Origin of the sequence: Streptomyces sp. R-07 (assembly GCF_049913175.1) — a bacterium.
GTDB lineage: Bacteria > Actinomycetota > Actinomycetes > Streptomycetales > Streptomycetaceae > Streptomyces.
The window spans coordinates 6895513-6948129 of sequence record NZ_CP183978.1 but is presented as its reverse complement, the minus strand read 5'-3'; the positions used below and the strand labels follow the sequence as shown (position 1 = coordinate 6948129).

Sequence of the window (52617 nt, the reverse complement as noted above, 5' to 3'; positions counted from 1 at the left end):
GTCCGGGTCCAGGACGAGGTCGTCGTCGACCCTCGGACTGCGGGCGCCGGCGCCGGGACTCCAGTCGGGGGTGAGGGGTTCGGGATCGGTGGGCCGTGGTGTTTCGATGTCGCCGTGCGCGTCGATGGCCGCGTACTCCTCGGCTCGCACCACGCGGTAGCGGGTGTCGAGCACAGTGAGCTCGTCGACGTACTCGTTCTCCAGCCGGGCGACCGCCGCCAGAAGTGCACGCCGTTCCGCCGGGCTCTTCGCGTCGTCCTTCGCCCGGAACCAGAGCAGGGAGTTCAGGCCGTCCCGCGCCTGCTGCGGGCAGCCGTGGGTGACCTCGACGACAATCCGCCACCGCGGTCCGTCGTCCTTGCTCTGCGCGGCCACCCCGAACAGCGGGCCCCGCACGACCAGGGCGCTGTGGCGCACCGCCGCGTCGACGGCATCGGCCTCCATCGCGGCCTCTACCGGCTCCACCGGAACCCTCACTCGCACCGGCCATCCAACCGGTTCCGCCTCCTCTGCGCTCATGAAGCCATCGTGGCGGTAAACCGGGCGTTCACATCACGGATTCACCAGATCGTGCGTCCTCGACAGATCGCTCGGGACGCTGGGCTCCTACAGGCCGATGGAGACGAAGCGGGGGGCTCTCGTCCGGTGGCACCGGCAGTGCAGGAGGTCCTGGTAGCCCTACGACACCTCTCCGCCGCCGGGATCGACTACCGCACCGCACCGCCGACAAGACCGCCCCACCTGAACGCGAAGAAGACGAGACCCTCGCCGCGCTGCAGGCCGGCCTCGAAGCGGCGACGGCAGCGGCGAAGTCGGCGGGGAAGCGCCGTCTGGACCCCATGGCCCGCCGCCCGCTCCTGCTGCGCCAGGCGACGCTCGCCGACCGCCGCGCCTACTCCACCGAGCCGGAGCACCTGCGTGACGCCGCCACCGTCACCCGGGTCGAGTACGTCCTGAACCATGGCGAGGCGCTGCGACCATGGCAGCCTGCGGAAGGCCGAAGGGCACCTCGGACGAGGCAAGTTGAGACATGGTCAGACATGGTCAGATTCGAGCTAGAGTAGACATTTCCAGCCAACATATTTCCCTGGGGGATCCTTGCGCCTCAAGACCAGCCTCGTCGCCACCGCCGCGGCTCTGGCCACCGTAGTCACTCCGCTCCTCGCCAGCCCCGCGGCCGCGGCCTCCGGCACTGAGGCAACGGTTTCGACCAACTCGTACTACGGGCGGATGGTCATCGGCTGGGGGATCAACCCCTACCGTCTCGACCCGATCCAGATCGTCGCCCAGGACCGCGCGACCGACGGCTACGTCGTCGGCATCCGCCTCATCACCAACGGCGAAGCCGGCCACAAGGTCTGGTCGATGCGGACCGTGCCCAGCGGCCAGACGACCGCCTCGTGGAGCACGTACCTGCAGGCCGGCTGGATCGACAACGCCTACTTCGAGGTCTGCAAGATTGGCGCCAGCAGCGGCGTGATCGCGAGCTGCGAGGCCTCTGCCGTGATGAACAACCCGTTCGACGACTCCTCCATGTAGGACGCACGACGAGGGGGTGTCACCCGCATGGGTGGCACCCCCTTTCGCCTGTCTCCGACTGTCGGCCGGGCCGGTCAGTCCGCCTTGAAGGAGACGATCAGGTAGTCCTTGTTTCCGAGATGAACAGCAGCGCAGCGGCCCTCGCCTCCGAACTCGCACGAAAACCTGCTCCGTTGGCTAAGGCGAGGGTGAGGTTGTGGAGGCGGGCGATGCCGAGCATGGCGTGGTGGACGCCCTCGCCTTTCAGACGGCAGCCGCGGAGATCTTCCGGCTCTTCATGCGGGCGAAGGCGTGCTCGACACTTGCGCGGACATTGCGGTGGAAGGTGTTGTGTTCCTCTTTCCAGGCGGGCAGTTCGGCCTGGCCGGGTTCGCGTCGATGATCAGGCCGGTGCCCCAGTAGGCGCCGTCGGCGATCACCGTGGTCCGTCCGACGGCCGCCTCGGCCCGGGCAGTTCCCAAGCCTTGCAGTCGTTGCGGTTGTGTCCTTGCGGAACCGCTTGCGGGGCTGAAGAGCCAGGCGCGGTCCGAGGTCGTCGATGATGCGGTCGGCCGCCGACTTCGAGATGCCGAAGAGCGGGCCCAGCTGGCGCAGTGTCAGGTTCGTTCGCCAGTAGGCGGCGACCGCAGCACCCGGTCCTCAGAGACGAGGCCCTATGGCCGGCCTTTTCGGACCGGATCCGCCCCCTCCCGTGGCAGTGCGGTCACGAGCTTGCCGAAGCAGCGCGGGCTCAGCCCGGTGAACGGGGCTATCCAGGACGGCTCCGACGCCGTGATCACACCAGCCACACCAAGTTCATCCTCTGTGGCGGGTGGTTCCGGCGTGGTGTCCCGCGGAATCCGATGGTGGGACACGGCTCTGGCGTCAAGAATCGCCGGATGAATGAAGTGAAGCTGTCCGACGGGATCGTCAGTCTGTCCCCGCTGCGCCTGGACGATGTGGAGGCGCACCTCACCGGGGAGGATGAGTTGCTCGTTCGCTGGCTCAATGGCGGTCCCGGCACGCGCGAGGGCGTTGAAGCGTACATCCGGCACTGCCGTGAACAGTGGGCGTCCGGTGGACCATTTCGCGCTTTCGGCATCCGGGTAGGAGCCGACGAGACACTCGCAGGGACCGTCGACTTGCGGTTCGAAGGACAGGGTTTGGCCCCCGGCCAGGTGAACGTCGCGTACGGCCTCTATCCCTCCTGGAGAGGGCATGGCCTGGCTACCCGCGCCGTCCTCTTGGCATCCCAGTACGCGTCGAGCGAGGGCGGGGAGGCGGCAGTGATCCAGGTGGAGCCGGAGAATCCCGCATCTGCCGCAGTCGCGCAGCGGGCAGGGTTCACCCCGGGCAAGCAGAGGCGCAGCGAGGACGGCACGCGGTTCGACTGGTACATCCGGGACCTACGCGTCGCCACCCAGTGACGACCAGCAGTTCAACCTCGGTCTGCACTCGCCGTCGAGATGAGGCGCGGAACACACCGTGCGGCGAGACCGCGCGCCCCGGGCGCCGCGACGCACTCCGGCAGCGCGGACGACCGAGTTCGCTGTCAAGCGCCGCGATGGGATGACGGGGGACAGCTCCGCGGTCGGCAGGACCTGGGCAGCGCCTTCACAGTGCCGGCGCCGCGGATCTGGCGTACGCGAGGTGCAGTCGACACGGGCCTGGTGGGCATCGGTGGCCTTGGCACGGCGCTCGGTGATCTGCTCCAGGGCTCGGTGCCGTTCAGCGACTTGGCAGTGACGCCGGCTCGGGGACGATGATCTGGCTCGTCACGCCTCCCCTTGCAGGGGGATCCGGCACGCACGGCATCGTAGAGGCCTGTCGAGCCACGGCGCCCAGGCATCCGGCGCAGAAGCCGAGGGCGGACGATACCCTCGGCGGGCTGCCCACGAGCAGAGCATGCCGCGCCATGGGTTCAGTGACCTGGGCTTCACCACCTCTGCGGAACACCAGATCCAGCCGTGCCAAACGGGATATGTGACGCGTTCGGCTATGCCGTCACCGTGACGTCATCCGGTGACGCCTTCTCCGGCCAGGCCCTTGTGCGGCACCGCGGCGAACAAAACACCGCTCGGAACAACAACGCCCGCCACCCCGATGTCCTGGCAGCCCAACGACGCGAGCGCGCCCGCGTCCGCGTCCGCTGCGAGAAAGGCATCCGCTGGGGAGGACGCCCCCTGGCGGCGGCCGCCTGACCCGTGTCCGCAGCCCGTCCAGCCTCTCAAGGCCGCCAGACATAGCGGATGTCCGGCTCCCGTTCCTCGTTGCGCAGTCCGTCGGTCCGCTCAATCGCAACGAAACCGTGCCGCTCGTAGAACCGTCGCGCCGGCTTGTTGACCTGGAACGTCCACAGCTCCAGTCCCTGCGACCGCTGCCGCTTGGCCAGGGTCATGAACCGGTCGCCCAGTCCCCGGCCGCGCCACGACGGATCGAGGCAGAGCTGCTCCAGCTCCGTGCCCGCGAGTACCAGGAGCCCGACCACCGAGCCCCCGGCGACGGCAACCCAGGTCTCGTATTGCGGTACCACCACGTGCGAGAACCAGTTCCTTACCTCGTCATCGTCGTGCGCGCGGCGGACGGCGGGCAGCGCGGCGGCGAAGGACCGCAGCCATACGTCGGCCATGCTGAGCGCGTCGGATTCACCGGCCTGTCGAAGCACAACGCCATCACTGTTCACAGCGCGCGACTCTCGCAGATGAGCGCCCCCCGGTGCAGCCGAATTTGACTCGCCACCAGCCAAGGCAACCCGGTGAAGCTATGCGGTCACAGCGCCTAGGGGGTGTCCGGAAAGTCGTGGGAGCCAGAGTCGGAGGCAGGCGAGGGTGACCACGGCCTGGTAGTGGACGGCTCGTTTGTCGTATCAGGTGGCCAGGGCCCGGTTCTGCGTGAGCCGGCCGAAGCAGCGTTCGACCACGTTCCGCCTGCGGTAGGCGGCCCTGTCGAGCCGAAAGCGGGTCTCGCCGCGGCGGATGCGACCGTTGATCTGGTCGATCCGTTCCGGGATCGTGCAGCCGATGCCGCGTCGCCGCAGGTAGGCGCGGACCTTGCGGGCCGAGTAGCCCTTGTCCGCGACGACGCGGTCGGGCCGGGTCCGAGGGCGCCCCGGCCCGGGCCGGGCGACCTTGATCCGGGCCATGACCGCCTCGAACCGGGTGCAGTCGTTGACGTTCCCGCCCGCGATCGTGAACGCGAGCGGGCGGCCCTGGCCGTCGCAGGCCAGGTGGATCTTGCTGGTCAGCCCGCCCCGCGACCGGCCGGGCGCCTCGCCTTCCCAGGGCCCCCTTTTCGGGCCCCGGCCGCATGCTGATGCGCCCGAACCGTCGTCGAGTCTCCGCAGACGATCGACCAGTCGACGGTCCCGACGGCGTCGGAGTGCTGCTGGACGTGGGCCAGGAGGCGTCCTGCACACGCTCACCGCGTTCGCTCTGCTGATCGCCCTCTCCCTGCGGCAGCCGCCGACCACCCCGGCCTGAAGACGAACATGGGCGCGCCTTGGACGTGCCACTGGCCTGTCGCCAGCGGCTCTTGAACGAAGCCCCGGGTCAGTGACCTGGGGCTTCGTCGTTGTCCAGACCTCTCACGGCTCGCGCCGGCTTACCTGCCCTGGGGCAGCAGTGACTCGGCGGCGACTGCCGCGACCGCCTCGGCGACTGAGGACAGGGCGGGCGAGTCCAGCTTCCACTGCTGCCAGTACAGCGGGACGTCCATGGGCCGGCCGGCGGCAAGCTCCACCAGTCGGCCGGTCCGCAGGAGCGGCGCGGCCTGCGGTTCGGGTACCAGGCCCCAGCCGAGGCCTGCGGCCACCGCGTCCCGGAACCCGTCCGAGGCCGGCACCATGTGCCGGATCCGTCCGGCCCCCGACCGGCCCCGGGTCAGGGATCGGACGAAGGAGTCCTGGAGTTCGTCGCGCCGGTCGAACACCACGGTGGGGGCCTCGCTCAGATCCTCGGCCAGGGAGCCGGTCAGGTGCCGGGCCGCGAACTCCGGTGTGGCCACGGCCAGGTAGCGGGCGAGCCCCAGCAGACGTACGGTGCAGCCGGCCACCGGGTCGGGCGAGGAGGTGACGGCCGCCATCACCTGTCCCTCCCGCAGCAGGGCGGTGGTGTGGGACTCGTCCTCCCGGTAGAGCTCGAAGCAGACCGGAGGGTCCTGCGGCACCCGGGTGAGCGCGGGCAGGAACCAGGTGGCGAGGGAGTCCGCGTTGACCGCCACCGGGACCCGTGCGGGGCCTCGTTCTGCCGCCAGTCCCAGTTCGGCGCGGGCGTCCCGCTCCAGCCGGGCCAGCTGCCGGGCGAACCGGACCACCACCTCTCCGGACTCCGTGGCCCGTACCGGCTTGGTACGCATCAGCAGGACCCGCCCGGTGCGCTGTTCCAGGGCCTTGACGCGCTGGCTGACGGCGGAGGGGGTCACATGCAGGGCGGTGGCCGCGGCGTCGAAGGTGCCCTCGTCGACCACCGCGAGCAGGGTCCTGACCTGGTCCAGGGGAAGCTCATCCATAAGTAGAGCTAAGGGTACGTAAGAATCCTTAGCTGTACTCATTGCCGGGTGGTTCGTACGGTCGAAGGCATGACCAGCAGCATCGCCGCCGCCGTACTCGCCGGGTTCGGTACGGGCCTCTCCCTCATCGTGGCCATCGGGGCCCAGAACGCCTTCGTCCTGCGCCAGGGCGTCCGCCGCCACGCCGTCCTCGCGGTCGTCGCCATCTGCGCCGTCTCTGACGCGGTGCTGATCGCGCTCGGCGTCGCCGGGGTGGGCGCGGTGGTCACGGCCTGGCCGGCGGCACTGACCGCGGTCGGTCTCGCGGGCGGGGCGTTCCTGCTCTGCTACGGATTTCTGGCCGCCCGGCGGGTGCTGCGGCCGGACTCGGCGGCCGCGCTCACAGCCGGCGGCCCAGACGCGGGATCCGCCCGGCGAGCGGTCCTGACCTGCCTGGCCATGACGTGGCTGAACCCGCACGTGTACCTGGACACCGTCCTCCTGGTGGGCTCGCTCGCCTCCGACCGCGGCGACCTGCGCTGGGCCTTCGGTACGGGCGCGGCCCTGGCAAGCCTGGGCTGGTTCTTCGCCCTGGGCTTCGGCGCTCGCCTGCTGTCCGGCGTACTGTCCCGCCCCAAGGCGTGGCGGGTCCTGGACGGCGTGGTCGCCACGACGATGCTGGCGATGGGCGCGATGCTGGTCGCGGGCGCGTAGACCGTCTCCGGGCACGAGCGCGGCCGCACGGAGACCCCTGTCGCGCCAGCACCTCCACCCCGAGGCCGGCCTTAGCGACCTCGGTTACTGGGTCTTCCGCAACACCCGACTCCTCCGCTGCCGGTCACGTTCCCCATTCGTGCCCTTCAGGGCGGTGAACAGCGGTCATCAAGGGCACAGGACAGACAGGGGCTCGCAACATCCGCTCTTGAACGAAGCCCCAGGTCAGCGACCTGGGGCTTCGTCGTCGTATCGCCACCGCCGCATGCCCCGGGCTCATGACCTGCGCATATCGTTGCGACAGCCAGACAGGTGCCCTCCCTGTGCGCTGGGGGCTCAGGACCGGAGGCGTACGGCATGGGGGACACGGCGGCGGGTGCGATGGTGCAGGAACTGGAGGCGCACCGGGGAGAGTTGACCCGATACTGCTACCGGATGCTGGGGTCGTACGCGGAGGCCGAGGACGCCGTGCAGCAGGCCCTCGTCCGGGCCTGGCAGAACGCCGAGCGCTTCGAGGGCAGGTCGTCCCTGCGGTCGTGGGTGTACCGCATCGCCACGACCGTGTGCCTGGACGCTCTCGCCGCCGGAAAGCGGCGGGCGCTGCCGATGGACCGGTCCGGGCCGACTGACGGTGCCACGCCACCAGGGGCGCCGGCGGACGACGCGCTGTGGATCGGCCCCATGCCCGGTAGTGATCCGGAGGCCGCGGCAACGGCCACCGAGTCGATGCGGCTGGCGTTCATCGGCGCGCTCCAGCACCTGCCGCCCAAGCAGCGCGCAACCTGATCCTGCGGGACGTCCTGGGCTTCTCGGCCCGCGACGCCGACCTGCACGGCTCCACCGTCGCCTCCGCCAACAGCGTCCTCCAGCGGGCCCGCGCCACACTGGCCGATCGCCGGGAGGGAGCCGGCGGGCTTGCCTCCCCGGCACCTGACGGCGTCCGGCGGGGCCTGGCCGAGCGTTACGCCGCGGCGTTCTCCCGGTACGACATGGAGGAGTTGAACATGCTGCTCCATGTCGACGCCACCCTGTCCCTGCCGCCGTACGCGAAGTGGATGCGCGGGGTGACCGACATCCGGTCGTGGCTGGCGGGCCCGGCCGTCGGCTGCCGCGGATCGCGGCTCGTCCCGACCGTGGCGAACGGCTCGCCCGCTTTCGGTCAGTACCGTCCCTGCAAGGACGGGACCGGCTACGAGCCCTGGGCGCTCCAGGTCGTCGAATTCTCCGGCGACCGCATCGCGGGTATCACCGCGTTCCGCGACACCGCGCGCCTCTTCCCGCTGTTCGGCCTGCCGGATCGCCTGAGTGACGAAGCCGGCCTCGGCGTCCCGGCCTGATCATCTGCCGCTGTCCTCGGCGAGGGTGTGAGCGACGAGGGCGTTGGCGTGGCCGTGGCCGAGCCCGTGCTCGGCCTTGAGCCAGTTGACCAGCTCCATGTGCTTGGTCAGCGGGGAGGAGCGGATGAGGTCCTTCCACTCGGCGATCGGGCGGCCGTACTTCTTCTCGATGGAGGGGAAGTAGCTGGCAGGCCCCTTCACGGCGTCGGTCATGGGTGCTCCGTTTCGTAGCTAGATGATCTTGGTGGTGTCGATGATGCCCGCCGGAACGACGGTCGGCCAGCGGTCGGCCGGAGCGCCGATCAGCCGAGCCGTCACCGCGCTCAGCCACAGCAGGCCGAGGCCGGCGCCGGCGGTGAACGCCAGGACCGAGGCGGCCGAGAGCATGAAACCGGCGAGAACGGCCACGGGCACGACGCGGGACGCGACCGCCCACCCTCGCAGGCCCCGGACGGCGAGCAGACGGGCCAGCACGAAGAACGCCGCACACAGGGCGAGATGGCCGATCATTCCGCCGAACATGTGGACGGCGCCGTGCCCGCTCATCACGGTCGCCTCGGATGCCCCGACGGGAAAGCCCGCACCGGCATCGGCCGGGAAGGCCGCCGCGGCCCAGAAGGAAACGCCGAAGACACCGACCAGGGCCGGCCCCCACGTCCCGCCGGGGCCACCGCGCAGCGCCCGCCTCAGTCCGGCCGCGCCGACGATCAGTAGCGCGCCGGTGAGCAGGAAGCTCACGGTCTGGACCCAGCCCCACTCGCCGAGGGCGAGCTGGCTGATCGCGTTCCGGGTGAAGTCGAAGCCGTCGCGCGCGAAGCCCTGGGCGAGACCGGCCACCAGGAACAGCGGGCCCGCCACCACACCACCAGCCACGGCCCACCGCCCCGCCGATCGTGACGCGGGCGTGGCAGAAGGGACGTGGCGGGGCGCGGTGAGCATGTCGGTCATGGCGGGCCTTCCTCGCTTCGACGGTGTCGCCCATATGACCGACGGCAAGGAGCGGAGTCATCGCCCCCACTGATGTGCACTGGATCACACGTTGGCGGGACAGCTTCCCGCCCGCGCGCGACGCTCAAGGCCGAGTGGCCGCTCAGGCCTGACTTTCTGGAGGAAGGGCCCCACCCCGGGGCGAACCGGGGTGGGACCCTTCCTGTTTGTGCTCCTCGTTCAGGCTATTCCTGGACGGTGCGGCGACGCCGCATCCACCACACCAGGGCCGCGCCGGTGGCGGCGATCGCCGCGGCGATGCCGGAGATCAGGCCGATCGGGGTGTCCGATCCGGTGTCGGCGAGGCCGCCGTCCGGGTCCGGCCGGTTCGCCGGAGGCGTCGCGCCCCCACTGCCGCCGGTGTCGCCGTTGCCGGGCTTGGTCGGGTCCGGGCCCGGCGACGTGGGCGGATCGGTCGGGTCGGTCGGCGTCGGGTCGGTCGGCGTCGGCGTCGGCTTCGGGTCGGGCTTCCCGTCATCTGTCAGGGCGGCGCCGTTGCCGCCCAGGAACGCGGTGTCGCTGTCGCGGGCGGAGGTCTCCGTGCGGACGGAGTCCTTGGTCGCGCGGGGCAGTTCACGGTGCTGGGCGGTGAACTCGACGCCGGTGATGTTCCGCTTGGGGGCCTTTGCGAAGTCGATGCCGCCGACGAAGAACGTGTAGATCCGGCCGTCGCCGAGGGGCCATTCGTAGGTGAAGTCGCCCTTGGTGAAGGACTTCACCATCTCCTGCCACACGGTCCGCTTGTCCCAGTGGGCGTTCTCACCGCGCAGCGGCCACCGCTTCAGGTTGTTGCTGTTGATGATGGGACGGAAGTCGGTGGCCTTCTTCGCGTCCTGCTGGCGGATCCACTCGGCCGCGACGCGTGACTTGTAGACGCGGCGCAGGTCGGCGTACTTGGGGTCGGTGTTGATCTGCTTCTCGACGTGCGGGACGAGGTAGCGGGTGATCAGCCGGTGGCTGCGCTCCTTCTCCTCCTTGCTGAGCTTCTTCGAGCAGTCCTCTCCCTGTACGGGGGTGGCGAAGTCCATCGCCGCGTGGTTGACCTCCAGCGGGGCGTCGAGGATGTAGATCCCGCCGTCCTGCTCGCGGACCTTCGCCCGGCCGGGAACGATCCAGTTGCGTCCCGATCCCCAGCACGGCACCCCGTCGACCTTGGGGGCGGCGTCCATGAACTCCTTGCCCGGGGACTTCTTGGGGTCCATGGCGCGGGAGAAGTCCCGCTTCATCTCCATGTCGGCCACGAGGAGGACACGTCCGGCGTCGGTTTCACCGAACGCCTTGTCCATGATGGTGCTGGGCTGGTCGGGGTTGAGGTTCACCCACTGCCGGTCCGGGGTGAGCGCCAGCCACGTGAACAGGGCATCGGAGGCCAGTTCCAGCTTCGCCTGTCCGCCCCAGCCCGGGTTGTCGTCCTCGTCGGGCACGAGGTCGGCCTTCATGGAGTAGTCCAGGGCCTTGCCCTTGACCGGGTTGCCGACGTACTGGAGCTCCAGGGTGGAGAAGTCCACCCCGCCCGGGCCCCGGCCGAGCGCGGACCGGCCGTTGTTCGCCAGGTACTGGTTCTGCAACTGCCGGGCCTGGGCCGGGTTCTGGCCCGAACCGTAGGCCATCGAGGCGCCAGGGCCCTGGGTGCCGCGGTTCGGCAGCGGGTTGAACACGTTGTACGTCTTCGTGTACTTCGTCTGCGGCCACACGCCCTTCGCGGTCGCCCGGCGCTCCGCGATCCGGATCGGGTTGTTCCCCGTTCCCCGCTCCGCCCGCAGCTTGTCGTTCTCGGCCTTGTAGTCGCGGAGGGTGGCCCCGTTCGGCTTCTCCGACGTGAACATCGTCAGCCGGTGCCGGGTGAAGTCGTACTTCGCGTCCTTGTGCCGCAGGATGATCCTGTCGGCCCGGAGCTGGGCCGGCTTGCGCTTCCCGTCGGACTTGAACTCCCCCAGGTCACCGGTGCGCTGGTTGTAGGAGTCGTACCGCCGGGAGGCGATCTTCTTGCCGTCCTTGTCGAAGATCTCGATGGTGACCTCGCACAGCCAGTCAGGGCCGACCATGTTGAAGTCCTGAACCGCCTTGACCTCGAACACGCCCCCCTTCTGCTTGCTGACCTGCGCGCTGATCAGGTTGACCTTCCAGCTGCCGAACGGCTTGGGGTTGTTCGACTCGTTCCGGTGCCGCTTGTAGCGGGAGTAGATCGCTTTGCGCATGTCCTCCGGGTCCTTGGAGGCCGCATACGCATTGTCCCACTTGTCGATGTCCGCGCGGCTGCCGGTGACCTGCCCCAACTCGGCCGCAGTGGGCGCGGGAACGTTCTCGAAGCCCTTGAACGCGTTGTTGTAGTAGTACTCCTCGTCCGGCCCGGACTTCGTCCAGTGGTGCTGACCCGTCGGCGCACCCGAGTTGTTCGGCGTACGCGGGATGGTCTTCTTCAGATGCATCTGGTCGCACCGCTTACCACCGCTGATCTTCGCGTAGTCCCCGGGCGCGGCCGACGCCACGGACGGCAGGCCGACCAGCAGCACCGCCGCCGAGGAAACGACCGCCAGCGCGGCAGATAGGCGCCTTTTCAGGCGCTGTCGTATAGATGTGCTCACGTAGTGTCCCTGGTCGTGGGGGCCACGGGACTCAAGACTGCGAGGGCAGGCCGGACAAGGGGCCCCCGTATCGTGCCCGCTCCTGCCGACCCACCACACTAGGGGCCGTCAACACCCGTGGCACAACATGTTGTTGACGCGCCGTGTGATGACTCCGCGAAGATCCTGCGCGGGTGACAGCGCGGTTCGGTAGGTTCTGGCCATGACCACACCCCACTCCGACTACGACTCCACCCGCCACCCCGACCTCCTGGCCTGGCTCACCGAACGCCAGGCCGCCTTCGAACGCTGGGCCCAGGAAGCCGGCGGCGTCGACCGGTTCGACTTCTCCGACGCCTCCCTCGATGCCCTGGAAGACCTCGTCAAGGAGACATTCGCCGAGTCGGAGGAGATCACGGCACAGCGCCGCTCCCCCTTCATCCAGGGTGCCGTGTGGTACATCGGCGAGACCCTGCGCCGACGGCGCGAGGGCTGGGTGTGGAAGTTCGAACCGGACGTCACCTTCGGCCTGCTCCCGGCGTTCTATCCGGCGGTCCCGGACCCCGCGTACCTGGACACCCCCTGCGTCGGCGCACCCGATGCCAAGCCCGGCGAACACTGGTACCCCCTGAACACGCTGCGCCGACTCCTCGCCACCGAGGACGAGTTCGACAATCCGATCGACGAACGACTCGTCGGCATGATCGAAGGCTGGTACGACGAAGACGAGGAGGACGACGACGAGGAGGACGAGGACGAGTAACCGGCGCCGGCAGTACGGGCGTCAGGCCGTGTCTGAACAACTGATCTCGTGGTGGGTCGTCAGTAAAGGCAGCAAGGGGTCAGCAAGCAGCTGACCAGACCTGATCGCACACGAGCACCGAGCGGGCGCGTTCCCGCGCCCCTGGACTCGGGGGAGCCGCCCCGAGGGTGCTCACGAGAACAGAGCCCGGTCGAGGTGATTCTGCTCCGATCCGAACAGCCCGTGCCAGAGTGCTCCTTCCGCGACTCGTCGCCGCACGAGCAGGACTCGCTCGTCGTGAACGACGATGGCAGCGGCGACTGCGGTCCGGGGCTCGATCGTCACGGAGACCTCCCCTACCGTCGTGCCTGAACCAGCGCGTGAGTTCCACTGGTACGCCAGGCAGCCCCGGACCGTTCGAGAGCGTGCACCGTTCCCGGCTCCAGGCCGACGATGACGTCGGACTTCAGGGTCCGGAGCGTCGCGACGGCACCCGGGAAGTACGCGGTGAGATCGGCGAAGGGCGTCGTGGGGTGCCACAGTTGGTCGCCGACGAGACGACGGTAGTTGAGGTCGCCCTTCAGGATGGTGAGCGTGGCGCTCGCGAACTCGCCGCGAAGGTCCTCGGGCATCTCCTCGTACGGCAGCGGAGCGCAGAAGAAGGGGTGGGTGCGGACCTCCAGGCTTCCTGCCGCCATGGCCTTCCACAGCCGGCCCCCGATCCTGCCGGCTTCTCCGGGCGCCTCGGTGATGCGACGGAGGCAGTCGGCGACGTCCGCCGTCATCGCGTCGGAGACGTAGTAGGGGTGGGGCTTGACGTGGAGCACGACCCGTTCGGCGTGCCTGTGTTCGAGGAGGTGGTCGATGAGGATCAGGTCAGGGATCAGCTCGCGTCCCGCGTTGTCCGCCACCACGGCGACGGTCGAGGAGCCCCCGACGGGCAGCAGCTGCCACAGCACGGCGCTGTCGTCGGCCACCAGCGCGGAGACAGCGGCGTCACCGGCCACCGGCTCCCCCGCCGAGACGCGGAAGCCGAGGTCCGCGCGGTTGCCCCAGAGCGACGCGTGGAGCAGGGCCGTGGCCCGCTCCTCGGCCGGAACGCCGGCAAGCGCGTCCAGCGCCGGCAGCTCCTCCTCCACCGCGCCGCCTCGCAGTTCGGCCTGCTTGAACGGCGCGAACGGGTCGACTCCCTGCCACGGACCGGTACCGAAGTACCCGACCGCGCCGAGCAGCCTCCGATAGAAGTAGCTCTCCGCCCACAGGAACGGGGCGTCGTACCACGAGCGCCCGAAGTGCTCCTGCCCCCAGTCCGCCCAGCGCTCACGATCGTGCTCACCAGGGGCGAGCGCCTCGATGACGCCATTGGTGATCTCGTCCAGCAGGGCGTCGAGTGCCTCGTGCTGCTCACGGCCGTACGGGAAGGCGTCTCGTACCTGCTGGATGAGGGCAGGGTGGCGCTTGGCCAGCACACTCCAGGCAAACGAGCCGGGCTCGTTGCTCAGGACTACCGGCGCGCTGGCCGCGGCGGCCGGGCTGGAGCCGGGAACGGCTCTTTCGCCCGAGGCACGGGAGCTCTTCTCTGTCATGGTGTCCACTCCCGCTTCTTCTCGCTCGCCATGGAGAGTCCTCCGTGAACGGCACGTCGAAAGGCCCAGCGTAGCCAGCCACGTTCGGCAGTGGTGCGGCATGGGTCCCCGCGCGAGCGGGGGGCTGCGACACGCCCCCCTCTCTCTCCCGCAGTCGCGGCGGCAGCCACGGGCAGAGGCCGGGCATCCCCCGCCCCTGATCGGCGCGATAGAGAAAATCCCAGGTCAGCGGTGTGCGGGGTTCTTGCGCGGGGCGATCCGGGCGTTGGGGAGGGCGGGGGCGGGGAGGCGGTCGCCGGGGTAGCCGGCGACCTCGCCGAAGCGGTCGGAGGCCTTCTCCCACTCCTCGCGGGCCTCGACGATGTCCTCGTGGCTGCGGCCGATGAAGTTCCACCACATGACGATCTCCTCCTCGAACGGGGTCCCGCCGAGGAGGACCGCGCGGGCGGGGGCGTCCGACTCGTTCGTCAGGGTCAGCGTGTCGGCCCCGGTGGGGGCGTATCCCAGTTCGGCCGGGCGCAGGAGCGTGCCGGCCATGCGGACCTCGCCCGAGTCGACGAGCAGGCCGTGCTCGAAGGCGGGGTCCGTGCGGAGGGTGACGGTCGCGCCCGGGTCGAGGAGGAGTTCGGCGCCGAGGAGCGGCGTGAAGGTGCGTACGGGAGAGGTCTCGCCGGCGAGCGACCCGAGGAAGACCCTGACGTCCGCTCCGTCGACCCGGACGGTCCCGGGGGCGTGGTGCTGGAAGTCCCGGGCGGTGTGCCGGTGCTCCTCGGGCAGGGCCACCCACAGCTGCACGCCGTGCAGGGTCGTGGTGCGGGCGGTGGAGACCTCGGTGTGGCTGATGCCGTGGCCGCCGGTCATGAGGTTCAGTTCGCCGGGCCGTACGTACGCGTGGCTGCCCAGGCTGTCGCGGTGCTCGATCTCACCGCTGAACAGCCAGCTGACGGTCTGCAGTCCGGTGTGCGGGTGGGGCGCGACGTCCATGCCGCCGGACTCGGCGACGTCGTCGGGTCCGTAGTGGTCGGCGAAGCACCAGGCGCCGATCAGTGTCCTGGCGCGCTGCGGGAGCGTGCGCCGTACGGTCATCGCCCGGGGCCCGCCCAGGGGGACGTCCCGCGCGGTCAGTACCTCGATCTCCGTGACGCTCATCGCCGACCCCTCCATGGAAGTAGTTCCATTTTCAACAATCATGGACGATGATAGCCCCTGCGACAGTGACACGCACGGTCGGCGGACGAGGCCGCGGGGTCTCGGGAAGGAGCGCATGGTGATCGACACGGCAGGAGCCCCTGAGGACAGGCGGGTCTACATCGACAAGCAGAGTCCCAAGGCCTACCACGCGCTGGTCCAGACGGCCGACGCCGTGCGCGCGACGGCCGCCGACGCGGGGCTCGACCGCCTCCTGGTGGAACTCGTCAACCTCCGTGTGTCCCAGATCAACGGCTGCGCGTACTGCCTCGACGTGCACACCAGGGCCGCCCTGCGCGCCGGCGAGACGAGCCGCCGCCTGGGCGTGCTCGCCGCCTGGCGTGACACCGGGCTCTTCACGGCGCGGGAGCGCGCGGCCCTGGCCCTGGCGGAGGCCACCACCGCGCCCGCCGACGCCCTCGCGCAGGAGCGGGCCTACGACGAGGCGCGCCGGTCGCTGAACGACGACGAGATCTCGGCGGTCGTCTGGGTGGCGATCACCATCAACGCCTTCAACCGGGTGTCGATCCTGAGCAAGCACCCCGTACGGGAAGCGTCCCCCAAGGCCTGAACCGTGCGCGGAGACGGGGCGCGGGGACGGGGTGCGGGGACGGGGTGCGCAGACGGGGCGCGGGACGGGCTGCGGAGACGACGAAAGGTCCGGTGCCGTCGGGGCACCGGACCTTCGGAGCGGATCGGGTCGGTTCGGTCAGGCGGAGATCTCGGGGAGCACGCCGGTGGCGGGTGCGGCCAGGTCGGTCAACTGGCGCAGCTGCCCCAGTTCGTTCACCCGGCTGAGGCCGTTCAGCTGACCCGCGATGCCGGGGAACTGCCCGCGGGACTCCTCGGGGATGCCGGTCATGGTGAGGGCGTCGAGCTCGCTGACCGGGTTCACCTTGGGGCCGAGCGGCCCGGTGGCTTCGGCGGCGGACGCGGTGGTGGCGGCGGCCGTGCCGAGGCACGAGAAGGCGGCGGCGACGGCGAGGATCGAGGAGATACGTCGTGTTGAGGTCATGCCCTCACAACGGGCCGGCCTGCCCGGGGACACGGCCCTCCCCGTTCCGACCGTCTCCTACCGTCCGAACGGGGGGCCTGCCACGAAGCTGAGGGGCGAGGAGAGCGAAGAGACTATTTCAAGGGGTTTTGAGAAGGAAGCCTCTTCATGGCCTCGCCCGGGACGACCGTAGCAGTCAGGCGGGGATCAGGTCGCGCAGATTTTCGGGGGTGAGGACGCGCGAGCCCGGCGGCAGGCCGGCGGGGCGGTCCAGACCGATGTACGTGACGGGTCCGTCCGGCAGCGTCGCGCCGTCCCACCAGGTCGTCGTGGTGGCGTCGGCGGCCATCAGGCCGGTGAGATGGCGGACCGTCAGCGGGGTGCGGGCGAGCAGGCCCCGGAGGAGTACGGCGACCGACACCCGGTTCTCCTCGACCCGGTTCGCGGACGGGGTGCCCCTGAGGTACAGGTGCAGCCACCGCGCGCGCCAGCGGCCGTCCTCGCCGCGCTGGAACGCGAGCGGCAGAGCGACCCGGCCGGGCCCGCGGAGGTCGGACTTCATCCGGACCGTGCGCGGCTCGAAGGGGCGGCCCCCCTGCTCGGCGTCGCGCAGCATGAAGCCGAAGAACGACTCCTCGACCTCCTCGAAGTCCTCCCCGGAGTAGAGGTTCACCTGCGGGACGATGTAGCTTCCGCGGACCGCGCCGAGCCGCAGGTCGATGAACTCCGAGGCGCCGTCGGGCGCGTCGGTGATGTCGCCGGAGTGCGCGCCCTCGACGGCGGTCAGGGCGGTGTACGAGAGCCAGGTGACCGTCGCGTACTCGTCGTCCAGGACCAGCGCCGACAGGTCGAAGTCGGTGGAGCGCGCGGTCTGCTTCCAGTAGGTGAAGAAGCGCAGCAGGTCGCCCTCGACGGGCGAGACGGAGCCGCGCGGCAGGACGCCGAGTCCTGCCGCCGTCGCCCTGCCGCTGAGCGGGAGTGCCACGTCCAGGACGGCGGGGTCGACGAGCAGATGGCCCGGTGCGGGCAGCCTGCGCCGCGTCTCGGCGTCGAGAACGGCGCACAGACGCTCGCGTACGGCCGGCGGGAGCGGCTCTCGGGTGTCGGGGGTGACCCAGGCCGCGCCGACCCGGTTGACGAACACCCGCCGGTCGCCCGTCGTCCCCGCGCGGTTCTGGACGTGCTCGCGGAGGGAGAGGACGACGCGGCCGGAGACATCGGGAACGGCCCGTTCGAACGCGGCGAGGACGGCGTCGAGTTCCTCCGGTCCGTCCGCCGTACGCAGCAGCCGGTCCAGGGCGCGCAGCAGCCTGCCGGGGGCGGACGTCAGGAGCTCGGCGGCCCCGGTGACGTCGTCGCGGCCGAGGAGTTCCTCGACGCGGCTGTCGAAGGAGGGCACCTTCTTCTCACCCCGGGCGACCGCGAACACCTCGGCGGCGTGCGGCCACCGCGGGTACTCGTGCGGGTGCAGCCGCTCGCCGAGCCGCTTCCACGCCTCGCGGTGCGCGGCGACGTCGGCGAGCTTCGCGGGGGCTTCGGCGACGACGGCGTCGAGGCCGCCGAGCAGGGCGCGGCGGACGGGCCGGGACAGCACGCGGAACCGCGTCGGTTCGCGCAGGGTGACGTCGCCGTCGGAGAGGGCGCAGGCCAGCCGCAGGACGTCGGTGACCGTGTCCAGGAGGAGGGGCGCGCCGGTGTCGAGCCGGGCCCGGTTCACGACGGCACGGATCTCCCGGATCGGGATCGCCTCGGGCTGGGGACCGTCGGCGCCGTGGGCGGCGAGCACGGCGAGGTCGCGCAGGTGGTCGTCGCCGAGCGGGGTGGTGCTTCCGGCCAGCGACAGGTACAGGGCGGTGGCCTCGTCGTCGAGGGCGCCGGCGGGGTGCAGGACCGTCATCCGGTCGCCCGCCGCGGCGATCAGTTCGTCGTGCGCGGCGAGCATCTGCTCGTACGTGTGACGGTAGGTGCCGTACGACGGGAGGGTGAGGAGGTCGAGCACGCCCTCGCGCAGCCGCTCGAGCACGCCGGGGCGCACCGTGTCGTCGTCGAGGGCCTCGGCGACGCACCGCCGCCAGAACTCGAAGGTGTCGGGCACGTTGGCCGGGAAGTCGACGAAGTAGACGTTGTGCCGGACGTGGTCGCCGACGATCTCCCGGACGGTGCCGAGGGTTCGGGCGGCGACGGCGACGACCGTGGCCTCCGGCAGCCGGGACAGCTCTTCGAGCAGCCCGGCCGACAGCTTGTACCCCACCGACATCAGGGCGGCGTCGAACCGCCGCGCCGCGACGTCGCCCCGGCCGCGCCCGCGCCGGTCCCCGTGTCCGGCGGGTGCTGCCGGGAGGGGAAGGCGATGGGTGTGCCGGACGACCAGACGTTCGAGAGCGTGGACCATTCCGGCATGCTGTCAGCCCCGTACGGGCCGACGCATGCGGATTTCGGGCCGGACGGACGCCGGCGTCCGGAGGTCACCGGGGCCCGCGGCGTACGGAGGTCACCGGGGCCCGCGGCGTACGGGATTCAGGGGGTCGTGCGTACCGGGAAGCTGAAGGAGTGTCCGTTCTCCTTGAGCCACGGCAGGACCTGGCGCAGGGCCGCGACGGTCTGGCTGCGGTCGCCGCCGCCGTCGTGGAAGAGGATCGTGGGTCCGTTGGACAGCTCGTTCTTGACGGTGTTGACGATCGAGGCCGTGCCCGGCTGCTCGAAGTCCTTCGTGTCCACGTTCCAGCCGAGCGGCCGCATCCCCAGGCCGGCGGCGAGGCGCCGGCTGTCCGGGGTGAACGCGCCGCCGGGCGCCCGGTAGTAGTCGATCCTCGCTCCCCCGGCCGCGTCCTCGATCATCTTCTTCGCGTCGAGGATCTCCTGCTTCTGGTACGCGAAGGGCTTCTTGTCCATCGTCGTGTCGTGGGACACGGTGTGGTCGCAGAGCCGGTGGCCCTCCGCGACGACCCGCTTCACGATGTCGGGGTTCTGCTTGGCCATCGGGCCGACCATGCAGAACACGGCCTTGACGCCGTTCTGCTTGAGGATGTCGAGCATCTGGGGCGTCCAGCGGGGGTCGGGTCCGTCGTCGATGGTGATGTTCACCGCGGAACCCCCCGCCTCGGCGGCGTGCGCGATGCTCTCGGGGACCTTCTGCGGCCGGACCTGCTCCGGCCCCTTCGGCTTGCCCTCGGGCTGCGAGGTCGCCGTGTCCCCCATCCTCGCGACGGCCTCGTTGTCCATCAGCGCCGCGGCGCCCCACACCGCCAGACTCAGCCCGACCGCCGAAGCGACCACGGCTATGTGTGCGGTGTACTTGCCCTTGCCCTGCCCCATGAATCCCCACTCCCCCTCGGTTCCGACCGTCTCCCTGGTGAGAGGACGGTACGAGGGGCCGCAAGGTTTCACCGAATCCGGACCAACTGTCGGGACGCGGGGGCGAGGGGGCGGGAGAGGGCGGCTGACCGCCCCTCAGCTTCCGTCGAGCGGGAGGTGGTACAGCGCGAACGCCCTGCCGATGACGGGCTGCGCGACGTTGCGGACACGGACCCCCCCCGGCCGTCATGCCGTGCTCGGTGCCGAGGTGGGCGTGGCCGTGCACCGCGAGGTCGGCGCCCGCCTCGTCGATGGCCTCGGCGAGCAGGTAGCTGCCCAGGAAGGGATAGAGCTCGACCGGTTCGCCGGCGAGCGTGTCGGGCACGGGCGCGAAGTGGGTGAGGGCGATCCTGGCCGCGCAGTCGTCGGCGGACACGTCGGCCAGGGCCCGGTACAGGCCTTCGGCGGCGCGGCGCGCGCTGCGGACGAAGTCCTTCATCTCGCGTTCGCCGAACTCGCCCGCGCTGCGGCCCGCGAAGCCACCGCAGAAGCCCTTCGCCCCGGCGATGCCGACCTTGTGGCCGGCCACGGGCAGGACCACCTTGTCCCCCTCCAGGACCGTGACGCCGGCCTCGACGAGGACGCGGGTGACGTCGGCCTCCCGCTCGGCGTGGTAGTCGTGGTTGCCGAGCACGGCGACGACGGGGACGCCGAGGTCGCGGACCTCCTCCGCGACCACCTCCGCCTCGGGGACCGTGCCGTGCCGGGTGAGATCGCCGGCGAGGAGGAGCAGGTCCGCGCAGCGCGGCAGGGTCTCGAAGGACGGGCGCAGCAGGCCCCGGCAGTCGGGGCTCAGATGGATGTCTCCCACGGCCGCCACCCGCACGACGGCGCCGTTCGGCTCGCCGGTGGAGGTCACGACAGCTCCTCGGGGTGGTCGGGAGGGGCGGTGCAGGCGAGCAGGAGGTCCGCGTGCACGGGGATGCCGGCCAGCTCGGTTCCGGCGAGCCGGAGGATCTCGTCGCGCCGGTCGGCGGTCGGGAGCGTGCCGGTCAGGACGACGGCGGTGCCGCGCACCTCGACGCGTACGCCGAGTTCGGCCACGTCCTCGCGCGCGAGCCGGTCCCTGAAGCGGGCGATCCGGTATTCGCTCTCACCGCCGTTCATGGTGGTTCCTCCGTCCTCTGGGTGGTGCGGTGCCCGAAGGGCGCTTCCGCAAACGGCGGACCGGCCGTGGATGCGGTGCGTACGTGCCTGCCCGTGGCGTCCCGTGCTTCGCGGTCAGGCCGGAGGGAGGACGATCCGGACGCCGCTGCGGGGCGCGGTCGGGATGCGCCGCAGCGGGATCCGCAGGTCCTGCGGGGGCACCGTCCACGTCTGCCGGGCCAGTGCGCGTGACAGGGCCGCGAGGGCGGCGACGGTGATGTCCTCGCCGGGGCAGCGATGGCCGGTACGGGTGTCGCCGCCGCCCTGCGGGATGAGGGTGTCGGGGTGCGGCGGCCGGGAGAGGAAGCGCCCGGGGTCGAAACGGTAGGGGTCCGGCCAGAGGTCCGGGTCGTGGTTCTGCCCGTACACGTCGAGGAGCAGTAGCGCGCCTTCGGGGACCGGCTCCCCGCGCCACTCCAGGTCGCGGGCGGCGAGACCGCCGATGAACGGGACGAAGGGGTAGAACCGTCTGACCTCGTGGGCGAACGCCGTCGCGTACGGGCCGGGGCGGCCTCCGTCGCCCTCGTCCGCGCGCAGCCGCGCCCGGGTCTCGGGCCATCGGTGCAGCGCGTGCCCCGCGAACGCCACGAACCAGGCGACGGCGATCGCCGGCCGGGCGATGTTCAGGAGCTCCACGGCGGCGGTGTGGAGGTCGAGCGGACGGCCTTCGGCCTCGCCGTGCCGGACGAACGCCCCGAACGGTGTGTCGGCCGCGGAAGCCGCCGAAGCCCGCGCGGCCTCGACCGCACGGGCGAGGTGCTCCTCCTGACGGGAGCGTGCGCGGCGGGCCCGCAGATGGCGCGGGCCGGGGGTGGCGAAGCCGTCGACCATGGCGACGCAGTCCCGCGCCAGGTCCTGGACCTGTCCGTCGTCATAGGGCAGTCCCGCCCAGTCGCGGACGGCCCGGGCGAGCACGAGCGCCGCCTCGTCGAAAAGCACCACCTCGCGCCGGCCGGCCGGCGCGAACGCCGTCTCCCACGCGGTCTCGGCGTGCGCGGCGAACGAGGCGGCGGCGGCCGGCCCGGTCAGCCGGCCGACGAACAGCGCCTTGCGTACGCGGTGGTCGGCGCCGTCCAGGGTGTGGACGGCACCGCGCCCGAACAGGGTGTCGAGCACTGGCCCCGGCAGCGCGCCGGTGCGGCGTACATGGTCCTCGTCGTAGAAGAAGCGCACCGCCTCCGGCCCGTGCAGCGCGACGGCGGTCCGGCCGAGCAGCCGGGTCCGGACGGTCCCGCCGACCGGTGTCCGGCGGCGCGTGTCGGGCAGCCAGCCGTAACCCTCGAGCAGCAGGGCGGCGGTGCGGTCCTGGATCAATGGGGTCATGCCCCGTGCGGTACCCCGTCGAAGCGGGGACACGCGCACGCGTACGGGAGGATCGGGCGTTGCCGGACCGGCCTCCGGAGCGAGGCCGGGGCACGCGCGCGTACGGAAGGATCGGGCGTAGCGAAGGCGCGGATCTCGGGAACGAGGCGGCACGCGCGCGTACGCGAGGGATTCAGTACTCCAGGGGGCGGGTGGCCGGGCCCTGGAGGACCGTGCCGTCGGGGGCGAAGCGCGAGCCGTGGCAGGGGCACTCCCAGGTCTGTTCCGCCTCGTTGAAGCCGAGCTCGCAGCCCATGTGCGTGCAGCGCCGGCCCGTGCGGAGGCCGGTCACGTAGTGGCGGGCCACGGTGGACTGCCGTCGTACGACCCCGGGGAGCTCGCGGGCGGGCAGCCGGCGGCGCGGATCGACCAGTTCCGTCCAGGCCGGTCGCGGGCCGCCCGTCAGATGCGCGGTGAGCAGTCGGCCGGCGGCGGCGCCGTTGCTGAGGCCCCAGCCGCCGAAGCCGGTGGCGACGTAGACGTGCTCGGTGTCGGGGTGTTCGTGGCCGACGCAGGGCAGTCCGTCGGCGGTGTGGACGTCCTGGGCCGCCCACCGGTGGACCGCTGGGGCGTCGGCGAAGCCCGGCAGCCGGTCGCGCGCCCAGGCCTCCAGGCGCTCGTACCGGCCGCGTACGCCCCCGCTGCCGGGCACGAAGGACTCCCCCGCGACGATCAGCAGCCGCCGGCCCTCGCCGAGCGGGGCGGTGCGCACCGACCGGACGCCGTGCTCGACCGTCAGATACATGCCGTACGGGGCCTGGCGTTCCTCCACGGCGGCGGCGACGACCAGCTCGCGGCGTAGCGAGAGCCGCATGAGCAGGGTGGTGTGGCAGCGCAGCGGGAAGTGGGTGGCGAGGACGACGTCCCGGGCGTGGACCGTGCCGCCCGCCTCCGTGGTGAGACGGCACTCGGCGCCGTCGTGGAGGCCGGTGACGCGGGTGCCCTCGTGGATGCGGCCGCCGAGCGCGACCAGGTCGTCCGCGAGGGCGAGCAGGAAGCGGCGGGGGTGGAACTGCACCTGGTCGTCGACCCGGACGGCCGCGGCGACGGGGAACGGCAGGTCCGTCTCGGTCACGGCGGTGGCCCGCAGGCCCGCCGCGGTGGCGGCCGCCGCCTCGGCGCGGATCGTCCCGGCGCTGGCCTGGTCGAGGGTGTACGTGTACGCGGGCCGGTGCTCGATCTCCGCGTCCACGCCCAGCTCCCCGCAGAAGCGCAGCACCTGCCGCAGGCCGTCCTCCTGCGCCTCGGCGTACAGCGCGGCGGCCTCCGCGCCCTGACGGCGACGCAGGCGCTCGTAGCACAGGCCGTGGAGGGAGGTCAGTTTGCCGGTGGTGTGCCCGGTCACCCCGGCCGCGATCCTGCCCGCTTCGAGCACCACGACCTCGCGTCCGGCGCGGGCCAGCTCGCGGGCGGTGCAGAGTCCGGCGACTCCGGCGCCCACGACGACCACGTCGGCGGCGAGATCGCCCTCCAGCGGCGGCCGGGCGGCGGCGGGCGGCGCCGAGTCCATCCAGTACGAGCTTGCGCGCATGACCGCTCCTCTCGGCGGCGGGTCCGTCGGGCGACTACCCGGCGCCGCCGCGCGCAGTCACCCGGTCCCTGCTGCCGGGCGAGGCGGGCGGAACCGTACGGTCGGCGGCACAGTGGAGGGGTGCGGCTCAGGACCAGCGATCCAAGCCGGCCGGGCCGGCGGCGGGTCCGCCACGGCCGCGCTTTCCGCTACCTGGACGCCGAGGGCGCGCCTCTGGGCGCGAAGGACCGGGCCAGGGTCGGGGCCCTCGTGATTCCTCCGGCGTGGCGGGACGTCCGGGTGTGCCCTTGGCCCAACGGGCCCATCCAGGCCGTCGGTACGGACGAGGCGGGCCGCAGGCAGTACCTGTACCACGAGGAGTTCCGGCGCCGACAGGAGGAGGCGAAGCACGCGCACGTGCGGCAGGTCGCCCGCAGCCTGCCCCGGTTGCGGGCGACCGTCGAGCGGGACCTGGCCCTGCGCGGCCTCTGCCGGGAGCGGTCCTCGCCTGCGCGGTGCGCCTGCTCGACCTGGGCTTCTTCCGGGTGGGCGGCGAGCGGTACCGGCGTGACAGCTCCTCGTACGGCCTCGCCACCCTGCTGCGTGAGACACGCGCGCTGCGCGCGCGGGGAGGTGTGCCTCGGCTATCCGGCGAAGTCGGGCCGCAGGCAGACCAGGGCCCTGGTGGACGAGCCTGCGTACGGGGTCGTCCACGCGTTGCTGCGGCGGCGCGGCGGGGGGCGAGCGGCTGTTCGCGTACTGGGAGGGGCGGGCCTCGTACATCGACCGCTCGTCGTCGAGCGCTTCGAGGAGGGCGTCACGGTCGCCCCGGCCCTGGGCCGGCTCGGCGAGGACGGCGGCTTCGGTCATCCGGCCACCCGGGGCGCGGTGGAACGCGCGGTGCCGCGGCTGCTCCGCTGAGGGCTACGTGGTGGCGTCGGCTCCCGCCGGAACGTTCGTGAAGGGGCTCGTGGCCAGGTGGGCGAGGAGGTCGGCCGGGTCGTCGTACACGACGGCGGCGCCCGCGTCCGTGAGGTCGGCGCGCGGGATGCCGCCGCACAGCACGCCGGCGCACAGCACATGGGCGCGGCGTGCGGCTCTCATGTCCCAGACGCTGTCGCCGACGAACACGGCCCGATCGGCGGGCACGTCGACGAGCGAGAGGGCGTGTTCGAGCGGGTCGGGGGCGGGCTTGCCCTCCTCGACGTCGTCGGCGGTCGCGGTGTCCGTGAGGGCGTCGTCGGCGTCGACGGCCCGTCGCAGGGCGGTCAGTTCCCGGTCCTTCGCCGAGGTCACCAGGACGACCTTCCAGCCGTCGCCCGCGAGGGCACGCAGCAGGTCGGCGGCCTTGTCGAAGGCCTGCAGCCGCTCGAAGCAGGTGCCGTAGAGGGTGTCGTGGGCGGCGCTGAGGCGGTCGTCGTCCGCCGGGTCGCGGTCCCGGCCGAGCACATGCTCGATCAGCTGCTCGCCCGGCAGGCCGAGCGCGCGGTGCACGGCGTGCGTCGGTACGCGGTGGCCTCCCTGCCGCAAGGCCTCCCACCAGGCGACGACGTGCAGGGCGTTGGAGTCGACGAGGGTTCCGTCGATGTCGAAGAGCGCGGCGCGGTCGGTGGCGGCCATGTCTGTGTACCTGTCCCTCTCCGGGTGCCTGTCCGTGCCCGAGTGCCTACAGCTCGCCGAGGGCGGGCAGCAGGTCCTTCTCCGCCCAGCGGAGAAACGACGTCTGGTGGTCGCCGCCGATCTGGACGAGGGCGAGGTCGGTGAACCCGGCCTCGGCGAAGGGGCGGGCCGCCTCCACGACGGCGTCCACGTCGTCCCCGCAGGGGATGCTCTTCGCCACGTCCTCGGGGCGGGTGTGCTCGGAAGCCTGCTCGAACCCCGCCGGCAGGGGCAGTTCGGCGTTCAGGCGCCAGCCTCCCAGCGCCCACCGGAACTGCTCGTGGGCGCGGGCCGTGGCCGCGTCCCGGTCGGAGTCGTAGCAGACGGGGAGCTGTCCCATCCGGGGCTTCCCCGCACCGCCCTGGGCGTCGAAGGCGTCGAGGAGCTCACGCTTCGGTTCCGTGGCGATCACCAGGTCGCCGTGGCGTCCGGCGAGCGCGCAGGAGCGGGGGCCGGAGACGGCGATGCCGATGGGCGGCGGGGTGTCGGGGACGTCCCACAGCCTGGCGTCGTCGACCTGGAAGTGGCGGCCGTGCCGTGTCACGTACTCCCCGGTGAACAGGGCGCGGATGATCTCCGCGGCCTCGTCCAGCATGGCCAGTCGTACACGCGCGGAGGGCCAGCCCCTGCCGACGACGTGTTCGTTGAGGTTCTCGCCCGAGCCGAGGCCGAGCCGGAAGCGGCCGTCGGACAGGAGTTGCAGGGTCGCGGCCTTCTGCGCGATCACGGCGGGGTGGTAGCGGAAGGTCGGGCAGGTCACGAAGGTCATGAGCGGGATGCGGGAGGTCGCCTGGGCCGCCGCTCCCAGGACGCTCCACGCGTAAGGGGCGTGTCCCTGGGACGGCAGCCAGGGGAAGGAGTGGTCCGAGATCACGGAGAACCCGAATCCGGCCCGCTCCGCCTCGACCACGTGCCCGACCAGCTCACGGGGGCCTGCCTGCTCGGTCATCATCGTGTACCCGATGTGCATCATGCCCGGCGACTTGCCACGACCCGGGGGTCCGAAACGGGAAAGGGCCGGCTCCGCGGAGCCGGCCCTCAGGGCTGCGGACGTCACCGCATGCCCGGCTCTTCCGGGTCGTTCGGCAGCGGCCAGGACTCGGTGGCCGGAGACGTCCGTGTCATGCCCGGATCGCGCACCGGTCCCGGGGCCTCCCGCATCGACTCGGGACCCTTCTCGGAGGACATCCCGGTGGGTGTGCCGGCCGGGGAGTCCACCTCCCCGGGGCGGAGCCGACCGCGCCAGCCGCCGGTCGCGTCCCCGTGCTCCTCGATGAAGCCCTTGAAGCGCTTGAGGTCGCCCTTGACCCGGCGGTCGAGGATCCCCATCGCGTCGGCGGCCTTCTCCGCCATGCCGGTGGGTTCCACGTCCATCGCGAGCCGCACGCGGGTGTGCGCCTCGTCCAGGGGCTGGAAGCTGACGACGCCAATCTGCTGTACGTCGCCTCCCGTCGTGCGCCATGCGATGCGCTGGTCCGGAAGCTGGTCGACGATCTCGGTGTCGAACTCGCGCCGGACCCCGGCGACCTTGGTCTGCCAATGGCAGTGCCGGTCGTCGATCTGCCGGACGTTCTCGACGCCCTCCATGAAGTTCGGGAACTCCTCGAACTGTGTCCACTGGTCGTAGACGTTCCGCAGGGGGACGTCCACATCGATCGTCTGCTCCACCTTGCTCATGGTGTGGCCTCCTTCATGTGGGTTCATGGCCGCGCCTACCCTCGGTGGCGGCGCGCAGACGGGGGTACGGGCCACTCGTCGGCGCTCGGCACGTCGAGCGGGCTCTCCGGCGCGTCCTTCCGGGCCGCCTCCGTCCGGTCGCCCAGTGCGAACAGGCGCTTGCGCCCCATCGCCTTGCGCACCTCGGGAAACCGGCGCTCTCGAGGACGTGGTCCTTCGATCCCGTCCATCGCCGGTCCCTTCCGTCGTGGGGTGGCCGTCCGGCCGGTCGCCGGGCCGGTCCGCACCCGCGACTGCCCGCTGCGGCGGAACCGAACCCGCCGGCCGTCGACGAGCGCCGGGTGACGGCGCTACAGGGCCTGCGCCGCGGTACGGAGGTCGGCGACGAGGCCCGCGTACATCTCCTGGCGGTCCTTCGCCCTCAGGACGGCCGAGGGGTGCACGGTCGCGAGGACGCGGGTGCCATTCCCGGCGCCGGGCAGCGGCCTCGGCACGCCCCGGTCGGCGCCGACGCGGAAATCGGGTCCGAGCAGGGCGCGGCCTGCGGTGGCGCCGAGGGTGACCACCAGCTCGGGTGAGACGAGGCGGAGTTCCGCCAGGAGCCACGGCCGGCAGGCGAGGGTCTCACGCAGGCTCGGGGCCTTGTGGATGCGTCGCTTCCGGGTCTCGTCCCGGGTGAACTTGAAGTGCTTGACCGCGTTGGTGACGTACAGCTCCTCCGGGTCGATCCCGGCCTCCTCCAGGGCGCGGTGGAGCAGGTGCCCGGCAGGCCCCACGAAGGGGACGCCCTCGCGGTCCTCCTGGTCGCCGGGCTGTTCGCCGACCAGCATGAGGCGCGCGCCCGCCTCTCCCCGGCCGAAGACCGTCCCGGTCGCTTCGCGGTGGAGGGGGCAGCCCCGGCATTCCGCGGCCGCCCGCCGGTGCGCCGGGAGTCCGCCGCGGCTCGGCAGATAGGGCGTGGCGTCGTACGCCGTCTCGGGGGCGGTTCCCCGGTCGCCGGTACCGGCCATCACGCACCTCCTGGCAGCGAACCCGGCCCGATCGGTCCATGCGGCTCTCTGTGCCCGTTTGTGCCTGCTCCCGCATGCTGCGCGTCTCGTGCGGTACGTGCCGGTACCTGCCGCTGACGCGCGGGCGTGTGCCCGCCGGGCGGCGAACCAAACGACCGCGACCGGGCGCACGGCCGCGCGGGCGGCCGACGGTCGTGTGGGGCCCGGACGTGCGGGAGCCCGGTCGCGGCGTTGGCATGGGGGGCCCGGCGGCGGGTAGACGCGCGCCGAGGCGAGGAGCCCGCGATGAAGATCCTGACGATGGGTGTCGAGGAAGAGTTCGTCCTTGTCGACCGTGTGACGAGGGCCCCGGTCAACCGGGCCCCGGAGGTCATCCGACGGGCGCGGCCCGAGCTCGGAGAACAGGTGCAGACCGAGTTCTTCAACGCGCAGGTCGAGACCTGCACCCGGGCCACCGCGAGCCGCGAGAACCTGCGCGACGAACTGTCCTGGCTGCGCGCGGTGCTGGGCGCGGCCGCCCGGGACGCGCGCTGCATGCCGATCGCGTGCGGCACCCCCGTGCTGCCGCCCGAGGAGCCGCTGACCGTGACGGACACCGAGCGGTACCGGCTGATGGCCCGGCGCTTCGCCCCCCTGGTCACCCGCGAGGACGGGGTCGTGCGGGACGACGGGCTCGTCTGCGGCTGCCACGCCCACGTCGGGACGCTCGACCGCGAGCACGCCCTCGCGCTGGCCCAGCACATGCGGCCGTGGCTGCCCGTGCTCCAGGCGCTGGCCGGGAACTCCCCGTACGCCCGCCGGCACGACACCGGATACGACAGCTGGCGCGCGGTCGAGCACGCCAGGTGGCCGACCGTCGGCCCGACGCCGGTGCTCGACGAGGCCGGGTACCTCGCCCACGTCGAACGGCTCGTCCGTGAGGGGACGCTGCTCGACAACCGGATGGTGTACTGGCATGCCCGGCCCTCGGAGCACGTGCCGACGCTGGAGATCAGGGTCGCCGACACCAACGCCGACCTCGACACGGTGGTGCTGCTCGCGATCCTCGTCCGCGGGCTGGCCACCACCCTGCTGCCCCGCGTCGACGCCGGCGTCCCGCCGCCCCTGATCCCCGGCCCGAGGCTGCTCAGGGCCCACCGGCTCGCCGCCTCCCAGGGCATCACAGGGCTCGGCCTGGATCCGGTGGACGGCCGGCAGCGGCCCGCGCTGGCGCTCCTCGACTCGCTGATCACCCTCGCCCGCCCCGGGCTCGACGCGGCCGGCGACACCGACTGGGTGCGCGAGCAGGAGAGGCGGATCCGCGCGGACGGTGGCGGAGCCGCCCGTCAGCGTGCCGTCTTCCGTCAAAACGGCCGGTTCAGCGCGGTGGTCGACGCGCTGGCCGCCGCCACGACGAGGAGCTGATCGTCATGGCGTTCACCGCCTCGCTCCCCCAGGACCTCGGCACGGGGCGCGCGGGCGCCGCCCGGGTGTGCCGGCTCCCCGGTGTGTACGCGCCCCAGGCGGACACCCGGCTCCTGATGGCGCAGCTGCGGCGCGAGGAGCTGGGGCCCGGACTGCGCTCGCTCGACCTGTGCACGGGCACCGGTGTCCTCGCCGTCGTCGCCGCTCTGCGGGGCGCGCGGGCCACCGCCGTCGACATCTCACGCGCCGCGGTCGTCTCCTCCCGGCTCAACGCGCGCCTGCACGGCTGCCGGATCCGGGCGCTGCGGGGCGACCTGGACGCACCGGTGGCGCGTGAGCGTTTCGATCTGGTCACGGTGAACCCGCCGTACGTGCCGAGCGAGGACGCGGAAGCGCCCGCCCGGGGTGCGCGGAGGAGCTGGGACGCGGGTTCCGACGGGCGCCTGCTCCTCGACCGCGTCTGTGTGCGGGCGCCGGGCCTCCTGACGTCCTCCGGGGTGCTTCTGCTCGTCCAGTCGTCGCTCTCCGGGGTCGCCGCCACCCTCGACGCGCTCGCGCGCGGGGGGCTGCGGGCCCGGGTCGTCGAGCGGCGCACCGAGCCGTTCGGTCCGGTGATGTCGGCCCGCGCGGACTGGTTCGCGGCCCGGGGCCTGATCCCGGCGGGGGCCCGCACCGAGGAGCTCGTGGTGATCCGGGCGTGCCGGCCGTGATTCGGAACGGCTGAGTGGGGCAGTCGCTCCATGACCGCGCGGTCCGGTAGGCCGGTACGCCCCTGCGACGGGCTCCGGCGCCGTCGTCCCCGACGCGATGGGTGGTGTGTGATGTCTGCTTCCCCGAACGAGAACGCCCCGGTGGTGAGGGTCCCGGAGGACGGCGGAGCGAGTGACTCCCGGCGCGGCCGGCCGAGACCGCCCCGTTTCCGGCCGCTTCCCGAGGGGCCGCTGCTCGTCGAGGGGCCCGCGGAGATCGTCATGCCGGACGGGTCGGTGATTCTGTGCGAGCGGCCCGTGATGGCCCTCTGCACCTGCCGGCGGAGCCTGCGGGCGCCGTTCTGCGACACGAGCCACCGCCCGCGCCTGCGGCGCCGCGCCGGCGGCCCGACCGAGGAGGCAGGAACGTCATGACCCTGCTCGAACCGGCCGTCGCGGCGGAACCCCAGGCACCCGAGGCGCCCGAGGCGCGTGGCGAGGTCTCCCGCGCGGTACGGGGTCGGCTGCTCGGCGGCGGCCCCGGCGATCTGCCCCGGGAGGCCGAGATCGCCCGCTGCGCCCCGTACGGGGACGATCTGCAGCTCGCCCTGCACCTCTGCTACGAACTGCACCACCGGGGCTTCGCCCAGGTCCCCGACACCCTGGAATGGGACCCGGACCTGCTCAGGGTCCGGGCCCTCCTGGAGCACCGCTTCGAGAGCGCGCTGCGCCACGACTGCCGCCACCTCCCCGACGTCGACGAGGCCTTCGCGGCGCTGCTCGTGGAGCCTGCCGACGGCACGGGCGTCTCCCACTTCCTGATGTCCTCGGGCGAGCTGTGGCACCTGCGCGAGTACGCGGCGCTGCGCTCCGTGCACCAGCTGCGGGAGGCCGACCCGCACCTGTGGGTGATCCCCCGGCTGCGCGGCCGCGCCAAGGCGGCCATGGTGGCGGTCGAGTACGACGAGTACGGCTGCGGGCGGGCGGAGCGGATGCACTCCCGGCTCTACGCGGAGCTCATGACCGATCTGGGTCTCGACCCGTCGTACGGGCGGTACGTGGACGCCGCCGGGGCCGAGCTTCTCGCCGCCTCGAACCTGATGTCCCTGTTCGGCCTGCACCGTAGACTGCGCGGCGCGCTCGTGGGGCACTTCGCCGTCCTGGAGACGACCTCGCCGCCCGCCGCCTCCCGCATCGCCGCGGCGATGCGCAGGACCGGGGCCGGGCCTGCGGCGGAGCGGTACTACGACGAGCACGTGGAGGCGGACGCCGTCCACGAGCAGGTGGTGCGCCGGGATGTCGTGGGCGGTCTCCTCGAAGACGAGCCGGGGCTCGCCCCCGACGTCGCCTTCGGCATCGCCGCGACCTGCCTCGTGGAGGGCCGGCTCGGCAGCCGCGTGGTGGACGCCTGGTCCCGGGGCGAGAGCGCCCTGCGCACGCCCTCCGACGGAAGCTCGCCCCTGCCGCCTGCCGCGGGCGAGCGGTGAGGTGGGCGTTCCTTTCCGCCGTACGGTCAGGGCGCCGGGACGACGACGGTCCGGCCGGCCATCGGCGACCGTCCGCGCCGTCGCGCGCGGATCACGAACAGGCCTTCCACGAAGCCGCCGAGGCCGACGTCCGTGTGCCGGGGGGCGACGAGCCGGTCGGGGACGTGTCGGGCACGCCTGTCGGGTGACATCGGTGTCCTCTCGGCCGAGTGGGGTGCGAGGCACCTGCCCGGTCGGGCGGCGGGCGGTCGTGGCACGGATGGGGTTCCCGGCGCTGGGTAGACGCAGGTCCCCCGTAGGGCCATCGCGACCAGCCGCGATGAGAGGAACAGGTCATGAACCTCACGGAAGGCCCGGCCCCGCACCGGGCGACGGGCGGATCGGCACCCTCCCCGCACACCGACCCGGACAGTGCGCCGCAGAGTTCACCCCAGAGCGCGCCGCAGGGTTCACCGCACAGCCCGCCGCGTGGTTCGCCGGCGCACGCGTCCGACGCCCCGCCCCCCGCTCTCCCGCCCGACCACACGCAGGCGATCCTGGAGACGACCAAGGAGGTCGGGGCCGTACTGAAGTCGTCGGGGCGTCCGTTCGCCCTGGTCGGCAGCGTCGCCGCGTACGCGCACGGCATCCCGGTCCGGCTCCAGCACGACACCGACTTCGCGGTCCTGCCCGAGGACGCCGAGGCCGTCACGGAGTCCCTGCGGGAGCGGGGCGTACTGATCGTGGACCCGCCCGAGGACTGGCTCGTCAAGGCCCGCGCGGGCGGCGAGGAGATCGATCTGATCTTCTCACTCGCGGGCCGTCCGGTCACGCCGGAGCTGCTGGCCCGCGCCCAGACGCTGCCGGTGGACTCCGTGCACATGCCGGTGCTCGCGCCGACCGACCTCATGGCGTGCCGTCTGCTGGCGCTCTCCGAGCACCACTGCGACTTCGGCCCGCTGCTGCCGGTGGCACGGGGGTTGCGCGAGCGGATCGACTGGAAACGGGTGTCCGCGGACACGGCCGGCTCCCCGATGGCGGAGGCCTTCCTGTACCTGCTCGAACTGATGGACGTCCTGCCCCGCCGTGAAAGCCGCGGCCGCCGTGAAAGCCGCGCGTGAGCGCGTACGCGGAGGCGTGGCGCGTCGAGCGGCACGCGTACGCGGAGGCGTGGCGCGTCGAGCGGCAGTCGAGCGGCAGCGGGGCGCTCCGCGGCCGGGGTCCGCCGCAGAGGTTCAGGATTCCTCGGAGACCGCCCCGACGAGGTCGCCGACCTGCGGGTCGGGCATGACACGGGCGACGTCGGCCTGGGCGATGATGCCGACGAGGACGTGCCCGTCGATCACCGGGACCCGCCGGATCCTGTGCTCGCTCATGACGCTCATCACGTGTTCCGCGCTGTCGTCCACCTTGACGGTGACGATCTCGCCCTGGGCGAGCTCACCCGCCGTGCACTGCGCCGGGTCCTTGCCCTGGGCGACCGCCTTCACGACGATGTCCCGGTCGGTGAGCATGCCCTTCAGCCGCTCGTCGGGGCCGCAGATCGGCAGTGCCCCGACGCCGAGTTCGACCATCTTGCGTGCCGCCTCGACGAGGGTCTCGCTGGAGCGGACGCAGGTCGCGTCGGGGGTCATGATGTCGCGTGCGGTGGTCATGTCCATCACCTGTCGCTGGGGCCTCTGCCGCGCTATGAGGCGCGCCGCTTCATGGCTTCACGGGCCTTCTCCGCGGCCTCGCGTACCTTCACACCGGCCTCGCGTGCCTTGCCCCGCGCGTGGTCGGCCTTGCCCTCCGCCTCCATACGGCGGTTACCCGTGACCTTGCCCACGGTCTCCTTGATCCTGCCCTTGCCCTTCTGCACCGCGCTCCTGCGCATGGTCGAGTCCTCTCCGGTCAGGTGCGGTCCCCGCCGCCGTCGGCGAGGGCGCGGACGATCGCCGCCGCGAAGGCGTCGAGGTCGCCCGGCCTGCGGGAGGTGATCAGGAGGTGGTGTCCGGAGGCGTCGACGACGACCTCCCGGTCCACCCAGGTGCCTCCCGCGTTCTCCAGGTCGGGACGGAGCGAGGGGTACGAGGTCAGTTCGCGGCCCTTGGCCAGGCCGCTGTCCACGAGGAGCCACGGCCCGTGGCAGATCGCGGCCACCGGTTTGCCGGCGTCGGCGAAGGCCGAGACGAGGCGCCGCGCCTCGGCGTCCGTGCGCAGCCGGTCGGCGTTGAGGGTGCCGCCTGGCACGATCACCGCGTCGAACCCGTCCGCCGTCGCCTTCTCCAGGGTGGTGTCCGGCTGGACGTCGGCACCGGGCCTGCGGTCGGAGACGAGGGTGCGGACGGCCTCGTCCTTCTGCGCGGCAACGGTGACACGGGCGCCGTTCTCGCGCAGGGCGGCGACCGGTTTCCGCAACTCGTCCTGTTCCGTTCCGTAGTTCGTCGTGAGGACGAGGACGTTCTTTCCTTCGAGCTTGCCGTGGCGTGCGTCGTCGGCCGACACGATCCGATTCCTCTCCGGGTGACTCGGCCCCCGCCACTTCAGCGCCTCACCCCGCACGGGCCGCTCAAACGTCACCGTACGTCGCATGTTCTGGGAGGAAGGGGGCAACCGCGCTGGTACCGAGTTCCCGTGCCGAGACCGAGCGGCCGGGCCCCGCAGGCAGCGGAGGTGCAGCCATGGTTCCCCTTCTTCTCGTTCTCCTCGTGATTCTGATTCTGTTCGGCGCGGGTTTCGCCCTGGACGTGCTCTGGTGGGTGGCCATCGCCGTGCTGGTCGTGTGGCTGCTCGGCTTCCTGCTGCGCAGCGGCAACGGCCGCTGGTACCGCTGGTGACCCCACCGAGCGCCGTACCGCCGCCCCGGACGCCGTCCGGGGCGGCGGTACGTGGAGTGTGGAGCGGTGAGGCACCGGGACGTTGGAGTGTGGAGCGGTGAGGCACCGGGCCGGGCCCGGTGCCTCACTCGCCGGTCAGTCGTGTCTCACGCGTCCCCCCGTGATTCCGCCGCCCGGCGCCGTGTCCAGCGGACGACCAGGATCAGCGTGGTGACCAGGGTCAGCACCCACATCGCGGCGAACGCCCAGATGAGCACCGGCGTCTCGGTGGCGACCGCCAGCACGAGCAGGGCGAGGGTGGTGGCCCCGAGCACGACGACGCCGAGGACGGGGAGGTGACGGCGGGCTCCGGCGATCGAGGGCACGGACAGGTGCGGGGCCCGTCGCATCGTCCGCAGCCGGCGCGCGAGCGACTCGTCACGGTCCAGTTGTTCCTCGATCTCCGCCAGAACGCGCCGCTCGTGCTCCGAGAGCCGGGCCTCGTCCATCGCGGACACATCCTCCCGATCCCTGCGGGCCGACGCGAGCGCGTCGTATCGGTGCGGCTTCCCCGGAGAATTGTGTCAAATCTCCTCAAGTCGGGCATCCTTTCTGCAGGACGCTCGACCGACGGACCCCGCCGCCACCTCCGTGGTGCTGCGCAGGCCCATCGTCACCCGTCGAAGGAGCTCTCATGTCCACCGCCGGAGACCGCTCCGACACCACGCTCATCTCCGACCCGGGCCCCGACACCATCGGGGCCGAGACCCGCCGCACCGCGCTGGACGGGCTTCCCGAACCGGCATGCCCGACGGCTGTCTCCACGGACGACGCCCGGACGTTGTCCGTCGCGATGTTCGCACGGCTGCGGGAGCTGGAGGAGGGGACGCCGGAGTACGCGTACGTCCGCAACACGCTGGTGGAACTCAACCTCAGCCTCGTCAAGTTCGCGGCCCGGAGGTTCCGGAACCGCGCCGAGCCCGTCGAGGACATCATCCAGGTCGGCACGATCGGCCTGATCAAGGCGATCGACCGCTTCGACCCCGACCGCGCCGTCGACTTCTCCGCCTTCGCCCTCCCGACGATCGTCGGCGAGATGAAGCGCTTCTTCCGCGACACCAGCTGGGCCGTGCGGGTCCCCCGCCGGCTCCAGGAGCTGCGGATCGACCTCGCGAAGGCCGCGGACACCCTGGAACAGAGCCTCGGCCGCCGCCCCACCCGGGCGGAGCTCGCCGAGAAGCTGCACCGCACCGAGGACGAGATCGCCGAGGGCCAGCTCGCGGCCCACGGGTACGCGGCCCGGTCGCTGGACATCCCCGCCGGTGACGAGGACGCCGCGCCCGGCGCGGGCGCCCGTCATCTGGCCAGCTCGGAGCCCTCGTACGAGCTGATCGAGTCGTTGACGGCGCTGCGGCCGCTGCTCGCACGCCTCGACGACCGCGATCGGCGGATACTGGAACTCCGCTTCGGCGAGGAGCTCACCCAGGCGGAGATAGGACAACGCATCGGCCTGTCCCAGATGCACGTCTCGCGCCTGCTCACCCACATCCTCGGCGAACTCAGGAACGGCCTTTTCCAGGACGACGACGCGGCGGAGGACGACACCGCCGCCTGACTCCCGACGGCACGCATGGTGTGGCGCTTCCCGGGCATCCGCGCCCACACAGGTCCCCACGGACCGGTGAGGAACGCCCCGAGGAGCAGCGCCATGTCGACCGACGCCATCGTCAAGGCCAGAGAAGAACACAAAGCGATCAGGAAGCTGATCCGGTCCTACCGCTCCACGCACGACGACGCGGACACGGCCGGCAGTACGGGGGCCCGTGCGGAGATCGTGGACCAGCTCGTCGAGGCCCTCACCGTGCACCAGTACGTCGAGGACGAGGTGATGCATCCACGGCTCCGCACCGCGCTCCCTGCCACGGAGCCCCTCACCCTCGAACTCCACGAGGAGCATCACGTCTGCGAGGTGCTGGCCGGCGAGCTCTCCTCGATGTCCCCGGACGACCCCGCGTACGACGCGAAGGTCCGGGTCATGGCGGACGCCGTGGAGCGGCACCTGCGACGGGAGGAGCAGGAATGGTTCCCCCAGGTGCGGGAGGGCGTGGGCCGCAAGGAACTGCAGGCGATCGGCGCGTCTATGGAGGCGGTCGCCGAGCAGGCCCCCCACCACCCCCGCCGTCCGCTGCTCCGCAAGCTCTCGGACGCCATCGCCACGTGACCGGCCTCCCGGGAGGGACGAACCCGTCGGCCGTCCCGGGAATGACCGACGGGATCCGGGGCAATCGCCGTCACGTGGCCGAACAGCAGCGCGAGGAAGAACGCTCCCAGGCTCCCCCCGAGGAGTCGATGGACGAGGTGGCGACGAGGATCCCGAAGGAGGTCGGTCGGGCGGGGGCACGCCTGCGCCGAGGCGCCGCACGGTTCGGCCGGGAACCGCCACCCGACGAGGGGGGCAAGGCGCCCGACGCCGGGGACGAGGTCCCCCACGCGGGCGACGAGCTCCCGGACACCGGGGACGAGGACGCCGCCGGACGTGAGGGGGACGCGCCGTGAGTGGCGCGCGACGCCTGTCGCCCGGGGCGTGACGGCCCTCCAGGCGTGACGGCCCTCCATGGGACGGCATCGGCCGTTCGGAGTCCCGCCGCGAAGACCGTCCTCAGGACCGCGAGTCCGCCGCGAAGACCGTCCTCAGGACCGCGAGTCCGCCGCGAAGACCGTCCTCAGGACCGCGAGTCCGGCCGACAGCGCCCTGAGTGCCGCCCCGGCCAGAGGCCAGGGTCCAGCCGGCGTCAGGCACCGCGCCGGTCGCCGGCGACGGGTCCCGTCCGGTCGACGGGTCCCGTCCGGTCAGGCGGCCGCTTACCTCCGCCCTCCCCGGGCCCTGCCGCAAGCCAGATCTACCGCCCTCCCGGCCCTGTCGTCTACGCCCTCCCGGCTCTGCGCAGGCCAGGCCTACCGCCCTCCCGGGCCGCCGCCCGCCGCGCCCCGCGCCGGGGCCGCGGATCACGGGACCGGCGTAGCGCTCGGCGGGGTGTGTTCCGGCGGGGCCGGCTGGTGGACCAGGCGGAACCGGTGGGTCTCCCAGGCGAGTACGTGTCCGTCGGCGTCGACGAACCGGCCCGACACCTCGTAGGTCCCGCAGTTCGCCCGGCCGACGGGCAGCCGCTCGGGTGGCAGACGAATCTCGTACGGTCCGCCCGCCCGGAAGCCGCCGAGCGCGGTCCGGGTGGTGCCGATCACCTGCCCGGCGTACGACCGGGTCTCCTCGAAGGCCAGTCCGTCGACGTTCTCGGCCAGTCGGAAGGTGAGGGCGACGCTGACCGTGGCGCCCTCCGGCAGTTCGACGGGCTCGCCGCCCCGCAGGTCCGGGGAGAGCGTGCGCGCGCCCCGTTCCTCCGGGACCAGGGCCAGGTCCATGAGTTCGAAGAGCGCCATGACACCCTCACGTCCTCTTTCCGGTGGTGTCGGGACGGACGATCACGACCGGGCAGGGCGCGTGCAGGGCGCACTGCTGGCCGACCGAACCGAGGAGCAGGCTCTCGAAGCCGCCCCTGCCCCTGCTGCCCACGACCAGGAGCTCGGCCCCCGCCGACGCCTCGGTCAGCACCTCGGCGGGGTTGCCGCGCACCACGTGCTCGCGCACGGGCACGTCATCGGCCCGGACGAGCACGGCCTGGATCTCGTCGGCCAGGGACCGCGCGGCCTGTTCCCCGTCGAAGGTGGCGTCCGTCGCGCGCGCGGACCAGCCCACCGCTCCGGGCAGTTCGTATGCCGCCACCGCGTCCACGGCCGCCCCGATGAGCCGCGCGTGGCGCACGGCCCACCGCAGCGCCTCGTACGACGCCGGTGATCCGTCGACCCCGACCACCACGCGGGTGCCGCGCTCGCTGGTGTCCATGGTCCGCTCCCTCCTTCTGCCCGGCAGCTACCCCCGTCGCGGCGTCGTAGCCCCGGGAGGGACCGCCGATCCGCATGTCAGAAACGGACGAAACGGGGCAGATGCCTGAGGGGAGCATCCGGACTGCCCGGACAGCCCCCGAGCGAAGCGCGGGAAGGCGGGTGAACCCCCATGGAGGCTGCGAGCCGGACGGGAGTGCCGAGGGCTTCGCGGGCGGAACGTCTCCTCGTGGAGGTCCGGCGCGACAGGCGGCCCGGCACTGTCGTCCTCGCGCTCGACGGCGAGCTCGACCACGACACGGCGGAACCCCTGCGGAGCGCGCTCAAGGAGAGCTCCGGGGCCGTCCGGGTCGTCGTCGACTGCTCCGGCCTGCGATTCTGCGACTCCACCGGGCTGAACGTGCTCCTGCGCACGCGCCTGCGGCTGCTCGCCGAGGGCGGGCGCGTGGACCTCGCCGGGCTGCGGCCGCCGGTGGACCGCATCTTCGAGATCACCGGTGCGCTACGGGTCTTCAGGGTGTACGAGGACGCCGACGCCGCGCTCGGCGACCCGGACACGGAGCCCCGCGGTTCTGACCGGACAGGAGCCGACGGTGGTGGCCGGGGGACGCGGCGAGCCGGAGGTCCCGAATCGCCCGCGCTGTGATTCGGCGGGGCCCTGCCGGGGAAGCCGCAGTCGTATGACCGCGACGCGTATACGGCCTGCGAGCACCCGGACCCGCTGCTACGAGCTGGCGGAGCGGGACGGGGTCGTGCGGGAGTGCCGCGAGCTCACGCAGCGGGCCCTGAGCGCGTGGTTCGGCTGCGCGGGCCGGCCGGGGCAGGTCGCCGTCGAGGACGCGCTGCTACTGGTGTCCGAGGTCGTCACGAACGCGCTCACGCACGGTGGTGTCCCCTACGAACTGCGGCTCGACCGCGCCGGGGGCCGGCTGTGGGTCCAGGTCAGCGACACGAGCCCGGTACGGCCCCGGCCGCACGGTCCGCACCACGCGGGTCGGCCCTCCGGACACGGCCTCTACCTGCTGGAACGGCTCTCGGCCGGCTGGGGCTGGGTCCCCCGGGGCAGCGGCAAGACCGTCTGGTTCGAGGTGGAGGTCGAGGCCCGGGCCGGGCGCCCGTGACGGACCCAGGACGTGTCCTCGCCGATCAGGCCTGCTCGACAGCACACCCCCTAGAGTGGAGAGGTGGTCCGGGTTCCCTCCCGTGCCCGGACCCGTACCGCGATCGCCCTGTGCGAGGTCCCCATGGCAGAGCGCAGACCACCCCCCGGTGCGGCGGCGCCGCATGCGGAGCTCGGAGAGGACGGCCTTCGGCGGTTGCTCGCCGGGCTCACCGCCGTACGGGACGGCGACCTCTCCGTCCGGCTCCCCGACACCGGCGTCGGCATCTTCGGCGAGATCGCCGGGGTCTACAACGACATGGTCGGCCAGCTCTCGCTCGTCACCTCCGAAGTCAGCCGCGTCGCCGGCGAGGTCGGCGGGCAGGGGCTGCTCGGCGGCCGGGTCCGCGAGCCCCGCGCCCGGGGCGTGTGGCGGGAGTTGACGTCGAACGTCAACACGATGGCCGACAACCTCACCTCCCAGGTGCGGTCCATCGCACAGGTCGCCACGGCCGTCGCGGGCGGTGACCTCACGCGGAAGATCCGGGTCGACGCGCGCGGCGAGATCCTCGAGCTGAAGGAGACCATCAACACGATGGTCGACCGACTGTCGTCCTTCGCCGAGGAGGTCACCCGGGTCGCCCGCGAGGTCGGCACGGAGGGCAAACTCGGCGGCCAGGCCACCGTCCACGGAGTCTCCGGCACCTGGAAGGACCTCACGGACAACGTCAACTCCATGGCCGACAACCTCACCAACCAGGTGCGGAACATCGCCCAGGTCACGACCGCCGTCGCCCAGGGCGACCTGACCAGCCGCATCGACGTCTCGGCGCGCGGCGAGATCCTCGAACTCAAGACCACCATCAACACGATGGTCGACCAGCTCTCCTCCTTCGCCGCCGAGGTCACCCGGGTCGCCCGCGAGGTCGGCACGGAGGGCAAACTCGGCGGCCAGGCCGAGGTCGAGGGCGTCTCGGGCACCTGGAAGCGGCTCACCGAGAACGTCAACGAGCTCGCCGGGAACCTGACCCGTCAGGTCCGCGCCATCGCCGAGGTCACCAGTGCCGTCGCCGAGGGCGACCTCACCCGCTCGATCACGGTCGACGCGCCCGGCGAGGTCAGGGACCTGCGCGACAACATCAACTCGATGGTCGAGTCGCTGCGCGCCACGACCCGGGCCAACGAGGAACAGGACTGGCTGCAGACCAACCTCGCCCGGATCGCGGGGCTCCTGCAGGGCACCCGGGGCCTGCCCGAGATCGCCGAGCTGATCATGGTGGAGGTGCCGCCCCTGGTCGCCGCCCAGTACGGCGCCTTCTTCCTCGCCCGGGAGAGCGAGGAGGGCGTGGAGCTCGTCATGACCGCCTCGTACGGGTCGCCCGACGACCCGGACGACGCGCCGCGCCGGTTCCGCCTCGGCCAGTCCCTGGTCGGGCAGGCCGCCCGCGACCGGCGCGCCCTGCTCGTCGAGCACGTGCCCCCGGGCTACGCCACCATCGCGTCCGGGGCGGGTTCCGGCGAACCGAGCATGCTGATCGTCCTGCCGATCGTGGTCGAGGAGCAGGTCCTCGGGGCCGTGGAGTTCGCCTCCCTCCACCCGTTCACCCCGCTCCGGCGGGAGTTCCTCGACCGGTTCGTGGTCAGCGCGGGAGCCGTCCTCAGCTCCCTGGTCGCCAACCTCCGCACCGACGAACTCCTCGGCCAGTACCGCAAGCTCGCCGACGAACTCCGTTCCCGATCCAAGGAGTTGCAGACTGGTCAACGGGAACTCCAGCGCTCGAACGCGGAGTTGCAGGAGAAGGCCGCGCTCCTGGCCCAGCGCAACAAGGACATCGAGTCCAAGAACCTGGTCATCGAGCAGGCCCGCCAGGAGTTGGAGGTCCGGGCCCAGCAGCTGTCGCGCACCTCCCGGTACAAGTCGGAGTTCCTCGCCAACATGAGCCACGAGCTGCGCACCCCGCTCAACAGCCTGCTCATCCTGGCGCGGCTGCTCACCCAGAACGCCGAGGGGAACCTGACGGAGAAACAGATCGACTACGCCGAGGTCATCCACTCCGCCGGCTCCGACCTCCTCCAGCTGATCAACGACATCCTCGACCTGTCCAAGGTCGAGGCCGGCAAGATGGACATCAGGCACGAGCTGTTCCGCATCCGTGAACTGACGGAGTACCTGGAAGCGACCTTCGGCCCCGTCGCCGACGAGCGACACCTCGAGTTCACGGTCAACCTCGCGAACGACGTACCCGACGAGCTGCACGGCGACGAGGCGCGGATCCGCCAGGTCCTGCGCAACCTCCTCTCCAACGCGCTGAAGTTCACCGACCACGGCAGCGTCGCCCTCACCGTCGAGTACGCCTCCCCCGGCGAGACACCGCCCACCCTGGGCAGCGGCGGGCACGTCCTCGCCTTCCGGGTCACCGACACCGGCATCGGGATCCCCGCCGAACAGCTGCACCACGTCTTCGAGGCCTTCCAGCAGGGCGACGGCACGGCCGCCCGCCGGCACGGGGGCACCGGCCTCGGCCTCTCCATCAGCCGGGAGGTGGCCGGCCTCCTCGGCGGGACCATCGAGGCGGAGAGCACTCCCGGCCACGGCAGCACCTTCACCTTCTACCTGCCCATGCCGGGGCTCCCCGAACTTCCGGCCCCCGGTGCGGGCGCCGCCGACGCGGACCTGCCGGACCTCGCCTTCTCCCCGGCCCGCGGATCGGGCCCCTCCGGCCGGCCGGACGGGATGGCGGGCCGGACCGTGCTGGTCGTGGACGACGACACCCGCAACGTCTTCGCCCTCACCGCCGTCCTCGAAGGGCATGGTCTCCGTGTCCTGACGGCCGACGGCGGCCGGGCGGGCCTCGACATGCTCGCCGCGCACGACGAGATCGCGCTGGTGCTGATGGACGTCATGATGGCCGGCATGGACGGCTACACGGCCATCAAGGCGATCAGGAGGCTGCCGGGCCGCGCGGGGCTCCCCGTCATCGCGGTCACCGCGAAGGCGATGCCCGGCGACCGCGCCGACGCCCTGGCGGCGGGCGCCGACGACTACGTGTCCAAGCCGGTCGACGAGGACGAACTGACCGCCAAGATCCACACCTGGCTGCCAGGACGAGGGGATGAGCGGGTCTGAGGCCTGGAGGAGACCTGGAGTCCGAGGGGCTGAGGGGCTGGCCGGCAAGGTCGAGGAGGCCTGCGGGGCAGTCCGCCGGGCCGGGAGGGGAGGGCATCACCGCTCCGGCGGCTGTCCCCGTACCCGTACGGCGACGATGCTGGTGTCGTCGTCCGTGTCCCCCGGCGCCGTGCTGAGCAGCGCGTCCACGAGCGTGTCGGGCGCGTGGCCCGCGAGCCGCTCCGCCTCGGCCGCGAGCCGCGCCACCCCCTCGTCCAGTCCGTCGTGGCGGCGCTCGATGAGCCCGTCGGTGTAGAGCAGCAGGGTGTCCCGGGGGCGCAGCCCGATCCGCTGCTCGTGGTAGGCGTACGACGGCACCGCGCCCAGCAGGACGTCCTGGGGCGGTTCGAGCAGCCGCGCCCGGCCGTCCCGGAGCAGCAGCATGGGCACGTGTCCGGCGCTCGACCAGACCAGGCCGCGGTCCTCGGGGTCGTACAGCGCGCACACCGCGGTCGCCGTCGTGCCGCCTCCGGTGCGCAGGGTCACCTCGTTGAGCCACTCCATCAGGCGGCGCGGCGAGTGGCCGGTGAAGGCGAGCGCCCGCTGGGCGTTGCGGAGCGCCACCATGCCCGTCACGGAGTCGATGCCGTGCCCCGCGATGTCGCCGACGGCCACGAGGATCTTCCCGCTCGGCAGGGCGAGCACGTCGTACCAGTCGCCACCGACCCGGTACTCCTCCGCGGCCGGCCGGTAGCGGGCGGCCACCACGAGGTCCCCGGGCAGCTCCTGGAGCCCCGGCACCTCGGGGACGATGGCCTGCTGGAGCTGGAGCGCCAGCTGGTGGCGCAGTTCCGCCTGGTCGTGCAGCGCGGTGAGGTGGTCGAAGGTCGCCGTCAGCGCGGCCTCGGTCCTGCGGCTGTCCGAGACGTCCTGGTAGACGCCGGCGAAGCCGGTGACGACCCCCTCCGCGATCAGCGGCTCCGCCGCCACCCGCACATGGCGCACGGCTCCGTCGGGGAGCACGATCCGCAGCACCGTCTGTGTGCCCGTCTGGTGTTCGGTCAAGGTCGTCAGCAGGTCGGCGAGGGCCTCGTGGTCGTCGGGGCGCACCCGCTCGCGCAGCTCCTGGAGCGGTACGGGCGGCTCGGCCGGGGCCATGCCGAAGATGGCGTACGCCTCCTCCGACCACACCGTGCCGCCGCCGCTCAGGCTGTCCCGGAAGGGCGCCACGCTCTGCAGCCTGGCGACCGCCCGGGCGGCCGCGAGGCCGGGGGCGCCCACGGTGTGCCACATGACGACGGCGCGCTCCCCGCCGGCCGGCAGTACGCGTACGTCGAGGAGGGGCGGGGGTCCGCCGGGCCCTGCGGACACCGGCAGCCGGGCGGCCCGCTGGGTTCGGCCGGTGCCGACGGCGCGTTGCGCCATGCGGGCCAGGTCTGCGTGGACGAGCGGGAAGACGCCGGCCAGGGAGGCACCGCCGGCGCCGGGAGACATGCCCCCGAGTGCGGCGGTCGCCTCGTCGTTGAGGTGCTCCACCGTGGGCGCGAAGGCCCTCCTGCGGGCGACCCACGCACCGGCCGAGCTGTGCGTGGCTCGTGCGTCCCTCGTGCGGCTCGAGTCTCGTGTGCCGCGCGGGCCCTGCGTGTCTCTCGTATCGCTCGTGTCTCTCGTGTCACTCGTGTCTCTCGTGTCTCTCGTGTCTCTCGTGTCGAGCAGCATCGCCGGCTCCGCGAGGGAGTCGAGTACGTCCACGAGGACGGGGACGACGGTCAGTGCCGGGTCGGCGGTGTCGAGCACCGTGCTCGCCACCTCCATGAGCCCCGTGACAGTTCGCCGTACCGTGCCGTCGAGGGCCGTCGGCCCAGGCCAGCCGACGAGCGCGAGACCGACCGGCCTGTCGCGTCGGCGCAGCGGGAGCACGGCGCGGGCCGCGGGCGGCGCGGGCCCCGGCAGCGGCTCGCCGCCGGCCGGACCCGCCTCCAGCCAGACCGGTGCGTCCTCGTCGAGGGCTCGGCGGAACGGCTCGGGGGCGGCGGGGGGTATCCACTGCCAGGCCGCGGCCTCCACGGCCCCCGCCCCCGCGTACCCGGCGAGGCGCAGACAGTCGCGGTCGGCGCGTCGCCACAGCCAGAGGCTGTCCGCGCCGAGCGGGGCGAGCCCCTCCTCCAGGAGGGTGCGTGCCGCCTCGCAGACCGTGTCCGCGGTCTCCGCCGCCGCGGCGGTCCGGCGGGCCCGGCGGCCCTCGGCGTGACGCTCGGGGGCGGGGGCGGCGTCGCTCTGCGGGGGAACGACGGCTTGGGCGCCGTCCCCGGCGGCCGCGTTCACGATGTCCGCGGCGAGGTCCTCGCCCGAGAGTCCGGTCGCCTGCGCGAGGGCGTCGAGGTACTCGGCCGCGTCGGAGGGGGACAGCCGCAGCTGTGCGGAGAGTACGCCGGAGGCGAGGTCGAGCAGGTGGCGGTGGGCCAGCCGGTCGCGCAGCCAGCGGTTCTCGGCGGCGAGCCCGGCACAGCCGGGGTCCGCCCGAGCGCCGGACGGCAGCCCCGTGGAGCTGGCAGAACCTGTCAAGACACCCTCCGTCCCGCCTCCGCGCGGACGGCCGGAGCACGTGTTCGGATCCGCTCCGGATTTTACTCGCATGCCGTTTCGCACGGCGCACGGCGCACGTCCGACGTGCGCCGTGCGAAACGGCAGTTCGGGGCTTCATTCGCCGTCATGCGGGTAGCGGACCCATGAGGTCATTTGGAGGTGACTGGCATGGCTGCTGGGAAGAAGGCCAAGAACATGGGGAAGACGGCCAAGGGCAAGGCGAAGGAGGTCACCGGTAAGGCCGTAGGCAACGAAAGCCTGGAGATGAAGGGGCGTGCGGAGCAGGTTGCCGGTGATGCGAAGCAGACCGCCCGGAAGGCGAAGGACACACTCAAGCACTGAGTCCTGTGCCGTGAGGGAGGCGTACGAACGCCTCCCTCACGGCACAAGCGCTCACGGGACGGACCCGGGAGCCTCAGCGTCGAGCTCGTGAGCGCCGGGGCTCTTCGTCTTCGTCCTCGTCTTCGTAGGTGTCCTCTTCGTACGTCTCCGCGTCCTCTTCGTCTTCCGGGTACTCCTCGGCTTCTTCTGCCGACTCATCCGACTCATCCGACTCGGACTCGTCTGACTCGTCAGGCTGATCCGCCTCCGCCTGCTCCTGCTCAAGCGCCTCCTCGTGGGTGAGGACGACTTCGCCGTCTTCGATCTCGCCACGCCAGCCGTCGGGCTCTTCGCTGGCGAGGGTGACGAAACGGTCGAAGTCCTTCAGATCCAGGCGCATGCGACGGCCCTGTGCCCGCCAGAGGTTCCCGGTCTTTTCGAAGAGGCCCGAGGGGTAGTACTCGACGACCAGGAGGATGCGGGTGAGGGAGGGGGCGAGTTCGTGGAAGCTGACGCAGCCTCGCGTGGTTCCCTTGGCTCCCTCCGAGCTCCACACGATCCGGTCGTCGGGTATCTGCTCCTGAACGGTGGCTTTCCAGCTCCGTGTGGAGGGGCCGACCTTGACCTTCCAGTCGGAGGTCGTGTCGTCACCCTGCGAGACGCTGCGTACTCCCTTGGCGAAGCTGCTGAAGTCCTCGTACTGCGTCCAGTGGTCGTAGGCCGTGCGCAGCGGCACCCCGACATCGATGGCCTCGATGATGCTCATGGCCTTGGCACTGCCCTTTCGGCCCTTCCCCTTGCCGCCGAGAAGGCCGGAGCCCGCGTCCTTGACCTTCTCCTTGAGGCCGCCCAGCGCGTGACCGAGAACGGCCTTCACCGGGGAGTCGCCCTGGACGAGGCGGCCGCCGAGGTCGGAGAGCCGGCCGCCGTTCTCCGCCACGTCGTACAGGCCCTCGGTCAGGTCGCCGACCTTGTCCACTGCCTTGTCCGCCAACTGGTCCGCCTGAGCGGCCAGATAATCGCCTGCTTCTTCCATCAGCCGGTCGAATCCCGACTGGGCGCCGCCGGCGCCGCGCTTGCTGGCCATGGTTCACCTCCGCGTGGTCGGCTTGCGGCGGGCCGTCGTGGCGGCCGTTGTCTTCTTCGCCGCGGACTTCGAGGCCGGAGCGCGCGTCGCGGTCTTCTTCGGCGCGGTCTTCTTCGGCGCCGTCTTCTTCGCCGCGGTCTTCTTCGCCGCCGGCTTGGCCGCTGTCTTCTTCGCCGCGGACTTGCGCGCCGTCGAGGAGGATGCGGTCTTCCCCCTCGCGCCGCCCGACGCCGCCCGGGACTTCGTCCCCGAGCTTGCGGTCGAAGCCTTCTTGGCGGGAGTCGTCCTCCTGCTGGAGGCGGCCTTCTTGGCTGGAGCCGCCTTCCTGGCCGGGGTCGTCTTCTTGGCCGGGGTCGTCTTCTTGGCCGGCGCCTTGCGGGCCGTGGTACCGCGCGAATCCGTCTCGGACTTGCGCGCTGCGGCGGCGCGGCGGGCCGGACGGCGCGGAGGGGGTGGTTCCTCGTCCGCGTCCGCTTCTTCCTCGTCGGCCGGTTCCGGCTCTTCCTCGTCGGCCGGCTCGTACGCGTCCTCGGGCTCCTCCTCCGGTTCTTCAGCTTCTTCCTCGGAGTACTCGTAGCCGCCCCGGCCGTCCCCGGGTTCCTCTTCGTATTCGTCTTCCTCCTCGTCGTACTCGTCCTCGTCAGCGGTCTCCTCCTCGTCACCGCTGCCCAGGGCGAGCGTGCGTTCTCGAAGCGAGTCCGCAAGCACGGCCATGCGGCGGTTCGCGGTGGCCACGAGCGCCTTGCGCCCGGCGTCCAGAGCCTCGCCCCGGATCTGCTCGCCGAGTTCGGCGACCTGGGGCATTTCGCTCAGTTTCTTGAGACCCTGCGTGGCGAGTTCCTTCGGGTCGAGGCCGAGGCGACGGCCGGCGGCATAGGTGATCAGGCTGAAGGCCAGGCGGCCCTTCTTCGCCCGTCCCAGTACATAGCCTCCGGCGACCGCGGCCGCGAGAGCGATCTTGGTCGTGTCCTGCATGAGCCTTTTCCCTTCACCAGGCGTACGGCCCGTGGTCACCCCCGGCAGGTCATGCCGCCGCGGATACCCGCGCTCGGATGAGGGGGCGCGTCCGCGCGCACGGTTACTACGGCGCTGCTCCGTCTCACGCCAGATATGCCTCGGAGAGGTCGAAATCTGGATTTCTCAAGAATGCGCGTGTTTTCTGTAGATGAAGGCGGGCAGGCGTATGGGTTAGCTTGCAAGGAGAGTGGTCATGGCCCCACCAGAGCCCGCCCGCCGTAGACGGCCCCCGCCGGAAGAGGGGCAGGACCAGGAGGCGCGAAGCGCTCGGCCCGCCCGTAAGACCCCGGCTCGCAAGGCAACGGCGCGCCGAGGTGTGCGAGGTGCGGCGGCGGCGATGCGCTCGGCGGTGGAGCAGCTCTCGCAGCTGCTGGGCCGTGTCCCCGAGTCGGTGTCGTCGCTCCGGCCGATCGAGGACGGCTGGGAGGCTCAGGTCGAGGTCCTCGAGCTGGAACGTATCCCCGACAGCACGAGTGTCCTGGCCAGCTACAAGGTCACGTTGGACGAAGAGGGCGAGCTCATCTCCTACGAGCGGACCCGGCGGTACAGCCGGGGCGGGATCGACGGGCCGACCTGACAGGGGCCGACCCGCTTGGTGAAGGGAAGCGGCCATGACTGTGGTGCCACAGGACGGAACCAGCATCAACAGAAGTGCCGGCGGAGGTACGAGCAGCCTCTATGACGTCCTGGAGTTGATTCTCGACCGCGGCCTCGTGATCGACGTGTTCGTCCGGGTCTCACTGGTCGGGATCGAGCTGCTGAAGATCGACGCACGGATCGTCGTCGCGAGCGTGGACGCCTATCTGCGCTTCGCGGAGGCCTGCAACCGCCTCGACCTCGAAGCCGGCCGCAAGGCCCCCTCCCAGCTCACGGACGTCGTCGGCAACGCGCTCGAGAGCGGGGCTCAGGGAAAGTCCAAGGGCGCCATCAGCGGCGCCGTGGAAGCGGTGACGCAGTCCCTGACCGGCGGGTCCGACGATGAGGAGGAGCCGGAAGAAGAAGCGGAAGAGGAAGAGGAAGAAGCCCCCCGCCGCCGGCGCCCGGCACGCCGCCCGGCACGCCGTGAGAGGGAGTAGACGATGCCTCTGTACGTGTACACCATCGTCGCCGCCGCACACCCGTGCCGCGTGGACGGGCTGACGGGCGTGGGCGCCGAGCCCTCCCCCCTGCGCACCGTCACCGTCGGCCCTCTGCGAGCGGTCGTCTCGGAGATCAACGAGGAGATCCGGCCCAAGCGACGGGACCTGGCCGCCCACCAACACGTGCAGGACAGCCTCATGGCCGACGGGACGGTCCTCCCGATGCAGTTCGGCTACACCGCCCCCGACGAGCAGGCGGTCTCGTCCGTTCTCGAGGAGCGTGGCGAGCTCTACCTGTCGGCCCTGGAGCGGCTGCGAGGCTGCGCCGAGTACCACCTCAGGGCCACACAGGACCAGGACGTCCTCCTGTGGGACATCCTCCGAAGCACTCCTCAGGCCCGGCTGCTCAACGACCGCATCCGCGCGGGCGACGCCGACCCCCGGCTTCCCCTGCAGCTGGGAGAACTGGTCGCCACGGAGGTACGCGAACGGCAGGAGGTCCTCGCCTCCGGTCTGGTCCGGACACTGATCCCCCTCTCGCGGGACCACAGCGTCCGCGCACCGGCCGACGGCGAGATCCTCAACGTCTCGTTCCTGGTCCACGACGAGCAGAAGAAGAGCTTCCTGCGGGCCGAGGCGGGGCTCGCCGAGCAGACCGAGAGTGTCGAGTTCCGTTTCAACGGGCCTCTGCCCCCCTACAGCTTCGTGTAGGACCCGCCACACGGCGGGGAGGCCCGGCAGTGTCAGGAGGAGCCATGGGGCTGCTGACCGGCCTGCTGACCTCGCCACTGGCGCCCATGCGGATGGTGGCGTGGGTGGCCCAGCGCGTGGTCGACAAGGCCAACGCCGAGTACTACGACCCCGCTCCCGTCTACGCCGCGCTGGCCGACCTCGAGCGCCGACTCGCCTTGGGCGAGCTCGACCAGAGCACCTTCGACGATCAGGAGGACGCCCTGCTCGACCGTCTCGACGAGATCAGCAGATTCCGGCAGAGCCAGGCATGACCGAAGGAGGCCGAGGACCGTGACCGACCCGCTAGCCGACCGGCTCGGCCCACTGCCGTCCCGGGCCACTCCGTTGTCCTATCCGCCGTCCTCTACCTCGGCCAGCCTCGCCGACATCCTCGAGCGCGTCCTCGACAAGGGCATCGTGATCGCCGGCGACATTCGCATCAATCTTCTCGACATCGAGCTTCTGACCATCAAACTGCGGATCCTGATCGCCTCGGTGGACAAGGCCAAGGAGATGGGCATCGACTGGTGGGAACACGACCCCTCGCTCTCCTCCCGCCACAGTGACGACTCGCTCGTGGCGGAGAACCGCCGGCTGCGCGCCGAGGTGGAGGCCCTGCGCCGCGACCGCCTGGAAGCCACCCCTTCCGGAAGCGCCGAAGCCGGCCCGGGGCGACATGACGAAGCCCCGCCGCCGCGCACGGCCCGGAGACAGGGGCAGGCACCATGAACGACGAGCCGACCCTCACCTACGTCTACGCCGCGATCGTCCCCACTCCCCGGCTGCACGAGCTGCTGCCCGCCCTCCACGGCGTCGAAGACGCGCCGCTCACCCTCCTCGCCTCCCGGGACACCGGCCCGGCCGCCCCCGCGTTCGTCACCAGCCAGGTGCCCGAGGCCTCCTGGAGCGAAGAAGCGCTGAGATCCCGCTTCGAAGACCTCGCCTGGCTCGAGAACACCGCCCGGGCGCACCACCACGTCATCCAGGCACTCGCCGGCCATACCACCGTGCTGCCCCTGCGGATGGCCACCCTCTATCAGGACGGCGGCCGCGCCCTCGCGGCCCTGCGCGAGCAAGGCCGAGCCTTCGCCGACCGGCTCACCCTTCTCGCCCACCAGACGGAGTACGGCGTCAAGGCATACGTCGTCCCCGACCCCCCAACCCCCGCCCCGGACACGGCGCACGCCACGACACACAGCCCGGGGAAGGCGTACCTCCACGCCCGCAGAGCCCAGCACCACGCCCGCGAGGACCGCCACCGGCAAGCCGGAGAAGCGGCGGAACGTATCGCCGACACAGCCGCCGAGCACGCCACCCGCGTCGTACGGCACCCCGCGCAGACCGGCCCCCTCAGCCGCGGCGAGAACGGGGAGAACGTCCTCAACGACGCCTATCTCGTCCCCGAGGACCATGCCGACGCGTTCTGCGCCGCCGTCCGGCGAGCCGCCCAGGACCTGCCCGGCATACGCATCGAGGTCACCGGCCCCTGGGCGCCCTACTCCTTCGCAATGCTGCCGGACTCGCCCGCCGAGACAGACGACCCCCCTGGCACACGGCCATGACCCTCACCGAACGACACGAACCGATGCCCGGCCGGCAGATCGCCCTCGTCGACCTCCTCGACCGGCTCCTCGCCGGCGGCGTCGTGATCACCGGCGACATCGTCCTGTCCATCGCCGACATCGACCTCGTACGCATTTCCCTGCGCGCCCTCATCACCTCCGTGGCCGAGTCCGGCGCCCCCCTGACCCGCGACGGCCGACGATGAGCACCGACCGACCGGCGCAGCCGCACCGCCCCGACGTCGACGACCTGCGCGAGCCGCTCGCCGGCGCCTTCCGGCTCCTCCAGGCGCCGCCCGCCCGCCCTGGCGACACCCGATCCCCCGCCCAACGCCTCCGAACCGACCCCGACAGCGTCGGCGAAGACCTCCTCAAACTCGTCCTCACGGTCGTCGAACTCCTGCGTCAACTCATCGAACGGCAGGCCCTCCGCCGCGTCGACTCGGGCGACCTCACCGACGAACAGGAAGAAGAGCTGGGGGCCACCCTCCTCGCCCTGCACGACCGCATGACCGAGCTCTGCGCCGAGCACGGCTACACCCTCGAAGAACTCAACCTGGATCTCGGCCCCCTCGGCTCCCTGCTCCCGAAGGGTCCTTGAGCCTCCCGAAGGGCCCTTGAGCGCCAAGGCCCCCTGAGCACCGAGCAGGCGCTCGGCCGGCGTTTCCGGCCGAGCGCCTTGCCTGACGAAGCCCCCGGACCGACCGCCTCCGCTACCCCTTCTTGCGTGCGAAGAGCCGGTAGACGGCGAGGAGGATGAGGGAGCCGACGATCGCGGCGATCCAGGTGGAGAGTTCGAAGAAGCCGTCGACGGAGTCGACGTCGAAAATCACCTTGCCGAGCCAACCGCCGAGAAGGGCGCCCGCAATACCGATGAGGGTGGTGACGATGATGCCACCCGGGTCCTTCCCCGGCATCAACATCTTGGCGATGATGCCCGCAAGCAGCCCGAGCAGGATCCAAGCAAGTATGCCCATGGTCCTTTCCTGTCTTGTGAGTCACATTCCGTCTCTTGCCGTCCGAGGCGTTCCTCGGCGGCACATCAGGAGAGCTTGTCCTTCGCTTCTTCCTTCGCCTGCCGGGCCTTTCCGCGGGTCTCCAGAGCTCCGCCCTTGGCCGCCAGACCTTCCTTGCCCAGCGCGTGGGCAGACTTCATCACGACTCTCCCGGCGATTTGTTCCATCCGGGCCTTGACCTTCTCGCTCCCACTCATGACGGTCCTCTCGCAGGTCCGGCGGCCGGGCATGACAGCCCGGCACCCCGATCGCGTGACATGCGGATACCCCCGCGGCAGGGTCCCAATCACTCGATGACCTGTGGATCCGGACCGTCCCGACCGATCTACATCACGCGCCGCATCCCCTTCGGCAGCATGGCCCGCACTGCCGCCCGAGCCCCCACTCGCACGCCCCACATCAGCAGCCGCAGACACCCCCTCCCAAGCCGAATGGACATCCTGCGGAAGACGGCTTTGGGCGTCCAGCGAGCAAGTCCCCGGCGTCTGCCCAGCCTGATTCCATGGGATCCCGAGCCGAGTTTCACGAGCACCTCCTCCCCTGCGCAGGAAGGCATCTGCACCGTTGACCGGATTTCAAACCTCGGAAATGCCGCCAGGCCCGTAAGGCTCTGATGCATCCTGGACCTATGGACAGCACCCCGATAGTCGTCCACCAGCCCTCTCCCACGGGGGGCCGGCGCGTCACCGCGCGCGGGGAGATCCTGGGTCTGGCGTACAGCGACGGTGATGTCATCGAGTTCCTTCGACGCGCCGGCCTGCCCGAAGCCGAGTCCCTTCTCGACGACCCTTCCTGGGTCACATGGAAGAAGGGCCGCGCCCACCATTACGAGGCGGCCTGACGCGTGACAGACGTCCCGCCGGATCCGCCGCACGCCCGGCGGCAGCGGACGCGGTCCACCGGCGACTGCCCCGCCGACCGG

Annotated in this window: 59 protein-coding genes and 6 pseudogenes (1 of these 65 only partly in view); 30 read left to right on the top strand and 35 right to left on the bottom strand. The window is 71.8% G+C overall.

Annotation, left to right across the window (positions count from 1 at the left end):
* Together ACN9M0_RS31825 and ACN9M0_RS31820 are read right to left on the bottom strand one after the other, a co-directional pair.
* Positions 1-465: the 5' end (the start) of a DUF5954 family protein gene (locus tag ACN9M0_RS31825; RefSeq protein ID WP_426404631.1), read on the bottom strand. Its footprint begins 591 nt before the window's first position; the window shows 465 of its 1056 coding nt (coding positions 1-465); its start codon is at positions 463-465; the stop codon falls past the left edge of the window.
* Positions 466-707: 242 nt separating this feature from the next.
* On the bottom strand, positions 708-962 hold the full coding sequence (locus ACN9M0_RS31820; RefSeq protein ID WP_426404630.1) for a hypothetical protein: 255 nt from the start codon (positions 960-962) through the stop codon (positions 708-710).
* A 136-nt stretch (positions 963-1098) separates the two neighbouring features.
* Between ACN9M0_RS31820 and ACN9M0_RS31815 the strand changes: the two genes are divergently transcribed.
* Positions 1099-1539 (top strand): hypothetical protein, encoded by a 441-nt coding sequence (locus ACN9M0_RS31815; protein WP_426404629.1) that lies wholly within the window; start codon positions 1099-1101, stop codon positions 1537-1539.
* Between the two features lie 97 nt (positions 1540-1636).
* Here ACN9M0_RS31815 and ACN9M0_RS31810 read toward each other — a convergent pair.
* A pseudogene (locus tag ACN9M0_RS31810) lies at positions 1637-2327 on the bottom strand (transposase family protein).
* Positions 2328-2417: 90 nt separating this feature from the next.
* Between ACN9M0_RS31810 and ACN9M0_RS31805 the strand changes: the two are divergent.
* Positions 2418-2945: a GNAT family N-acetyltransferase gene (locus ACN9M0_RS31805; RefSeq protein ID WP_426404628.1), complete on the top strand. Its 528-nt coding sequence runs from the start codon at positions 2418-2420 to the stop codon at positions 2943-2945.
* A gap of 651 nt (positions 2946-3596) precedes the next feature.
* Positions 3597-3719: pseudogene (locus ACN9M0_RS31800) on the top strand (IS630 family transposase); the annotation flags it as partial.
* A 26-nt stretch (positions 3720-3745) separates the two neighbouring features.
* Here ACN9M0_RS31800 and ACN9M0_RS31795 read toward each other — a convergent pair.
* From ACN9M0_RS31795 to ACN9M0_RS31785, 3 genes and pseudogenes are all read right to left on the bottom strand, one after another.
* On the bottom strand, positions 3746-4147 hold the full coding sequence (locus ACN9M0_RS31795; protein ID WP_399697107.1) for a GNAT family N-acetyltransferase: 402 nt from the start codon (positions 4145-4147) through the stop codon (positions 3746-3748).
* Between the two features lie 132 nt (positions 4148-4279).
* A pseudogene (locus ACN9M0_RS31790) lies at positions 4280-4923 on the bottom strand (IS5 family transposase); the annotation flags it as partial.
* A gap of 195 nt (positions 4924-5118) precedes the next feature.
* A complete protein-coding gene (locus tag ACN9M0_RS31785) occupies positions 5119-6024 on the bottom strand; it encodes a LysR family transcriptional regulator ArgP (RefSeq protein ID WP_426404627.1) in 906 nt (301 codons plus the stop codon).
* A 69-nt stretch (positions 6025-6093) separates the two neighbouring features.
* On the opposite strand from ACN9M0_RS31785, the gene ACN9M0_RS31780 reads away from it, so the two are divergent.
* Both ACN9M0_RS31780 and ACN9M0_RS31775 read left to right on the top strand, forming a co-directional pair.
* Positions 6094-6717 (top strand): LysE/ArgO family amino acid transporter, encoded by a 624-nt coding sequence (locus ACN9M0_RS31780; RefSeq protein ID WP_426404626.1) that lies wholly within the window; start codon positions 6094-6096, stop codon positions 6715-6717.
* 357 nt (positions 6718-7074) lie between these two features.
* Positions 7075-8054: pseudogene (locus ACN9M0_RS31775) on the top strand (sigma-70 family RNA polymerase sigma factor).
* On the opposite strand, the gene ACN9M0_RS31770 reads toward ACN9M0_RS31775, so the two are convergent.
* The 3 genes from ACN9M0_RS31770 to ACN9M0_RS31760 form a co-directional block, all read right to left on the bottom strand.
* A complete protein-coding gene (locus tag ACN9M0_RS31770; protein ID WP_426404625.1) occupies positions 8055-8267 on the bottom strand; it encodes a DUF4287 domain-containing protein in 213 nt (70 codons plus the stop codon). It lies immediately after the preceding pseudogene.
* A gap of 18 nt (positions 8268-8285) precedes the next feature.
* A complete protein-coding gene (locus ACN9M0_RS31765; RefSeq protein ID WP_399697000.1) occupies positions 8286-9002 on the bottom strand; it encodes a DUF998 domain-containing protein in 717 nt (238 codons plus the stop codon).
* A gap of 224 nt (positions 9003-9226) precedes the next feature.
* Positions 9227-11554: a hypothetical protein gene (locus ACN9M0_RS31760; protein ID WP_399696998.1), complete on the bottom strand. Its 2328-nt coding sequence runs from the start codon at positions 11552-11554 to the stop codon at positions 9227-9229.
* Positions 11555-11828: 274 nt separating this feature from the next.
* Between ACN9M0_RS31760 and ACN9M0_RS31755 the strand changes: the two genes are divergently transcribed.
* A complete protein-coding gene (locus ACN9M0_RS31755) occupies positions 11829-12368 on the top strand; it encodes a hypothetical protein (RefSeq protein ID WP_399696996.1) in 540 nt (179 codons plus the stop codon).
* A 171-nt stretch (positions 12369-12539) separates the two neighbouring features.
* Here ACN9M0_RS31755 and ACN9M0_RS31750 read toward each other — a convergent pair whose 3' ends face one another.
* The 3 genes from ACN9M0_RS31750 to ACN9M0_RS31740 form a co-directional block, all read right to left on the bottom strand.
* The gene (locus ACN9M0_RS31750; protein ID WP_399696994.1) at positions 12540-12692 is read right to left on the bottom strand and encodes a hypothetical protein; all 153 of its coding nucleotides are present in this window, start codon (positions 12690-12692) and stop codon (positions 12540-12542) included.
* Between the two features lie 11 nt (positions 12693-12703).
* Complete coding sequence (locus ACN9M0_RS31745) at positions 12704-13933, bottom strand: damage-control phosphatase ARMT1 family protein (protein WP_426404624.1); 1230 nt, start codon at positions 13931-13933, stop codon at positions 12704-12706.
* Positions 13934-14158: 225 nt separating this feature from the next.
* Positions 14159-15082: a pirin family protein gene (locus ACN9M0_RS31740; protein WP_399696990.1), complete on the bottom strand. Its 924-nt coding sequence runs from the start codon at positions 15080-15082 to the stop codon at positions 14159-14161.
* 115 nt (positions 15083-15197) lie between these two features.
* Between ACN9M0_RS31740 and ACN9M0_RS31735 the strand changes: the two genes are divergently transcribed.
* Positions 15198-15692 carry a carboxymuconolactone decarboxylase family protein gene (locus tag ACN9M0_RS31735; RefSeq protein WP_366038906.1) on the top strand — a complete coding sequence of 165 codons (495 nt, stop codon included), beginning with the start codon at positions 15198-15200 and terminating at the stop codon, positions 15690-15692.
* Between the two features lie 138 nt (positions 15693-15830).
* Here ACN9M0_RS31735 and ACN9M0_RS31730 read toward each other — a convergent pair whose 3' ends face one another.
* The 7 genes and pseudogenes from ACN9M0_RS31730 to ACN9M0_RS31700 form a co-directional block, all read right to left on the bottom strand.
* Positions 15831-16136, bottom strand: coding sequence for a hypothetical protein (locus ACN9M0_RS31730; protein ID WP_366038905.1), 306 nt, complete (start codon positions 16134-16136; stop codon positions 15831-15833).
* Positions 16137-16311: 175 nt separating this feature from the next.
* A complete protein-coding gene (locus ACN9M0_RS31725; protein WP_426404623.1) occupies positions 16312-18507 on the bottom strand; it encodes a hypothetical protein in 2196 nt (731 codons plus the stop codon).
* A 125-nt stretch (positions 18508-18632) separates the two neighbouring features.
* Positions 18633-19430 carry a polysaccharide deacetylase family protein gene (locus ACN9M0_RS31720; protein WP_366038903.1) on the bottom strand — a complete coding sequence of 266 codons (798 nt, stop codon included), beginning with the start codon at positions 19428-19430 and terminating at the stop codon, positions 18633-18635.
* Between the two features lie 135 nt (positions 19431-19565).
* Positions 19566-20328, bottom strand: a pseudogene (locus tag ACN9M0_RS31715) (metallophosphoesterase family protein).
* Positions 20325-20576, bottom strand: coding sequence for a BON domain-containing protein (locus ACN9M0_RS31710; RefSeq protein WP_366038901.1), 252 nt, complete (start codon positions 20574-20576; stop codon positions 20325-20327). Before ACN9M0_RS31710 ends, ACN9M0_RS31715 begins: the two are co-directional and overlap by 4 nt.
* A 114-nt stretch (positions 20577-20690) precedes the next feature.
* Positions 20691-21938, bottom strand: coding sequence for a cytochrome P450 (locus ACN9M0_RS31705; protein ID WP_426404622.1), 1248 nt, complete (start codon positions 21936-21938; stop codon positions 20691-20693).
* Between the two features lie 172 nt (positions 21939-22110).
* Positions 22111-23508: an FAD-dependent oxidoreductase gene (locus tag ACN9M0_RS31700; protein WP_426404621.1), complete on the bottom strand. Its 1398-nt coding sequence runs from the start codon at positions 23506-23508 to the stop codon at positions 22111-22113.
* Positions 23509-23628: 120 nt separating this feature from the next.
* Between ACN9M0_RS31700 and ACN9M0_RS31695 the strand changes: the two genes are divergently transcribed.
* On the top strand, positions 23629-24408 hold the full coding sequence (locus ACN9M0_RS31695) for a hypothetical protein (RefSeq protein ID WP_426404620.1): 780 nt from the start codon (positions 23629-23631) through the stop codon (positions 24406-24408).
* Between the two features lie 3 nt (positions 24409-24411).
* Here ACN9M0_RS31695 and ACN9M0_RS31690 read toward each other — a convergent pair whose 3' ends face one another.
* From ACN9M0_RS31690 to ACN9M0_RS31670, 5 genes and pseudogenes are all read right to left on the bottom strand, one after another.
* Positions 24412-25107 carry an HAD family hydrolase gene (locus ACN9M0_RS31690; RefSeq protein ID WP_426404619.1) on the bottom strand — a complete coding sequence of 232 codons (696 nt, stop codon included), beginning with the start codon at positions 25105-25107 and terminating at the stop codon, positions 24412-24414.
* Between the two features lie 46 nt (positions 25108-25153).
* On the bottom strand, positions 25154-26119 hold the full coding sequence (locus tag ACN9M0_RS31685; RefSeq protein ID WP_366038897.1) for an LLM class F420-dependent oxidoreductase: 966 nt from the start codon (positions 26117-26119) through the stop codon (positions 25154-25156).
* A 233-nt stretch (positions 26120-26352) separates the two neighbouring features.
* A pseudogene (locus ACN9M0_RS31680) lies at positions 26353-26823 on the bottom strand (SRPBCC family protein); the annotation flags it as partial.
* 35 nt (positions 26824-26858) lie between these two features.
* Complete coding sequence (locus tag ACN9M0_RS31675; RefSeq protein WP_366038896.1) at positions 26859-26993, bottom strand: hypothetical protein; 135 nt, start codon at positions 26991-26993, stop codon at positions 26859-26861.
* 180 nt (positions 26994-27173) lie between these two features.
* Positions 27174-27833, bottom strand: a complete 660-nt coding sequence (locus tag ACN9M0_RS31670; protein ID WP_366038895.1) for a UdgX family uracil-DNA binding protein — start codon at positions 27831-27833, stop codon at positions 27174-27176.
* A gap of 285 nt (positions 27834-28118) precedes the next feature.
* On the opposite strand from ACN9M0_RS31670, the gene ACN9M0_RS31665 reads away from it, so the two are divergent.
* The 4 genes from ACN9M0_RS31665 (at position 28119) to ACN9M0_RS31650 (ending at position 31413) form a co-directional block, all read left to right on the top strand.
* Positions 28119-29237, top strand: coding sequence for a carboxylate-amine ligase (locus ACN9M0_RS31665; RefSeq protein WP_366038894.1), 1119 nt, complete (start codon positions 28119-28121; stop codon positions 29235-29237).
* A 5-nt stretch (positions 29238-29242) separates the two neighbouring features.
* Entirely contained in the window at positions 29243-29947 is a 705-nt protein-coding gene (locus ACN9M0_RS31660; protein WP_366038893.1) for a HemK2/MTQ2 family protein methyltransferase, read from the top strand.
* 111 nt (positions 29948-30058) lie between these two features.
* Complete coding sequence (locus ACN9M0_RS31655) at positions 30059-30361, top strand: CDGSH iron-sulfur domain-containing protein (protein WP_426404618.1); 303 nt, start codon at positions 30059-30061, stop codon at positions 30359-30361.
* A complete protein-coding gene (locus tag ACN9M0_RS31650) occupies positions 30358-31413 on the top strand; it encodes an iron-containing redox enzyme family protein (protein WP_366038892.1) in 1056 nt (351 codons plus the stop codon). The genes ACN9M0_RS31655 and ACN9M0_RS31650 overlap by 4 nt, the downstream gene beginning before the upstream one ends.
* Before the next feature lie 26 nt (positions 31414-31439).
* Here the strand turns inward: ACN9M0_RS31650 and ACN9M0_RS31645 are convergent, their stop codons facing one another.
* Positions 31440-31604, bottom strand: a complete 165-nt coding sequence (locus ACN9M0_RS31645) for a hypothetical protein (RefSeq protein ID WP_426404617.1) — start codon at positions 31602-31604, stop codon at positions 31440-31442.
* Positions 31605-31748: 144 nt separating this feature from the next.
* On the opposite strand from ACN9M0_RS31645, the gene ACN9M0_RS31640 reads away from it, so the two are divergent.
* Entirely contained in the window at positions 31749-32513 is a 765-nt protein-coding gene (locus ACN9M0_RS31640) for a nucleotidyltransferase family protein (RefSeq protein WP_366038891.1), read from the top strand.
* 114 nt (positions 32514-32627) lie between these two features.
* Here ACN9M0_RS31640 and ACN9M0_RS31635 read toward each other — a convergent pair whose 3' ends face one another.
* Genes ACN9M0_RS31635 through ACN9M0_RS31625 form a run of 3 tightly spaced genes read right to left on the bottom strand, consistent with a single transcriptional unit; the run spans position 32628 to position 33879 of the window.
* Positions 32628-33047, bottom strand: a complete 420-nt coding sequence (locus ACN9M0_RS31635) for a CBS domain-containing protein (protein WP_426404616.1) — start codon at positions 33045-33047, stop codon at positions 32628-32630.
* A 32-nt stretch (positions 33048-33079) separates the two neighbouring features.
* On the bottom strand, positions 33080-33268 hold the full coding sequence (locus ACN9M0_RS31630; RefSeq protein ID WP_399696968.1) for a CsbD family protein: 189 nt from the start codon (positions 33266-33268) through the stop codon (positions 33080-33082).
* Between the two features lie 17 nt (positions 33269-33285).
* Positions 33286-33879, bottom strand: coding sequence for a type 1 glutamine amidotransferase domain-containing protein (locus tag ACN9M0_RS31625; RefSeq protein WP_366038886.1), 594 nt, complete (start codon positions 33877-33879; stop codon positions 33286-33288).
* A gap of 176 nt (positions 33880-34055) precedes the next feature.
* Here ACN9M0_RS31625 and ACN9M0_RS31620 point away from each other — a divergent pair, with 176 nt between their 5' ends.
* The gene (locus tag ACN9M0_RS31620) at positions 34056-34211 is read left to right on the top strand and encodes a hydrophobic protein (RefSeq protein ID WP_366038884.1); all 156 of its coding nucleotides are present in this window, start codon (positions 34056-34058) and stop codon (positions 34209-34211) included.
* 146 nt (positions 34212-34357) lie between these two features.
* Here ACN9M0_RS31620 and ACN9M0_RS31615 read toward each other — a convergent pair whose 3' ends face one another.
* Entirely contained in the window at positions 34358-34699 is a 342-nt protein-coding gene (locus ACN9M0_RS31615; protein ID WP_366041902.1) for a DUF3040 domain-containing protein, read from the bottom strand.
* A gap of 185 nt (positions 34700-34884) precedes the next feature.
* Between ACN9M0_RS31615 and ACN9M0_RS31610 the strand changes: the two genes are divergently transcribed.
* The 3 genes from ACN9M0_RS31610 to ACN9M0_RS31600 all read left to right on the top strand — a co-directional run bounded on the left by ACN9M0_RS31610 (position 34885) and on the right by ACN9M0_RS31600 (position 36746).
* Entirely contained in the window at positions 34885-35805 is a 921-nt protein-coding gene (locus ACN9M0_RS31610) for a SigB/SigF/SigG family RNA polymerase sigma factor (protein ID WP_366041901.1), read from the top strand.
* A 93-nt stretch (positions 35806-35898) separates the two neighbouring features.
* Entirely contained in the window at positions 35899-36411 is a 513-nt protein-coding gene (locus ACN9M0_RS31605; protein ID WP_399696963.1) for a hemerythrin domain-containing protein, read from the top strand.
* 41 nt (positions 36412-36452) lie between these two features.
* Positions 36453-36746, top strand: coding sequence for a hypothetical protein (locus ACN9M0_RS31600; protein ID WP_426404615.1), 294 nt, complete (start codon positions 36453-36455; stop codon positions 36744-36746).
* A gap of 450 nt (positions 36747-37196) precedes the next feature.
* On the opposite strand, the gene ACN9M0_RS31595 is transcribed toward ACN9M0_RS31600, so the two are convergent.
* Both ACN9M0_RS31595 and ACN9M0_RS31590 read right to left on the bottom strand, forming a co-directional pair.
* Positions 37197-37628 carry a hypothetical protein gene (locus ACN9M0_RS31595; RefSeq protein ID WP_366041898.1) on the bottom strand — a complete coding sequence of 144 codons (432 nt, stop codon included), beginning with the start codon at positions 37626-37628 and terminating at the stop codon, positions 37197-37199.
* Between the two features lie 7 nt (positions 37629-37635).
* Positions 37636-38091, bottom strand: coding sequence for a universal stress protein (locus ACN9M0_RS31590; RefSeq protein ID WP_366041897.1), 456 nt, complete (start codon positions 38089-38091; stop codon positions 37636-37638).
* A 171-nt stretch (positions 38092-38262) separates the two neighbouring features.
* On the opposite strand from ACN9M0_RS31590, the gene ACN9M0_RS31585 reads away from it, so the two are divergent.
* The 3 genes from ACN9M0_RS31585 to ACN9M0_RS31575 all read left to right on the top strand — a co-directional run bounded on the left by ACN9M0_RS31585 (position 38263) and on the right by ACN9M0_RS31575 (position 42316).
* Entirely contained in the window at positions 38263-38736 is a 474-nt protein-coding gene (locus ACN9M0_RS31585) for an STAS domain-containing protein (protein WP_399696959.1), read from the top strand.
* 34 nt (positions 38737-38770) lie between these two features.
* A complete protein-coding gene (locus tag ACN9M0_RS31580) occupies positions 38771-39211 on the top strand; it encodes an ATP-binding protein (protein ID WP_426404614.1) in 441 nt (146 codons plus the stop codon).
* Between the two features lie 123 nt (positions 39212-39334).
* The gene (locus ACN9M0_RS31575) at positions 39335-42316 is read left to right on the top strand and encodes a hybrid sensor histidine kinase/response regulator (protein WP_366041903.1); all 2982 of its coding nucleotides are present in this window, start codon (positions 39335-39337) and stop codon (positions 42314-42316) included.
* 96 nt (positions 42317-42412) lie between these two features.
* Here the strand turns inward: ACN9M0_RS31575 and ACN9M0_RS31570 are convergent, their stop codons facing one another.
* A complete protein-coding gene (locus tag ACN9M0_RS31570) occupies positions 42413-44860 on the bottom strand; it encodes a SpoIIE family protein phosphatase (protein WP_426404613.1) in 2448 nt (815 codons plus the stop codon).
* Between the two features lie 189 nt (positions 44861-45049).
* On the opposite strand from ACN9M0_RS31570, the gene ACN9M0_RS31565 reads away from it, so the two are divergent.
* Positions 45050-45223, top strand: coding sequence for a CsbD family protein (locus ACN9M0_RS31565; RefSeq protein ID WP_366041894.1), 174 nt, complete (start codon positions 45050-45052; stop codon positions 45221-45223).
* 73 nt (positions 45224-45296) lie between these two features.
* Here the strand turns inward: ACN9M0_RS31565 and ACN9M0_RS31560 are convergent, their stop codons facing one another.
* Both ACN9M0_RS31560 and ACN9M0_RS31555 read right to left on the bottom strand, forming a co-directional pair.
* On the bottom strand, positions 45297-46289 hold the full coding sequence (locus ACN9M0_RS31560) for an SRPBCC family protein (RefSeq protein WP_366041893.1): 993 nt from the start codon (positions 46287-46289) through the stop codon (positions 45297-45299).
* 3 nt (positions 46290-46292) lie between these two features.
* Positions 46293-47264: a histone protein gene (locus ACN9M0_RS31555; RefSeq protein ID WP_426404612.1), complete on the bottom strand. Its 972-nt coding sequence runs from the start codon at positions 47262-47264 to the stop codon at positions 46293-46295.
* Between the two features lie 235 nt (positions 47265-47499).
* On the opposite strand from ACN9M0_RS31555, the gene ACN9M0_RS31550 reads away from it, so the two are divergent.
* Genes ACN9M0_RS31550 through ACN9M0_RS31515 form a run of 8 tightly spaced genes read left to right on the top strand, consistent with a single transcriptional unit; the run spans position 47500 to position 51280 of the window.
* Positions 47500-47883, top strand: coding sequence for a gas vesicle protein (locus ACN9M0_RS31550; protein ID WP_366041891.1), 384 nt, complete (start codon positions 47500-47502; stop codon positions 47881-47883).
* Between the two features lie 34 nt (positions 47884-47917).
* On the top strand, positions 47918-48382 hold the full coding sequence (locus tag ACN9M0_RS31545) for a gas vesicle structural protein GvpA (protein ID WP_366041890.1): 465 nt from the start codon (positions 47918-47920) through the stop codon (positions 48380-48382).
* A 3-nt stretch (positions 48383-48385) separates the two neighbouring features.
* Positions 48386-49096 carry a GvpL/GvpF family gas vesicle protein gene (locus ACN9M0_RS31540; RefSeq protein WP_399696951.1) on the top strand — a complete coding sequence of 237 codons (711 nt, stop codon included), beginning with the start codon at positions 48386-48388 and terminating at the stop codon, positions 49094-49096.
* Between the two features lie 29 nt (positions 49097-49125).
* The gene (locus tag ACN9M0_RS31535) at positions 49126-49389 is read left to right on the top strand and encodes a gas vesicle protein GvpG (protein ID WP_426404611.1); all 264 of its coding nucleotides are present in this window, start codon (positions 49126-49128) and stop codon (positions 49387-49389) included.
* A gap of 19 nt (positions 49390-49408) precedes the next feature.
* Positions 49409-49846, top strand: a complete 438-nt coding sequence (gene gvpJ, locus ACN9M0_RS31530) for a gas vesicle protein GvpJ (RefSeq protein WP_426404610.1) — start codon at positions 49409-49411, stop codon at positions 49844-49846.
* The gene (locus tag ACN9M0_RS31525) at positions 49843-50679 is read left to right on the top strand and encodes a GvpL/GvpF family gas vesicle protein (RefSeq protein ID WP_366041885.1); all 837 of its coding nucleotides are present in this window, start codon (positions 49843-49845) and stop codon (positions 50677-50679) included. The genes gvpJ and ACN9M0_RS31525 overlap by 4 nt, the downstream gene beginning before the upstream one ends.
* The gene (locus tag ACN9M0_RS31520) at positions 50676-50885 is read left to right on the top strand and encodes a gas vesicle protein (RefSeq protein ID WP_366041884.1); all 210 of its coding nucleotides are present in this window, start codon (positions 50676-50678) and stop codon (positions 50883-50885) included. Before ACN9M0_RS31525 ends, ACN9M0_RS31520 begins: the two co-directional genes overlap by 4 nt.
* Positions 50882-51280 carry a gas vesicle protein K gene (locus ACN9M0_RS31515; protein WP_399696948.1) on the top strand — a complete coding sequence of 133 codons (399 nt, stop codon included), beginning with the start codon at positions 50882-50884 and terminating at the stop codon, positions 51278-51280. The genes ACN9M0_RS31520 and ACN9M0_RS31515 overlap by 4 nt, the downstream gene beginning before the upstream one ends.
* Before the next feature lie 112 nt (positions 51281-51392).
* Here ACN9M0_RS31515 and ACN9M0_RS31510 read toward each other — a convergent pair whose 3' ends face one another.
* Positions 51393-51656 (bottom strand): GlsB/YeaQ/YmgE family stress response membrane protein, encoded by a 264-nt coding sequence (locus tag ACN9M0_RS31510; RefSeq protein WP_366041882.1) that lies wholly within the window; start codon positions 51654-51656, stop codon positions 51393-51395.
* A 667-nt stretch (positions 51657-52323) separates the two neighbouring features.
* Between ACN9M0_RS31510 and ACN9M0_RS31505 the strand changes: the two genes are divergently transcribed.
* Positions 52324-52536, top strand: a complete 213-nt coding sequence (locus ACN9M0_RS31505; RefSeq protein WP_366041881.1) for a hypothetical protein — start codon at positions 52324-52326, stop codon at positions 52534-52536.
* Positions 52537-52617: the final 81 nt, after the last annotated feature.

Coding starts and splice junctions, on each gene's coding strand:
- ACN9M0_RS31820 (WP_426404630.1), bottom strand. CDS start 962: ATGGTTCAGGACGTACTCGACCCGGGTGACGGTGGCGGCGTCACGCAG.
- ACN9M0_RS31805 (WP_426404628.1), top strand. CDS start 2,418: ATGAATGAAGTGAAGCTGTCCGACGGGATCGTCAGTCTGTCCCCGCTG.
- ACN9M0_RS31795 (WP_399697107.1), bottom strand. CDS start 4,147: ATGGCCGACGTATGGCTGCGGTCCTTCGCCGCCGCGCTGCCCGCCGTC.
- ACN9M0_RS31785 (WP_426404627.1), bottom strand. CDS start 6,024: ATGGATGAGCTTCCCCTGGACCAGGTCAGGACCCTGCTCGCGGTGGTC.
- ACN9M0_RS31780 (WP_426404626.1), top strand. CDS start 6,094: ATGACCAGCAGCATCGCCGCCGCCGTACTCGCCGGGTTCGGTACGGGC.
- ACN9M0_RS31770 (WP_426404625.1), bottom strand. CDS start 8,267: ATGACCGACGCCGTGAAGGGGCCTGCCAGCTACTTCCCCTCCATCGAG.
- ACN9M0_RS31765 (WP_399697000.1), bottom strand. CDS start 9,002: ATGACCGACATGCTCACCGCGCCCCGCCACGTCCCTTCTGCCACGCCC.
- ACN9M0_RS31755 (WP_399696996.1), top strand. CDS start 11,829: ATGACCACACCCCACTCCGACTACGACTCCACCCGCCACCCCGACCTC.
- ACN9M0_RS31745 (WP_426404624.1), bottom strand. CDS start 13,933: ATGACAGAGAAGAGCTCCCGTGCCTCGGGCGAAAGAGCCGTTCCCGGC.
- ACN9M0_RS31740 (WP_399696990.1), bottom strand. CDS start 15,082: ATGAGCGTCACGGAGATCGAGGTACTGACCGCGCGGGACGTCCCCCTG.
- ACN9M0_RS31735 (WP_366038906.1), top strand. CDS start 15,198: ATGGTGATCGACACGGCAGGAGCCCCTGAGGACAGGCGGGTCTACATC.
- ACN9M0_RS31730 (WP_366038905.1), bottom strand. CDS start 16,136: ATGACCTCAACACGACGTATCTCCTCGATCCTCGCCGTCGCCGCCGCC.
- ACN9M0_RS31725 (WP_426404623.1), bottom strand. CDS start 18,507: ATGGTCCACGCTCTCGAACGTCTGGTCGTCCGGCACACCCATCGCCTT.
- ACN9M0_RS31720 (WP_366038903.1), bottom strand. CDS start 19,430: ATGGGGCAGGGCAAGGGCAAGTACACCGCACACATAGCCGTGGTCGCT.
- ACN9M0_RS31710 (WP_366038901.1), bottom strand. CDS start 20,576: ATGAACGGCGGTGAGAGCGAATACCGGATCGCCCGCTTCAGGGACCGG.
- ACN9M0_RS31705 (WP_426404622.1), bottom strand. CDS start 21,938: ATGACCCCATTGATCCAGGACCGCACCGCCGCCCTGCTGCTCGAGGGT.
- ACN9M0_RS31700 (WP_426404621.1), bottom strand. CDS start 23,508: ATGCGCGCAAGCTCGTACTGGATGGACTCGGCGCCGCCCGCCGCCGCC.
- ACN9M0_RS31690 (WP_426404619.1), bottom strand. CDS start 25,107: ATGGCCGCCACCGACCGCGCCGCGCTCTTCGACATCGACGGAACCCTC.
- ACN9M0_RS31685 (WP_366038897.1), bottom strand. CDS start 26,119: ATGATGCACATCGGGTACACGATGATGACCGAGCAGGCAGGCCCCCGT.
- ACN9M0_RS31675 (WP_366038896.1), bottom strand. CDS start 26,993: ATGGGGCGCAAGCGCCTGTTCGCACTGGGCGACCGGACGGAGGCGGCC.
- ACN9M0_RS31670 (WP_366038895.1), bottom strand. CDS start 27,833: ATGGCCGGTACCGGCGACCGGGGAACCGCCCCCGAGACGGCGTACGAC.
- ACN9M0_RS31665 (WP_366038894.1), top strand. CDS start 28,119: ATGAAGATCCTGACGATGGGTGTCGAGGAAGAGTTCGTCCTTGTCGAC.
- ACN9M0_RS31660 (WP_366038893.1), top strand. CDS start 29,243: ATGGCGTTCACCGCCTCGCTCCCCCAGGACCTCGGCACGGGGCGCGCG.
- ACN9M0_RS31655 (WP_426404618.1), top strand. CDS start 30,059: ATGTCTGCTTCCCCGAACGAGAACGCCCCGGTGGTGAGGGTCCCGGAG.
- ACN9M0_RS31650 (WP_366038892.1), top strand. CDS start 30,358: ATGACCCTGCTCGAACCGGCCGTCGCGGCGGAACCCCAGGCACCCGAG.
- ACN9M0_RS31645 (WP_426404617.1), bottom strand. CDS start 31,604: ATGTCACCCGACAGGCGTGCCCGACACGTCCCCGACCGGCTCGTCGCC.
- ACN9M0_RS31640 (WP_366038891.1), top strand. CDS start 31,749: ATGAACCTCACGGAAGGCCCGGCCCCGCACCGGGCGACGGGCGGATCG.
- ACN9M0_RS31635 (WP_426404616.1), bottom strand. CDS start 33,047: ATGACCACCGCACGCGACATCATGACCCCCGACGCGACCTGCGTCCGC.
- ACN9M0_RS31630 (WP_399696968.1), bottom strand. CDS start 33,268: ATGCGCAGGAGCGCGGTGCAGAAGGGCAAGGGCAGGATCAAGGAGACC.
- ACN9M0_RS31620 (WP_366038884.1), top strand. CDS start 34,056: ATGGTTCCCCTTCTTCTCGTTCTCCTCGTGATTCTGATTCTGTTCGGC.
- ACN9M0_RS31615 (WP_366041902.1), bottom strand. CDS start 34,699: ATGGACGAGGCCCGGCTCTCGGAGCACGAGCGGCGCGTTCTGGCGGAG.
- ACN9M0_RS31610 (WP_366041901.1), top strand. CDS start 34,885: ATGTCCACCGCCGGAGACCGCTCCGACACCACGCTCATCTCCGACCCG.
- ACN9M0_RS31605 (WP_399696963.1), top strand. CDS start 35,899: ATGTCGACCGACGCCATCGTCAAGGCCAGAGAAGAACACAAAGCGATC.
- ACN9M0_RS31600 (WP_426404615.1), top strand. CDS start 36,453: ATGACCGACGGGATCCGGGGCAATCGCCGTCACGTGGCCGAACAGCAG.
- ACN9M0_RS31595 (WP_366041898.1), bottom strand. CDS start 37,628: ATGGCGCTCTTCGAACTCATGGACCTGGCCCTGGTCCCGGAGGAACGG.
- ACN9M0_RS31590 (WP_366041897.1), bottom strand. CDS start 38,091: ATGGACACCAGCGAGCGCGGCACCCGCGTGGTGGTCGGGGTCGACGGA.
- ACN9M0_RS31585 (WP_399696959.1), top strand. CDS start 38,263: ATGGAGGCTGCGAGCCGGACGGGAGTGCCGAGGGCTTCGCGGGCGGAA.
- ACN9M0_RS31580 (WP_426404614.1), top strand. CDS start 38,771: ATGACCGCGACGCGTATACGGCCTGCGAGCACCCGGACCCGCTGCTAC.
- ACN9M0_RS31575 (WP_366041903.1), top strand. CDS start 39,335: ATGGCAGAGCGCAGACCACCCCCCGGTGCGGCGGCGCCGCATGCGGAG.
- ACN9M0_RS31565 (WP_366041894.1), top strand. CDS start 45,050: ATGGCTGCTGGGAAGAAGGCCAAGAACATGGGGAAGACGGCCAAGGGC.
- ACN9M0_RS31560 (WP_366041893.1), bottom strand. CDS start 46,289: ATGGCCAGCAAGCGCGGCGCCGGCGGCGCCCAGTCGGGATTCGACCGG.
- ACN9M0_RS31555 (WP_426404612.1), bottom strand. CDS start 47,264: ATGCAGGACACGACCAAGATCGCTCTCGCGGCCGCGGTCGCCGGAGGC.
- ACN9M0_RS31550 (WP_366041891.1), top strand. CDS start 47,500: ATGGCCCCACCAGAGCCCGCCCGCCGTAGACGGCCCCCGCCGGAAGAG.
- ACN9M0_RS31545 (WP_366041890.1), top strand. CDS start 47,918: ATGACTGTGGTGCCACAGGACGGAACCAGCATCAACAGAAGTGCCGGC.
- ACN9M0_RS31540 (WP_399696951.1), top strand. CDS start 48,386: ATGCCTCTGTACGTGTACACCATCGTCGCCGCCGCACACCCGTGCCGC.
- ACN9M0_RS31525 (WP_366041885.1), top strand. CDS start 49,843: ATGAACGACGAGCCGACCCTCACCTACGTCTACGCCGCGATCGTCCCC.
- ACN9M0_RS31520 (WP_366041884.1), top strand. CDS start 50,676: ATGACCCTCACCGAACGACACGAACCGATGCCCGGCCGGCAGATCGCC.
- ACN9M0_RS31515 (WP_399696948.1), top strand. CDS start 50,882: ATGAGCACCGACCGACCGGCGCAGCCGCACCGCCCCGACGTCGACGAC.
- ACN9M0_RS31510 (WP_366041882.1), bottom strand. CDS start 51,656: ATGGGCATACTTGCTTGGATCCTGCTCGGGCTGCTTGCGGGCATCATC.
- ACN9M0_RS31505 (WP_366041881.1), top strand. CDS start 52,324: ATGGACAGCACCCCGATAGTCGTCCACCAGCCCTCTCCCACGGGGGGC.